This is a genomic window from Acidimicrobiales bacterium (assembly GCA_036270875.1).
Lineage (GTDB): Bacteria > Actinomycetota > Acidimicrobiia > Acidimicrobiales > AC-9 > AC-9.
Map to the genome: position 1 here is coordinate 1 of DATBBR010000007.1, position 57,166 is coordinate 57,166.

Here is a 57,166-nt window from a genome sequence, read left to right on the forward strand (position 1 = left end):
CAAGAGGCTGTCGCGCACCTCGGGAGGAAGGGTCAGGTTGTCGTCGAGCTCGATGTGAACCCCCACGCCGTACCGGTTGGCGACGTCTTCTGCCATGTTGGCCACTATGGTCGAGAGCGGCTCGTCGTGGTCTGTCGTCAAGGTGATGATCGCTCGCCGCGATTCGTCGAGTGCACGCTGAGCGGCGGCGCCCAGCTGGACGAGCGAGACCGGATCGGCGTTTCCGCGTGCTGCCGACGTGGCCTGAGTCGTGATGAAGGCGAGCTCTTGGGCCATCCCATCGTGGAGGTCTCGGGCCATGCGTCTTCGCTCTTCGGTGACCGCCATCGCGGCCAGCTCCGACCAGTAGTGGGCGATCTCGCGTCCACCGCCAATGAGCCACAGGAGGTAGGCACCCAGGCGCAGCAGGTCGGCTGTATAGAACCACGTCGGGTTGAGCGGTGGGAACAGCAGGTAAGTCAGGGCCGCGAGCGCCGCCAGGCCGCAGCCTGCCCCCATCCAGGCGACGAACTCGTCCCGCTCGCGCTCGGCTCGGCGCACGAAGCCGGCCGCGGCCAAGGCGAAGAGGAGCGCCACCAATGCCAAGGCCGTCGACATGACCAGGCTCTCGGGGACGTGGACGGTGTCCGACGATGCCAGCGGCAGCGGGTGGCTGCGTGCGGTCATCTCCCCGGGTGCGATACCAGTGACCAGGGCGACCAGGCCGAGGGGTGCAATCCCCGAGACGAGCCACGACAAGCCCCACTTGCGTCCCGACGAGCGGGAGCTGACCAGGGCGGCGTTCACGAGCAAGCCGGCTGCAGCACCTCGCAGGGCGAGGAGGATCCATGTCGAGAGGTGCTCGGCGGGCTCGGCGACCGGGACTGCGGCGTCCACGACCAGAGCCAGGTTGCTCATGACCAGCAGGGCGAGGCCGCCGGCAACGAGCAGATCGGAGCGGCGATGATGCCGGCGGTAGCGACCGATCGCCAGGTATGCCACCATGCTGCCGACGATGACAGCCGTCGTCTCGATGGCCACGTGCAAACCCTCGTTGCCGTACGCGAAGCGCACGGAGGGAAGTACGGCAGTCGCCACGATCAGGCAGATCCCACCCGCCGCGGTGGCGGCAGCCAGTGTCCGAGGCCGCACGGACGGTGATAGTACCGCCCAGGGGGGTCCGGGACTACGACGAACCACCCAGCCAGGAGGGCCTTCTCGGCCTACTCTGATGGCCGTCTCAGGAGGTGGAGCCTTGGATACTGAGGAGCTGCGGCGGCTGCAGGCCCCGTTGAAGGACCGCTACCGGGAGGAGCCGACTTCGGCGGTCGTCACCCTTCAGGCCGAGGGCCTGCTCGGGAGCGAGGACGTGTCGTGTTCGGTGGACACGGGCAGGGCGCTGGTCGAGGCGGGCCTCCATCCCGCCAGTGGGGGTGACGGGAGCTTGGCCTGCTCCGGTGACATGCTGCTCGAGGCGCTGGTGGCGTGCGCCGGCGTGACGCTGCGGTCCGTCGCCACCAACCGCGGCATCGCCGTCGAGGGCACGGTTCGGGCCGAAGGTGACCTGGACTTCCGGGGCACGATGGCCGTGGGTCGAGAGGCCCGGGTGGGCTTCTCGGCGATCCGGCTCAGCTTCGACCTGACGGCCGACGTCGCGCCCGAGGAGCTGGACGCCGTCATTGCCGCTACCGAGCGCTACTGCGTCGTGTATCAAACGCTCGCCCGCCCTCCGGACCTCTCCGTATCAGCCACGAGGCGTGCCGTCGACGACTCCTAGGAGGCGCCCCGAGGCGGCCGCCCTGTCTGCGCCGCACGCTCGGAACTTCATGTGATCGCCGACTCTCCGGCGGTCGCTCAGACGTCGTCCTCCGTCTCGGACAGCTCCTCCGGGTCGTCGAGGTCGACGCCAAGCTCAGCCGCCTCGGCCTCGTCGAGCGGCGACTGGTCGTCCTCCTGCTCGTCATCGAAGTCGATCTCGCTGTCCTCGGACGGATCCTCAGCCGAGCCCTCGTCCCTGTGGTCGCTCATGCCCAAGGTTCTATCGGACCCGAGCCCGCGTCTCCGCGGCCGTGGGCCCAGTTGACGTAGACGTCAAGCTTTCTTCTTGCTAACGTCAATGGCAGTTATGACCTCGGACGCGCTCGGAACCGAGATACTTCCCGACGGAGACGAGGCTGCCGCGAGCGAACACGGCTATAAGTGGGCGGCGCTGACCATCACCACCCTCGGCATGCTGATGGCCACCGTCGACGGGTCGATCATGCTGATCGCGCTGCCCGACATCTTCCGGGGCATCCATCTCGACCCCCTCCAACCGGGCAACAGCTTCTATCTGCTGTGGATGATCCTCAGCTTCCTCGTCGTGACGAGTGTCCTCGTGGTGAGCCTGGGGCGCCTCGGAGACATGTACGGCCGGGTGCGGATGTACAACCTCGGCTTCGCCCTGTTCACCTTCTTCTCCCTGCTGCTCACCGTCACCTGGCTGACCGGTCCGGCCGCAGGACTGTGGTTGATCATCGTCCGCGTGTTCCAGGGCGTCGGCGCCGCCTTCCTCATCGCCAACTCTGCCGCCATTCTCACGGATGCCTTCCCCGACAACCAACGGGGCTTCGCGCTTGGCATCAACCAGGCTGCCGGCATCAGCGGCACCTTCATCGGCCTGGTGCTCGGCGGCGTGCTGGCCCCCATCAACTGGCGCCTCATCTTCCTCGTGTCGGTGCCGATCGGCTTGTTCGGCACCATCTGGGGCTATCGCCGGCTTCGGGAGGTGAGTCGTGGGGACCGCGCCCGCGTGGACTGGGCCGGCAACGTCACCTTCGCCCTCGGTCTGATCCTCGTAATGGTGGCCATCACCTACGGCATCCAGCCCTACGGCAGGCACACGATGGGTTGGACCAGCCCCATGGTCATCTTCTGCCTGGCGTCGGGGGTCGCCCTCCTCCTCGCCTTCGGCCTCGTCGAGACACGGGTGGCCGAGCCCATGTTCCGGCTGCCTCTCTTCCGGATCCGCGCCTTCACCGGCGGAGTGCTGGCGAGCTTCCTCGCCGCCGTCGGTCGAGGTGGGCTGATGTTCATGCTCATCATCTGGCTCCAGGGGATCTGGCTGCCGCTGCACGGCTATGACTTCCTCCGCACGCCACTGTGGGCCGGTATCTACATGCTGCCGTTGACGGCGGGGTTTCTCATCGCCGGACCCGTCTCCGGCACCCTCACCGATCGCTACGGGGCACGGCCGTTCGCCACGGGCGGCATGATCGGCTCAGCGGTGACGTTCGTGCTGCTCGAGCTGCTGCCGATCGACTTCCCCTACTGGCTGTTCGGGTTGCTACTGCTGCTCATGGGCCTCACCATGGGGGCTTTCGGGTCACCGAACCGGGCCGGGGTGATGAACAGCCTGCCGGCCAAGGACCGCGGCGCAGGCTCGGGCATGAACTCGACCTTTCAGAACTCTGCGCAGGTCCTGTCGATCGGTATCTTCTTCTCGCTCATGATCGTCGGGCTCGCCTCCGGTCTGCCCGCGAGCCTCTACCACGGCCTGGTCGGCCAGGGCGTCCCCGCGCCGGCAGCAGACCGAGTGGCGCACCTACCACCGGTCTCGACCCTCTTCGCCGCCTTTCTGGGGGAGAACCCGATGCAACACCTCCTGGGGCCGTCGGTCCTCGCCCACCTGCCGCCCGGTCACGCCGCGGTGGTGACGGGACGAACCTTCTTCCCATCCCTTATCTCCGAGCCTTTCCGTCAGGGTCTCCACGCCGCGTTCGACTCCGCCATCGTGGCCTGCCTCGTCGCGGCCGCCGCGTCATGGACCCGCGGGACGCGCTACGTCCATGGGGACAAACTGCCAGCAGCACCGGGGGCACCAGTCCAGCCCGATGTGGTGCTCACAGCCGGGAGCGGGAGCTGACGAGACTGATGGGCCCTGCGAGCTCGGTCGTTGACGACAAGGCAACCACCTGGCGGATCGGTGAGGTGGCCAAGCTGACCGGCGTCACCACCCGGACCCTCCGGTACTGGGAGGAGCTTGGTCTTCTGACGCCGAAGACGCATCGGGGAGCGGGAGAGCGGCTGTACTCGGACGCCGAGATCCACCGGGCCAAGCGCATCAAAGAGCTGCAAGAGCTCCTGGGCTTCTCACTGGCAGAGGTTGGAGTCGTGCTCGAGACCGAGGACGTCTTCGAGCGCCTCCGTGATGCCTATCACGCCGATCCGAAGCCTGCCCATCGACTCGAAGTGATACATCGGCTGATCGAGGCCAACGATCGGCTCCTCGCCCGTCTGGACGACAAGCTGGCCCGGATCCAGGACTTCAGAGATGAACGGGCGGCCAAGGCTCAACGGCTGCAGAAAGTGGCTGCCGAGCTCCGAGAAGGATCGGCAATGCGAAAGAAGGAGCGACCATGACCACACCGGCGCCAGCCGCCTACGACGCCATGATGGCCGAGACCGTGAGGATCACGAGCCGCAATGGGGACGACATCGAGGCCTACCTGGCCCGCCCCCTCGCGCCGAGCCCCTCCGGCGGTGTCGTGGTCATCCACCACATGCCCGGTTACGACACGGCGACCAAGGAGATCACCCGCCGGTTCGCGGCCGAGGGCTACAGCGCGCTCTGCCCCAACCTGTACTCCCGACAGGCGCCGGGAGCGCCACCGGACGAGGCCGCCGCGGTGGTACGCGCCGATGGGGGTATCTCAGACGAGCAGCTCGTCGACGACGTCGCGGGCGCAGCTTCCCATCTCCGGCGGCTCGCCTCGTCCAACGGGCGAATCGGGGTGATCGGTTACTGCTCGGGGGGACGACAGTCGTTCCTCGCCGCCTGCAGCCTCGAGCTCGACGCCGCGGTCGACTGCTACGGCGCCTTCGTGGTCGGCACCCCACCAGAAGGCTTCCCGTTGAAGGTCGGGCCGATCGGCCACCTGGCCCCGCAGCTGTCCTGCCCGTTGCTTGGGCTGTTCGGCGCCGAGGACGCGTTCCCGTCACCGGAGCACGTGGCGGAGCTGGAGCGGATCCTGAAGGACAACGACAAGCCCTACGAGTTCCACACCTACGAGGGCGCCGGACACGCCTTCTTCGCAGTGAACAGACCCCTCTACCGGCCTGAGGCGGCGGTCGACGGGTGGGTGAGGATCCTGGACTGGTTCGGTCGCTATCTCGCGGTGTGAGCTCGGGGGCCTGTCGAGCTGGATGCGGCGTATGGCTCGAGGGTCACGCTCTCCGGCTTCGATCGTCTCCCTGGCCAGGATGGCGACCGCTTCACTCACCGGCGGCGGGATCGAAGCTTCCCCGACGTGGTGTTGGGCGGCGTTGCTCCCGATCTGGGAGCATGACACCGGACCCTACCGATGAATGCCATTCCGATGAATGGGGGAGCCACGTGGCGAGCTGGACGTTCGAACCCGGTCACACCGAGGCTGCATTTCGGGCCCGCCACATGATGGTGACGTGGGTCCGGGGGTCGTTCAAAGACATACACGGAACGCTCGAGTTCGACCGCGCCGATCCCCTGGCCGCCGAGTTCCAGGGCGAGATCGACGCCAGGAAGATCTGGACCGGCCAGCCTGAGCGGGATGCCCATCTCCGCAGCGCCGACTTCTTCGACGTCGAGCGATATCCGACGATCTCGTTCCGGGGGCGAACGGCTGAGCGCACCGGAGGCACGCACGGCAGGGTGATCACCGAGCTGACTATCCGAGGGATCACCCGCGAGGTGCCCCTGGACGTGTCCTACCTCGGACAGTGGGAGACGCCATTCTGGGTCGGAGACGAGAACAGGGGCACGCTCCATCGCGCCGGCTTCGAAGCCCGGACGAGGATCGACCGTCATCAGTTCGGCGTGTCCTGGCAGGACCGGCTCCCGGGAGGGGGGGTGGTGGTGGGCAACGAGATCGACGTGGTGCTCGACGTCGAGGCCATCCTCGACGAGGACCTCGAGCGGACGGGAGCGATCGCGTACTACCGCGGCGAGAGCTGAGCAACTCGTCGCCAGCCGGTGGTGGCACCGCTGCCGGGCCTCCGACCCTCTACTTGGGTGGTCGTCCCAGGCGAGGGCGGATGGGGGCGATGGCCGGCTCATGCTTGCGGCGCGGCCCCGACCACAGTGCGGGCACGGCGTCGACGGCCGCTGCCACCGCGTAGGCCGTCCGCTCGTAGTTGAGCCGCCAACCCACGAAATCCGGCCATGCAGCAGCGGCTTCACGCTCGATCGGGAAGTCGACGGCTCGCAGGCGGTCGATCGCGTCGAGGAACTCCTGGTATGTGAGGCTGATCTCGCCGTCCGGGTCAGGCTCGCTGGGCACGTCAATGCCCAGCGCCAGGGCGATCTCGTTGAAGCACTGGAATCCCGCGCGCAGGAAGAGACGCGCGGGCACGACCGGGGCGGCCTTCGGGGAGAGCGCCAGGAACAGCGCCGCGGAGTCCAGCATGGCGAGCAGCGCCGTAACCCACGACGACAAGGGCCTGGGCGAACGGAAGCGCACCAAGGGAAGGTAGGTGGTGTGGCTCTCGGCGACGTCGGCCGCCCACCGTTCCCAGCGGGCGTACAGATCAGGCAGGGTGTCGAGGGTCGATACGCCAGATCCGAGCGCGTAGTGCGTCCGTGCCAGCAGCTCTGGACCCCAGGACGGGACGCCGGCCCGGGCGTTCAGCAGCGCCACCTCGGTCTCCCTGCGGTTGAACGCCGAGTACAAAGTGGGCAGGTAGGCGATCTGCAGCGTGATGATCACCAGGCCGGTCACCGCTGCGGCGCAGACGATCGCCACCGGCGCCGAACCTCGCGGTACCGCGAACCCGAGGGTGAACATGGAAGACCCGGACGTGACGAACGCCGACGACAGACCGCCCGTCACGAATGGCCAGAGCAACAGCGCGTACCCGACGAAGGAGATCGCCAACCAGACGGCCAGCTGCGCCACCAGGATCATCGCTGCCTCTGCGGCGAGCACCCGGTCCCGCCGCCTGTAGTCGGCAATGGCGGAGGTCGCCAGACGGAATGCCCCGTTCACCGCCGAGTGCACCCACCCGATCAGCCAGCCGTGGACACGGCGGGGAACGATGAGGCTCCCGATCACGCTGGCGCCCGCCGCCACCACGAGCAGGCCACCGACAGCTGCAGCCGCCGATCGGGCGACCAGCGGTACCACCATTGGCGCTCCTTCGGTCCACGACTCGGCCGAACCCACTCGGCCTGGTCACGCCCATTATTGGCTCAGCCAGGGCTCGTGCCATCGGGAGACTCCGGCTACCAGCCGGTCTGCGCTGCGGGGTCCCCACGAGCCTTGCCGGTAGGTCTCGAGGGGTGGCGGGACGTCGAGCAGCGGCTGCACGATCCGCCACGTCTCCTCGATGGCGTCCTCTCTCGTGAACAGGGTGGGGTCGCCGTGCAGCGCGTCCGAGAGCAGACGCTCGTACGGCTCCGGCGCCTCGCCCAGCTCGTGCGAGAACACGAGCGACAGGTCGACGGTCCGTGTTGCCTGGGCGCCAGGCGTCTTGGCCTGCACCACCAGATCGGCGCCGGGGGCAGGATCGATCCGCAGGATGAGCTGGTCCGCCTCCGGCACGACGCGCTCACCGACGACCATGGATGGCGGTCGTTTGAAGATGATGCGCACCTCGGTGCAGAGAACCGGCAGCGCCTTGCCGGCACGGATGAAGAATGGCACGCCGGACCAGCGCCAGTTCTCGACATCGAGACGGAGCGCAGCGAAGGTCTCGGTCTCGGAGTCCGGCTTCACACCGGAGATCGAACGGTACCCCTCGTACTGGCCGCGGACATAGCGCTTGGGATCGGCCGTCGGGATCGCCTTGAAGACCTCGACCCTCTTGTCCCGCAAGCCGTCACGCTGTCCCATGGAGGGCGGCTCGCACGCGACCAGGCCCATGACCTGGAGAAGGTGATTCTGGACCACGTCCCGCAGTGCGCCCACTGGATCGTAGAAGCTGCCGCGATCCTCGACGCCGAAGTCCTCCGCCATGGTGATCTGGACACACTCGACCCGGTCGTGGTTCCACAGGGGGTCGAAGATCGAGTTGGCGAACCGCAGGAAGAAGATATCCATGGTCGGTTCCTTGCCGAGGAAGTGGTCGATTCGAAGGATCTGCCACTCCTCCAGCACCCTGCGAAGGTCGCCGTTGAGGGCTCGAGCGGAGGCCAGATCGTGGCCGAACGGCTTCTCGACCACCACGCGGGCCCGCTTGGTGAGGTCGGCGCCAGCGAGCCCTTCGACGACCCTCGCGAAGAGCGACGGTGGGATCTCCAGATAGAAGACCGGGTCGTGTTTGCCCTCGACGGCCGTCGCGACGCGGTCGTAGGTCGTCGAATCGGCATAGTCGCCCGAGATCATGGAAAGACGCTGGGCCAGTCGTTGAAACGTCGTCTCGTCGATCGTCTCGCCGCTCGCCTCGATCGCCCGGCGAGCATGGTCACGGAGCGCCTCGTCCGACCATTCGTCGCGCGCCACTCCGACGATCGGGCACGACAGCACGCCGCGCCGCTCGAGGCGGTACAAGGCCCGAAACGTCATCTTCTTGGCCAAGTCGCCGGTGATGCCAAAGATCACCATGACGTCCGCCGTCGTCATCGCCTGGTTCGCCACAGAGCGTCCTCCTTGCCCAGCACCGGACGGTAGCCATGGTACGGGCTCGCTCGCCACGCGGTCCGGGCATAGGGTGCAAAAGCGACAATAGACAGGAGCGGACGGTCCCTTCGGCGAACTACCTCACAGAACGAGGCGAAGGCCGTCGCCGACACAGGGCGGGATCGTCGCCAGCAAGGCGGATCGTGAGGCACCGGGAAGAGACCCGCTCGAGATGGATGCCCCATCGAGCTGGAAGGGGCACAGGTCGCAGGCTGCTGCAGCCTGCACCTGATCGCGGGCGTCCGCGCCTCCTGCTGGCTGGGGGAGCTGGCCTCCTTGTCATCGCCTGGGGGGCGAGCGCGTTGGGGATCATCCCGCCGACGACGACAATGGCCCCGCTGGCCGCGATCCTCCCCCCGGTCAGCTCCCCCTCGCTGACAACACCCCCGCCTCCGTCGATTCCGATCACGATCCCGGGGACGACCTCGACGACCCAACCACGGCAGAACCCCCCTCCTTCGCCCCCACCGCAGAGCCAGCCCGCGCCCCCGCCGAACAGCTCGGGCGCCACTGGTCCTGGTGGTCTCCAACCCAGCAGCCCGCGGGTCGGTACCGCCTCCGGACCTGCACCCGTCTCGACCCCGCTGGGCGCGGGTGAGGCAGCACCGCCTCAGGCCGGCCCCGCCGTCCCTGCCCTCAGGGGTCCGGTGCCTGTCGGCAAGGGCATGTGGATCTGGGCACCGCCACGACAACCCGGACCGTCGGACGCCGCCATTCGGACGCCGTCGGATTTCTCGAGAGCGCTCCTCGCCGCCCTCGGCGAACCGAACACCGGCCCCAACGTTCAAGCCATCGATGCCTGGCAGGCCGCCGAGGGGGGCTTCGTCCACCTGAACCCGCTCAACACGACCCAGACGGCGCCGGCATCGACGACATGGAACTCCGTGGGAGTCAAGTCCTACCCAGACTGGAAGACAGCCATCAGGGCGACCACCCAGACCCTGCGGAACGGTCAGTACCGCGGGATCCTCGCCGCCTTGAAGTCCGGGAACAACGCGGAGGCGGTGGCCCGTGCCGTCGCCGCTTCGCCGTGGGGCACGGGGGACTTCTCTCGGTCCATCGGGCAACGCTACGCCGTTGCCACCAACGGGGCTGACGTCTCAGTCATCAATTCCATGGTCACCAGAGCCCAGGCCGCTGGCCTCACCTACGTCGTCGTGCTCCTTGGCTCGAGCGATGGCACCTTCGACCAGCAGAGCTTTCTCGACGCCTTCCTGCCCTCGGCCCATGCCGCCAACATCCGGGTCTACGGCGCCGACGTGCCCAGCCTCACCAACCCGCAGGCCGATATCGCCCGGACACTCTCGGAGATCACCTACACGACGCCCGACCAGGACCGGATCGACGGCATCGTCGCCGACCTGGAGCCCGGGCGGGGGGGCGCCTTCAACTCGGCGGCAGGTCAGACCTACGGCAGCAGTCTCAGGGCCGCGGTGGGCCCTGATCTCCCCCTCGTCGCCGCCGTGCCCGCCCCTCCCGGTCCGACGCCTGCCGTCTCGGCCCCGTCTGGCCCCGTGCCCCCAGTCTCGCCACCGCCGTCCGCCGGCGGCGCCTATCCCTATGCCCAGGTGGTCGCGCCCTTCGACGCCGTGGCAGTCATGGATCCCGCCACGGGACCGGGCCACGCAGACCTTGGCCCGGCGATGAACGCCCTGGCCCCGCTGGGCAAGCCCTTGATCGCGGTGGACCAGACCTTGACGGCCTCCCCGCCGCCTTCACCGACAGCCCCCGACCCGGTGCGAGACCAGGTTCTCAACTTCGTCAACGCGGCCGACACCATGAGAGCCACGTCGGTCGCCTTCTGGAGCTGGGAGACGGCCAGTCAGTCGGTGTTCGACACGCTGCAGGCCGCACCGCAGTTCAGCCTTCCGGCTGCCCCCGCGCCGATGTCGGCCAGTCAGGTCAGGGACTGGCAGGCGCTGCTCACCGGCCTGGGGTTCCCGGTCCCTGGCTCCGGACAATGGGATGCCCCCACGACGGCGGCCGTCAAGGCGTACCAGCAGGCCGCGGCCAGTCCCGTGACCGGCATGATCGATGACGCGACGCGAACCAACATGCTCACGCCCTTCCCCCCGCCCGTCCCCGCCGACCTGCTCGCCAGCTCGCTCGCCGTCCCCGGAGGCGTGGCCGGCCCCGGTGGTGCCGGACTGCCATTGCCGCGTCAGTACCTGAACAACGGGAGCGTCGACCAGGGCGTGGACTACTCAGCCCCTGGTGGCACGCCTCTGTTCGCCATGGGCTCGGGCACCATCATCCAGGAAGGCATCGGTGGGTTCGGGCCCAATGCCCCGGTGCTGCAGATCACCTCCGGCCCGCTGACCGGCAAGACCGTCTACTACGGCCATTCGGGGCCAGACCTGGTCCCCGTCGGAGCCAATGTCGTCCAGGGCCAGCAGATCTCCAGCGTCGGGTACGGCATCGTCGGCATCTCGACCGGCCCACACCTCGAGGTCGGCTTCTGGCCCCTCAGCCACACGGGGGCGGGCCAGGCCATGCTCGACTACATCAACGTCGTCGAGCATTCCACCGGTGGGTGACGTCGTGCTCGTCACCAACGACTGCCTCCGCGGGCTGAACCGAAGCTAGCCGCCCGGTACGTTACGGGCTGCTACGTGATCCGCTGAGCCAGGGCGCCGTGGGCCAGCCCGGCACCTGACCGCGAACGAGGAGGGCCACGTGACTGTCACGACGGTGGACCCGGCGAGTGGTCGAGCACTGACCACGTACGACGAGACGACTCCGGCGGAGCTGGACGCGCTGCTCGACAGGGCCCATGGCGCGGCCCACGGTTGGGGACAAACGGCACCTGACCAACGGGCCGAGGGACTGCGCCGACTCTCGCAGGTCCTGACGGAGCGGCAGGAGGAGCTGAGCCTGCTGGCCACGCGGGAGATGGGCAAGCCGCTGGCCGAGAGCCACGCCGAGGTGGCGAAGTGTGCCCGAACATGTGAGTGGTTCGCCGAGCATGCCCCAGCCCTGCTGAAGCCCGAGGTCGTGGAGACAGAGGCGCTGCGGAGCCAGGTCATCGCGACGCCCCTCGGGGTGCTGCTGGCAATCATGCCCTGGAACTTCCCCTACTGGCAGGTAGTCCGCGCCCTGGCCCCAGCGCTGGCGGCCGGCAACGTCGTCGTCCTCAAGCACGCACCGTCGACGACCGGCTGCGGCCTGGCCCTGGCCGCCGCCGCGACCGCGGCGGGGCTGCCAGTGGGGACACTCTCGGTGCTCGTCGTCGATGCCGAGCGCACCGCCGATGTCGTCGACGACGTGATCGCCGACGACCGGGTGGCAGCGGTCACCCTGACGGGCTCGACCCGTGCCGGCCGTTCGGTCGCTGCCGCCGCAGGACGGGCGCTCAAGAAGACGGTGCTCGAACTTGGCGGGAGCGACCCGTTCGTCGTGCTCGCCGACGCCGACCTCGAGGCTGCCGCCGCCTGGGCGGCGCGCAGCCGGTTCCAGAACACCGGGCAATCCTGCATCGCCGCCAAGCGCATCATCGTCGAGGAGGCGGTCGCCGACGCCTTCACCGAGAAGCTGCTGGCCCAGGTCAGAGACCTGCAGTTGGGTGACCCCACCGAGGACGGGGTGACGATCGGGCCGCTGGCCCGAGAGGACCTGCGGGACGCCGTCGACCGCCAGGTCCGCGACTCCGTGGCCCGGGGAGCCCGGGTCCTGGTCGGCGGCCGCGTCCCACACCGGCCCGGCTTCTACTACGAGCCGACGGTCCTCGACGAGGTCCGACCTGGCATGCCGGTGCTCGAAGAAGAGGTGTTCGGCCCCGCCGTCCCCGTACTGCGAGCCGCGAGCGCCGACGAAGCGCTGGCGCTCGCCAACGCCACCGCCTACGGGCTCGGCAGCGCCGTGTGGACCTCAGACCTGGCTCGCGGCGAGGTCTTCGCCGCCCGCCTCGATGCCGGACACACCGCCGTGAACGGCATGACCGTCTCCGACCCGCGTCTGCCGTTCGGGGGCGTCAAGGACTCGGGCTACGGCCGCGAGCTGTCGCATCAGGGGCTGTTCGAGTTCGTCAACATCCATGCCGTCGTCGTCAATGCTCCCGACGGGCCGCGTGAGGACCGGCGGACGGCGAGCGAGTAGCACCATGCCCCGCAGTAGCCTCCGATCGGGTGAGGACCAGCTTCCATCCAGCGGTGGCACCTGGCTCATGGTCGACAAGCAGCAGGAGGGAGTGAGATGGGTACGGCAGCAGAGCTGATCGTGCGCTGCCTCGAGCACGAAGGAGTGAGCTGCGTCTTCGGGATACCCGGAGAGGAGAACATCCACTTCACCGACGCCGTCGTCCGCTCGTCAATTCGATACGTGCTGGTCCGCCACGAGCAAGCCGCTGCCTTCATGGCCGAGATCCACGGCCGTCTCACCGGCGCCGCTGGCGTGTGCTCGGCCACGTTGGGCCCCGGGGCCATCAACATGCTCCTCGGCGTCGCCGACGCGACGACCAACAGCTCCCCCCTGGTGGCACTGTCCGCCCAGGTCGGCCTCAACCGGATCTACAAGGAGTCGCACCAGAGCGTCGACCTGGTGTCCATGTACGCTCCGGTCGCGAAGTGGGCCGCCACGGTGCTGAGTGGCGAGGCGATCCCGGAGATGACCCGCAAGGCGTTCAAGCTGGCCCAGGCCGAGCGTCCCGGTGCGGTCTACCTGGCGGTCCCCGAAGACATCGAGGCAGCCGCCGTCAGTCCGGACCTCACGCCGCTCGAGCTGAACGTGCCGAGGCCCGACGAACCGTCCCCGTCGCAGATCCGCCGGGCGGCCGACGTTCTCGACAACGCCGTCTGCCCGATCGTGCTGGCCGGTCACGGGGCCGCGCGCGCGGGGGCCTCGGATGCCTTGATGCGCTTCTCGACCAACCTGGGCCTCCCGGTCGCCACGACCTTTCACGGCAAGGGGGTGTTCCCCGACGACCACCCCAATGCCCTCGGCGCCGTGGGCTTCATGGCCCATGACTATGTCAACTTCGGCTTCGATCAGGCAGACGTCATCGTCTGTGTGGGCTACGAGCTCCAGGAGTTCGACCCCGCCCGGATCAACCCCCACGCCGACAAGCGGATCATCCACATCAGCCGGTTCCCAGCCGAGGTCGACAGCCACTACACGGTGGACGTCGGCATACAGGCCGAGCTGGGGCGAACGCTTGATGCGTTGGCAACGGCGACCTCACGCCGCTTTGCCGTCGCCACGGCCGACGAGAAGATTCGCGCCCTGCTGGCCAGTGAGCTCGCCGTCGGATCAGACGAGTCCGTTCCCGTGAAGCCCCAACGGCTCGTGGCCGACATCCGGTCGGCGATGGGCCGCGGGGACGTCGTGCTCGCCGACACCGGCGCGGTGAAGATGTGGATGGCCCGCCTCTACCCAACCTACGAGCCCAACACCTGCCTCTTCTCGAACGGGCTGTCCACCATGGGCTTTGCTCTGCCTGGCGCCATCGCAGCCAAGCTGGCATTTCCTGAGCGCCGGGTGCTCGCCGCCGTGGGGGACGGAGCCTTCCTGATGAACTCCCAGGAGCTCGAGACCGCCGTTCGGGAGCGCCTCCCGCTGACGGTGCTCGTGTGGGAGGACGACGCCTATGGCCTCATCAAATGGAAGATGCAGCTTGACCTGGGCAGGGACGTGAGCACCGACTTCACCAACCCGGACCTGGTTGCCTACGCCGAGAGCTTCGGGGCACGGGGCTACCGCATCCGCTCGGCAGATGCGCTCCTGCCCACGTTGCGAGAGGCCCTGGACTCGGAGACCGTGTCGGTCGTCGCCTGCCCGGTGGACTACAGCGAGAACCTGCGCCTCACCTCGATGCTCGGAGAGCTCAGCGGGCCCTTCTGAGCCCGAGTGGCGCCCTGGTTGCCGGTCACTCCCGACTCTAAGGTGTGTCACGTCCATCCACTCCACCGGGAGGTGACGGCGATGTCGAGCGTCATGGTTTCCCACGGTCGATCGTTGCCCACCTCATGAGCGCCGGACCGGGCAGCGCTGTCGCCGACCAGGAGGCTGGTCCGTTCCAGATCGCCGGCTCCGCAGTGGTGCTGGGATCGGCCCGCCTGGGTGAGGGGTCGCTGCTGGCCGAGGGTGCGGTCATCCGATCGGAGGACGGGGCGGTCGAGATCGGCGCCGGATCGGCCGTGATCGAGAACGGCGTGGTGGTCGGCACCACGGCAATCCCGACCACCATCGGGCGCCGAACCACGTTCGGCCACCGCTGCATGGTGATCGGAGCAGCCGTGGGCGACCTCTGCGAGATCGGGAACGCCTCGACGCTGATGCCCGGCGCCCGGCTCGGCGACCGGGTCTTCCTCGGCGAGGGAACAGTCGTGCCGCCGGGGATGACCCTGCCGAGCGAGGTCGTGGCCGTCGGACGGCCAGCGCGAGTCGTGCGATCCGCGAGCCCAGACGACCTCCGTCGCCTCGCCGGTCTGCGCGGCGGCGACCTCTCCGTGCCGGAGCACACCGCCATCACCATCGAGAACAGACAGGAGACCCTCGCCATGGGCCAGCTGTACGCCTACCGAGGCACCCTACCGACCATCGCCGCCTCGGCGACGCTGTTCGCCACCGCCGAGATCACCGGCGACGTCGTTGTCGGCGAACGCAGCATCATCGGCGCCGGCGTCAAGATCATCGGCGATTCCCACGGCCCGGTTCGCATCGGCGACGATGTCCAGATCCTCGAGAACACGGTCTTGCACCTGCTGCCGGACAACGAGCTCATCATCGACGACAGAGTCATCGTCGGCCCGGGCGCCATGATCCACGGCTGTCACATCGGCGCCGGATCTGTCGTCGAGCCGGGCGCGATCGTCTGCGACGGCAGCGGGCTCGGGGCCGGTTGCATCGTGCGCGCCGGAGCCGTCGTCAAGCAGCGCTCGCAGCTGCCGCCGGGCTCCGATATCGACGGCCTGCCGGCCACGGCCGTCGGTCGCCTGCCTGAGCCGCCAGAGATGCCGAGCTGGGCGCTCAGGCCGGACGATCTTCCTGTCCCGGCAGCTGGCGGGCCTGGTCTGTGACCACCGTCCGTCACATCGCCCAGGCAGTCGCCTCCACCGGCTCGAACGTGCCCGCCTACCGGGTGGACATCCGTGTCGGCAACCACCAGCTCGTCGCTGACGAGCCGCCTGACACCGGCGGGGACGACTTCGGGCCGTCGCCGTTCGGTCTTCTGACCAGCGCCCTGGCCGCGTGCACGGCCACGACCCTTCGCATGTACGCCGAACGTCACGACTGGGAGCTGAGCACCATCGACGTCGATGCGCGGTACGAGGTCGACGACAACCGGCACGGCACGATCGCGCGATCGATCACGGTTCCCGCTGACATGCCGGGAGAGCAGCTCGACGCGCTTGCATCGATCGCCGACCGGACACCGGTGACGCGCGCCATCCGGGCTGGCACACCCATCACCACGACGATGCGGCGAGGGAGCTGAGGGGTGAAACCATGCCGCACGGCACCGTGGGTTGGTGACCCGGGCTTCGAGCGGCATCCGCGCCGCCACGGCCACTCATCAGCGGATCCGTTCGTGACGCTCTGCCAGCACACGGTCCCATTTGACGGCCGGAACGGCGGCTGGGAGCGGCCGGATCGGCCCAGGGCGAAGCCCATCGAGCACGAGGTCCAGGTGGCGCTCCCAGATTCGGGGGGCGGTGCGGCGAGTGGCCTCCACGAGGTCTGTGATCGTCCAAAACAGGACCACGAGGTCCTGGTAGACGACATCCTCACGCAGGGCGCCGAAGTCCTTGGCCCGCTGGATCAGGACTTCCATCGCCCCAGCGATCTCGTGGCGAACTGCGGCGATGCCAGGCGCGCCCCACAGCAGGCGCGACGGAAGCCCATGAGCAGCATGAAACGCTGTCGCCTGTCGGACGAAGCACTCCAACCCATCGCCGCCCGGCGACTCGAGCGATCTCCGTGCAATCTCCAACGTCTGTTGATGCAGCGGAAACACGGCGGCATCGAGGAGATCACACTTGTTGGGAAAACGGCGGTAGATGGTGCCGACCCCGACCCCGGCACGCCTGGCGACCTCCTCGATGGAGAAGGCCGTCCCGCACTCGTCGAAGACCTCTCGCGCCGCGGTGAGGACGCGCTCGAGGTTGCGAGCCGCGTCCTGCCGCAGCTCGTGGCTCGGCGCGTGGCTCGGCTCGTCCCCCTGATGAACCGTCATCGGACCTCCCTCGCCCCTGCGGCGCTCGCTCCGGCCGGTCTGCGATGGGCCGGGTCGCCGCCCACCTCGGGATCAACGAGTCCCTGCCGTGACACAGGGACCACGATGGCCGCCACCGTGGCGAGGAGGAACGCGGCGGCCATGAAGCCGAAGGCGAGCCCGTAGCTCCGCTCCGTCGGGTAGCCGCTGGCGAGAACGCCAGCAGTCAGGATGCTGGCCACGATCTGGCTTCCAACCGCTCCACCGATGGTCCGGACGTTGGCGTTCATGCCGGTGGCGACGCCGGTGACGGTAGCGGGCACGGCGTCGACGACGAGGTTCGTCAGGGCGGCGAAGCCCAGTCCGAGCCCGAGCCCAGAGAGAGCACTGGCCGAGTAGACCTCCCAGGGCGCGCTGTGCGCCACGGCGAGCACGCCGAACGGAACGGCAGAGGCGACGCCGCTGACCACGAGCGCCCCCTTGGCCCCGATGGCGGCGGTGATGCGCCCGTTGTAGAGCCCGGCGACGAGTGTGCCCAAGGCGCTGGGCACCAGGAACAGCCCGGCCATCGTCGCAGACGCCCCGAAGCCGTAGCCGGCCCGGGTCGGGGTCTCGACGAAGGGCGGCAGCACGACGATGGACGCGTACATGCCGATGCCGAAGAGCAGGGCCGCCACGTTCGTCCACCACACGGTTGGAATGCGCATCACGCGCATGTCCACCAGTGGCTGGCGGGCCGTGAGCTCGACGCGCACCCAGATGGCGAAGAAGACGACCGTGGCCCCGAACAACCCGATCACGCCCGCCGACCCCCAACCCCATACCGGTCCCTCGGTGACACCTACGAGCACCGCTACCAGCCAGGCCGACATGAGCACGGCACCCCGCACGTCCACCTTCCCGGGGGTCTTCACGGGGGACTCGGGTATGAAGCGGATGGTGGCGACCAAGGCGGCGACCACGAGGACCAGCGGGAACCAGAACAGCCAGTGGTAGGAGAGGTGCTGGACCACGGGCCCGCCCACGATGATGCCCACGCCGGCTCCGATGCCAAGCAGCGCGGAGATGAGCCCGATGCCCCCCGCCACCTTCTCAGTCGGGAACTCGTCGCGGATGATCCCGAAGGCCAGCGGGAACACCGCACCGGCAACCCCCTGGATCACCCGGGCCACGATGAGCAGCCAGAGCGACCCCGCGAAGCCTCCCAGGATCGTGCCCGCAGCCAGGACGGCAAATACAAGGACGAGCATCTTCTCTTTGCCGAACATGTCCCCGAGGCGGCCGAGGATCGGGGTGGCCACCGACGAGCTGACCAGGAAGGCGCTGAGAAGCCAGGCGACGGCCGATTCGCTCGTGTGGAGATCGTGCTGAATGGTGGCGAGGGCCGGCAACACCATCGACTGCATCAGGACATAGGCCAGCGTGCCGATGGCGAGCACACCGAACGTGACCCGGTAGTGCTGGCGCGGCCGGTCTCCGGTCGCCGTCCCGTCGGCGTCGAGCGCGACCGGAGCCATCCTCGGGAGACTAGCAGCGAAGCGGAATCAGGTTCCGGTTAACTTGGCTACGGGACCGGTGAGGGTCCGCGGCGGGGGGCGGGCCGGCCTCCCGGGCCGGCCCTACGCGGCGGCGCGCTCGAGGACGTGAACGCCGCAGGCCGAGCCGAGACCGATGACGTGGGCCAAGCCGACTGTCGCGCCCTCGATCTGACGATCACCCGCCTCCTCGCGGAGGTGGTGACACACCTCCCAGATGTTGGCGATGCCGGTGGCAGCAATGGGATGGCCCTTCGACTCGAGGCCGCCGGAGACGTTGACCGGCGTCCGGCCGTCCCGCCAAGTGGCGCCGGACTCGAAGAACGGCACCGCTTCGCCCTCGGCACACAGGCCAAGGTTGTCGTAGTGCACGAGCTCCGCGGTCGCGAAGCAATCGTGCAGCTCGACCAGGTCGAGGTCCTCAGGTGAGACACCCGACTGCTCGTAGGCCTGGCTGGCCGCCTGGCGGGTGAGGGTGTTCACGTCGGGGAGGACCTGGCACGCCTCCTCCCATGGGTCGGTGGTCAGCACCGAGGCCGACACCTTCACCGCCCGCCGTCGTTGCGTCGGATCCAGTGTCTTGAGCTTCTCTCCGCTGACCACCACCGCCGCAGCGGCGCCGTCGCAGTTGGCCGAGCACATCGGCCTCGTATTGGGATAGGCGATCATCACGTCGCCCATGATCTGGTCGAGCGTCATCTTCTTGCTGTAGGCGGCGAGTGGGTTGAGCGTCGAGTGCGAGTGGTTCTTCTCGCTGATCCGCGCGAACAGCTCGAAGGTTGCTCCACCGTGCTTGTGTCCGTACTCCATCCCCACTTGAGCGAAGACGCCCGGCATCGTCTCGGTGCCGACACGGCCGTCGATCGTGGCGACCGAGCCGTAGCGCCCGTGGGGCTCGTACACGTTCCGGTCGCTCTTGGGCCTGCCGCCGCCCCCGAGCAGACCCGCGCCGGCAAGCTTCTCGACGCCGACGGCGAGCCCCAGCTCGCACTCCCCGGCCTTGATGGCCATGACGGCAGTCCGCAGGGCCGTGGCACCCGTCGCGCACGCGTTGGCCACGTTGTAGACGGGGATGCCTGTCTGGCCGATCTGCTTCTGCAGCTGCTGGCCGATGCCGTTGGCGGCACCCATGAGGTTGCCGGCCGCGAGCACCCCCATGTCCTTCATCGAAACGCCACCGTCGGCCAGCGCGGCGAGCGCCGCCTCCGCTGCCAGGTCCACGGTGTCGAGATTGGGATGCTTGCCGAACTTCGTCATGTGGATCCCGAGGATCCACACATCGTCACGCGCCATCAGGCTCCTCCAGCGGCTCGAAACCGAAGCCGACCGCCTCGGTGCCGTCATCGTCCGCACCGACCACGTAGGTGGCCAGACGGACCTTCATGCCAAGCTTCACGTGCTCGGGATCCGGCGTGGTGTTGATGACGTTGGCGCGCACGCTCGTCCCACCGCAGTCGATGACCGATGCGACGAACGGGACCGGGATGCCGGGCGCTGCCATCGACACGATCGTGAAGGCGCGCAGCACGCCCTCGCTGTCGATCGGAGCCTTGTGGAATCCGGTCCCCCCGCATGACGCGCAAGCGTTGCGCCGGTCGAAGTACCGTGCCCCACACGACGAGCACTCGTTCGCCTCCAGGTGCGGCTCCTCGCCCAATACCAGGTACTCGACCAACGGGATCTGTCTGCCCACACCTTCTCCCTCAAGGCCGCGCCGCGGTGGCACGTGTCACACGACCCTAACAAGGCGAGACACGTCCTTCCAAGTTCACCGGCTCTTGGCCCCGACGTACGTCGAGCCGAAGGCCTGCAGAAAGTCGCGGGTCTCGGCGGCGGAAGGGGATGCGCCTGGGACGATGATCCAGGTGGCGCCCGCCGCCTCCAGGACGCCGAAAGCGTCACGGTGGCGCTCGACGTCCTTGGTGGGATCGGCGATGGTGCCGTCCGCGTAGGACGGGGCCACCTGGAGGACCTCGCCTCGCTCACCAGCGAGGTCTCGGAGCTCGGCGACCTTGGCGGCGATGTCGGCAGCCGTCTCGAGGTGGGGCGTCCGGGCCGTGGCCGATACCTGGGCAGGACCGACGAGCGGCATCCAGCCCTGGCATCGCCCGGCGATGCGCCGGAGGGTTCGCCGGGCGTTGCCACCGAGCCAGATGGGGATCGGGTCCTGCACCGGACGGGGCCGGGCGACCACGTCCCTGGCCTCGAAGTGTGCCCCGCGATAACTGAACGGCTCGCCGCTCCAATGCATCGGCAGGACGTCGAGCACCTCGTCGAGGAGGACGTTGCGCTCTTCGAAGTCGACACCGAGGGCGAAGAACTCCGACTTCTGATAGCCGGTGCCCATCCCGAGGATGAGGCGACCATTGGACACCTTGTCCACGCTCGCCGCCGTCTTCGCCAGCAGCGAGGGGTTCCGGTACGGGCCCACGGCGAGGTAGGTGAGCAGCCGCAGCCGGGTGGTGACCGATGCTGCGCTCGCAAGGGCGACAAAAGGGTCGAGGGTCTGGTGGCCTCCCGACGCGAGCCAGCGAGCGCCCGGAGCGGGGTGCTCAGTGAACGCCAGCCCCTCCCAACCGGCGGCCTCGGCGGACCTCGCCACCTCGCCGACGGGCCCGGCGTCGAGCAGATCGCCGTCGAGGCCTCGGAGCTCAGGATACGAATAGATGAACTGCATCGGCCCCCTGGTCTTCGATGTCCACTGCGACGACTTCCTCTCGGTCCTCGTCGCCAACGGCGCTCGACGATACTGTCCTGTCGGACACCAGGCAGGCAGAGTGAGGCAGCCCAGGGTGGAGCTCGGTTTTACGTCCATGAACACGCCCGAGGACGGAGCGCCCGCCGAGCTTGCCCGGGCGCTCGAGGAGCGGGGCTACGGATCCCTGTGGGTGGGCGAGCACTCCCACATCCCCGTCTCCCGCCGCACTCCGTACCCCGCCGGCGGCGAGCTGCCACCGCAGTACCTGCGGATGATGGATCCGTTCGTCACCCTTACGGCGGCGGCCGCCGCCACCGAGCGGCTGCTCGTCGGAACGGGCGTGGCTCTCCCGCTCGAGCACGACTTGCTGGGCCTGGCCAAGTCGGTCGCCACCATCGATCGGATCTCGGGCGGACGGTTCCTGTTCGGCGTCGGCGTCGGATGGAACGAGGAGGAACTGACCAACCATCGCCCGATCCCGTGGGCAAAGCGGTACCGGGCACTCGCCGAGTGCGTCGTCGCCCTGCGGGTGCTCTGGTCGGATCACGAGTCGGAGTTCCACGGCCAGTTCTACGACTTCGACCCGGTGTGGTCGCACCCCAAGCCCATGACGACACCCCACCCTCCCCTGCTCTGTGGCATGGGCGGCCCCCTTGGCGCCCAGCACACCATCGAGTGGGCCGATGCCTGGCTGCCCATGGACGTCGCCCTCGGCGACGTGGCCGAGCGGCTCACCCGGTTCCGGGCGAAGGCCGAGGAGGCCGGCCGGGGTGACATCCCGATCTCCATGGTTACATGGGGAGATCCCACGATCGACACCCTCAGGGCGTACCGCGATCTGGGCATCGAGCGCGTCGTGCTCGGCGCCGGCCGCCAGCACTGGGACGACCCGAAGACGACCTACCCGTTCATCGACCGCTATGCCGCCTACATCGACGTGCTGAGGTAGCGAGCACGCACCGACGCGGCGTCGTTGGCCACCGATCCGACAACAATGCGAAGCTACTGGTTGAGTAGTCCGTGTCCGGGAGGATGACGATACATGGGAGCTCGAGACCCGGACCTCCGGCACAAGGTTGCTCTGGTCACCGGGGCGAGCCGGGGGGTCGGCGCTGCGACGGCGCTGGCCCTTGCCAATGCTGGCTGCACCGTTGCGTGCGCGGCCCGAGCGACCACCGAGCAGCCGCAACGAACGCCTGGGACCATCGACGACGTCGTGAGCCGGATAGAGGATGCAGGAGGCACGGCGCTCGCCGTTCCTACCAACCTCGCCGACGAGAACCAGGTGGTGGGGATGGTCGCCGAGACCGTCGATCGCCTGGGCCGGGTCGATGTGCTGGTGAACAATGCCGCCATCACCTTCGTCGGCGACCTCGATATCCCGCTCAAGCGGCACGACCTCATCATGGAGGTCAACCTTCGCGCCCCTCTGGTCGCCATGCGCGAGGTGAAAGGTCACATGATCCGGCAAGGGGGTGGAGCAATCGTCAACATCTCGTCGGCTGCGGCACTGCACCCACACCCCGGCCTCATGTCCTACGGTATCGCCAAGATCGGTCTCGAGCGCCTGACCGTTGATGCTGCCGCACAGTTGCAACCCCACCACATCGCCGTGAACTGCTTTCGAATCGACATCCCTGTGGCCTCTGAGGGATTCGTCGCCAACACACCTGGGGTGGACAGGTCGAGCTGGGAGCCGTCCGAGGTGGCCGCCGAAGGCATCCTGTGGATGGTTCGTCAGCCGGCCACCTACTCGGGTCGCAGGGAGAGCATGTACGCGCTGCGTCATCGGGAGTCGATCATGAAGTCTCGCGCCGAGCGAGGCTGGGACGGCCCACCGCCACCCACAGAGCTCTACGACGGCCTGGCCGAGGTGGGCGAGAGCACCTTCCGCGAGCCCTATGAGTGACTTCACCAGCCTTGTCGATGCCGGCCGCGGAGCCGGCCGAGACAGCTGAGTTCGCGTAGTCCTCGATGCGCGCTGCCCTCGTCCGGTCGTACGGCCCGCCTGAGTCCGTCGGGGTCGAGCTGGTGGACGACCCCACCCCGGCGGCAGGCGAGGTGGTCATCGAGGTCCGTGCCGCCGCGGTCAACTTCCCTGATGTGCTCCTCATCAGGAACGAGTACCAGGTCCATGTGAACCCCCCGTTCATTCCCGGCAGCGAGTTCGCAGGCACCGTCCGCGACGTCGCCGACGACGTCACCGAGATCCGACCTGGGGACCGCGTGCTGGGGGCGACCTTCATCGGTGCATTCGCAGAGCTGGTGGCGGCTCCCGCGGCGGGTCTCCTGCGGCTCCCGAAGGGAGTGCAGTTCCGTGAGGCGGCGGCCTTCTGGGTGACGTACAGCACGGCCTACCACGCCCTGAGAAGCGTCGCCCAGGTCGCGCCGGGCGACTGGGTCACGGTGCTCGGCGCGGCGGGCGGCGTGGGCATGGCGGCCATCGACGTCGCCCGGGCGCTCGGCGGGCGCGTGCTGGCTGCCGCGTCCAGCGTCGACAAGCTTCGTGCGTGCCGGGAGCGCGGGGCCGAGGCAACGGTCGACTACGCGACCGAGGACCTCAAGATGCGAATGCGGGAGCTCACCGGTGGTGGTGCCGACGTGGTGATCGATCCCGTCGGTGGCCCGTACTCCGAGCAAGCGCTCCGATCGACGCGATGGGGCGGCCGCTTCGTGGTGGTCGGGTTCGCCTCCGGCACGATCCCCTCGGTTCCCCTCAACCTCGTGCTCCTCAAGGGCGCCATCGTGCGCGGCTTCGACCTCCGGACCTTCGGCGAGCACGCACCCGCCGAGCTCGCCCGCGATCGGCGCGAGCTGCTCGAGCTCGTCGGATCCGGCCAGCTACGCCCGCTCGTGTCAGCGGTGTTCCCTCTGGAGCGAGTGGGCGACGCCCTCGCCCATCTCGGCAGCCGGCGAGCCATCGGGAAGGTGGTCGTCGAACCCTGACGGGGGGAAGCTGTCTGCAGTATCGAATGCGCGCCGCGCAGGGCTACGCTCGTTGCGTTTCGCCTCCCACCCCTAGGAGCTGGACATGGACGTCGGAATCGGTCTCCCCAACTCGCTGTTGGACGTGGAAGGTCCCGAGCTCCTCGCGTGGGCTCAGCGATCGGAGCAGCGTGGCTTCTCGTCGCTCAGCACGATCGGCCGGATCGCCTACGGATCCCACGAGGAACTGATCGCGCTGGCAGGATCAGCCGGCGTGACTGATCGGATCGCCCTCATGCCCACCGTCCTGGTGGCCCCACCTCGTCAGGCGGTCCTCCTGGCCAAGCAGGCCGCCACACTCCAATCCATCTCGAACGGCCGCTTCCGACTCGGGCTGGGCATTGGCGGGCGTGACGACGACTGGCTCGCGCTCGGTGAGCAGCCAAGACACAAGGGCCAGAAGCTCGAGGAGTGCATCGCTACGTGCCGGTCGGTGTGGGCGGGGACACCACCCGAGGGCGCGCTACTGCCCGTTGGACCCAAGCCGACACGTCTGCCCATCGTGTTGGGCGGGTACTCGGAGTCTTCCTTTCGACGGGCGGGCCGGCTGGCCGACGCCTTCGTGGCGGGCCCCATGCCGCCCGAGGCGGTGGCGGGCGCCTACGAGGTCGTCAAAGCCAGTGCCGCCGAAGCCAAACGCGAAGCACCGCCGCTGTATGCCGCTCGTTACGTGGCGATCGGAGACGACGTCGCGGAAGAAGCCGACCGCAACGCTGGCAGCTACTACGGCTCCGCCGGTGACGCCATGGTGCAGATGGTACGGGACGGGATCCTGCGTTCCTCCGACGAGGTACGGGGGACGCTCGACAGCCTGAAGCAGGCAGGAGTGGCCGAGGTGTGCCTCTGGCCACTGGCCCGCAGCCTCGACCAAGTCGACCGGTTCGCCGACGCCGTGAAGGGTTACCAACCGTGACGGCGGGGACGGTCGCATCGCCGGCGGACGGGAAGGCGCCGCGGCGGCTCCGCGGCGGCCCTCACGTCCGTCCTGGGCGTCCGCCTGCGAGGTCGCTGCGGTCCTCGTCCAGGACGTGACGGGAGCCCTCGTCCGCTAGGAGATCGGCCGCCAGTCGCGCCACCATCCGCCCCACCTCGGCGTGCTGTTCGGGGGACCAGCCCGCCAGCAGGCGCTCCAGGCCGTCGTGACGTGCGGTCACCAGGCGGCCAAGAGCAGCGTCGCCCTCGGCGGTGAGTGCGTACCGCTCTTGGTGCCCTTGCGTCGGCGAGGCGGCGCCCGAGGCTGCGGGGGGACCAGTGCCCGAACCCGGCCGGTCCCCGTCAAGCCGGATCAAGCCCGCTCCGGCCAGGGACCCTGCCTGTCGGCTGACCGCGGGTCCCGGCACCTGCAGGTGGTCAGCCAGCTCGGCCAGGCTCAAACCCCCGTGGCGTCCCATGCGGAACAGCAGCCAGACGGCGGCCGGTTCCAGATCCACGTTCGCCCGTTCGGCCAGCGTGCTGTAGATCTGGGCCCGGTTCTCCCTCGCCGTGAGCACGCTCAGGGCCCGGGCGAGCTCGTCGCTCGAGCCACGGGTGTGAGGGATGGCAGTGGGCGCCAGGGTGTCGGCGGGGTCGGGAGCCCGCGTCGTGGTGCGGAGGGTGAGCTCGGGCAGCAGCCAGGTGATCAGGAACGCCACCACGGCGACAGGCACGGCGACCAGGAACACCGTCTGCAGCGAGGAGGCGTAGGCATCGATGAAGCCGTGACGCACGGCGGGAGGCAGCTGGGCCAGCCCGGCCGGGCTCACCCCTCCGGTCCCTGACACCCCCGGCGGCAGCGGTACACCGCCAAGGGAGCGGTTCAGGTTGCCGACCAGCACGTTGGCGAAGATGGCGCCGAACACTGCCACCCCGAAGGACCCTCCGATGGAGCGAAAGAAGGTGACGCCCGAGGTGGCCGTCCCCAGGTCGCGGTAGTCCACGGCGTTCTGGATGGCGATCACCAGCACCTGGATGACCGAGCCGATGCCCAGGCCGAGGACCAGCATGGCCAGGCTGGCTTCGAGCGTCCCGGTGGTCGGGGTCAACCGGGACAGCAAGAAGAGACCAAGCGCCATCAGCGCCGTGCCCACGATAGGGAACACCTTGTAGCGGCCCCAGCGGCTGATGGCCTGGCCGCTGCCGATGGAGGTGATCAGGAGCCCGCCCACGAGCGGCAACAGGTGGACCCCCGAGAGGGTGGGGCTCACCCCCTTCACCACCTGCTGGTAGAGGGGCAGGTAGGTGATGGCCCCGAACATGGCAAAGCCCACGGCGAAGCCGAGGGCGCCGGTGACGAGGAACGTCCGGTTGCGGAACAGCGGCAGCGGGATGATCGGTTCGCTCGCTCGTCGCTCGACGCGCGAGAAGGCCACCAGCAGGACCAACCCGGCGACGCCCAGGATGACGATGGGGGCCGAGCCCCATGCGAAGCTGGTGCCGCCCAGGCTGGTGAGGAGCACCAGCGCGGTGGCGCCGAGGGCCAGGAGGGCGGCGCCGGCGTAGTCGATGACGTGGTGGACCCGTTGGGCGGCGGCAGGCAGGGCGATGGCCGTCACGACCAGGGCCACGATCCCGATGGGCACGTTGATGTAGAAGATCCAGTGGTAGGACAGGTTGTCGACGAAGAAGCCCCCCAGCAGCGGGCCGATCACGCTCGACACGCCGAAGACCGCTCCGAAGAGCCCCTGGTAGCGCCCGCGCTCCCGAGGCGAGACGACGTCGCCGATGGTGGCCTGGGCGCCGACGATGAGGCCGCCTGCCCCCAGGCCCTGGATGGCCCGAAAGCCGATCAGCTCGTCCAGGGTCTGGGCCAGGCCGGCCAGGATGGAGCCGGCCAGGAAGATGACAATGGCGGCCTGGAAGAAGACCTTGCGGCCATAGAGGTCGCCGAGCTTGCCCCAGATGGGAGTCGACACGGTGGAAGCCAGCAGATACGCCGTCACCACGAAGGAGAGGTGGGACAGCCCGTGCAGATCGCCGGCGATGGTCGGCAGAGCCGTGGCCACGATCGTCTGGTCCAGAGCGGCCAGCAGCAGGCCGATGAGCAGGGCGCCGATGATCAGCCAGAGACGGCGCCCGCTGAGTTGCAGCTCGGGGCTGTCCCCCGGCCTGGCTGTCTCGACCGACACGGTCAACGAGCCTAGAGATCCCCGCTCGACCGGACCAGGGCCACGGCGACGGTCGGAGCCCGAGCTCGGTGCTCAGTTCGTCGAAAGGGTCTCCCCGTAGATGGTGTCGACGGCCTGCTCAAGCCGCCAGCGGTCTCGGGCGTGCTCTGACGCGATCCACTCCGAGTCGTCCTTGGAGCGGACGACGAGGACCGAGCCCTGGAAGTGGTGAACCACCGCGGTGGCCACCGATCCGAGGAGGACGCTGGCTGGCGCGCTGTGAGGCCGGCCACCGACCACGATGTACAGAGCCGAGCGCTCCTCGGCCACTGCGATCAGCTCGCGGGCCGGCTCGCCGGCGCGCACGACGAACTCCCAGTCGACGGCCTGCTGCTCGAGCGCCCCGAGCGTCGCTTGGCGGGCCTCCGCCTCGATCTCGTCCAGGGTCTGGGTGGCGTAGCCAGCAGACAGCGGGGACAGGCCGGCCCACGTGGACGTGTGGCGAACGTGCACCACGACGAGCAGCAGGTTGGACGTGCGGGCAAGCTCGGCAGCCCGCCGAAGAGCGGTGATGCTGTCGGCAGTGCCGTCGACGCCGACCACTATCGATCGTCTCATGACCATGCTCCTTTCACCGGCCCGCCGGATGGCCCCGGCCGGGCTCTTCTCCTAGTAACTTTACCAGTATGACTGGTAAAGAAAAACCCCCCGAGCTCCTGCCGGCTCAACCGGGCGAGATCGAGGACCGTGGTCGGGAGATGCCTCGTTCGGCTCCACCCCGCCGCGCCCAGGGTCGACCGCGGGCGCCCGGACGGGAGGAGTCCATCTTGTCGGCCGCGCTGGCCGTCATGGCCGAGCGGGGTTATCGGGGCATGTCGATCCCGGCCGTGGCGGAGGCCGCCGGGGTGAGCAAGCCCACGATCTACCTCCGGTTCCCCTCCAAGTTCGACCTGGCACTGGCCGCGCTGGCCAGCCTGCCGCTGGGGGATCATGCTCCCGACACGGGCAGCACCAGAGGAGACCTCGTCGCCCTGCTACGCGAGATGCAGGAGGTGATCGAGCGAATGGGGCTTGGCATCCTGGGGACCGTTCTCGCGGAAGAGGTCGAGCATCCCGAGCTCCTCGAACGCCTCCGGAGCCAGCTCGTGCGTCCCCGAGCGCGCTCGTACGGCATCATCATCGAGCGTGGGATCGAGCGGGGAGAGGTGCGAGCGGATGCCGATGTCGAGATCGCGGTCAACCTGCTCAACGGCGCGTACATCACTCAGCACCTGGCTGGAGGGCCGATCCTCGAGGACTGGGCCGAGCGGTTGGTCGACCTCGTCCAGGGCGCGTTGGAGCCGGGCAGACAAGTGGGCCAGGACGAGCGCTCCACGGTGAGCCACGTCGCACCGCCACGCGCCTACAAGGGAATCGACGGGCCTCGACGGCGCAGATAATCGCTCAGGCGGGGTTGCTCATCGCCCCCAAGGGCATCGAGAAGCAGGTACAGACCGTCGAACGCCTCCGCTCCAACCTCGGCGCGCAATTGACGCTCGATGCCTCGAGCCGCCGTCCGATGCGCGGCGAGGTACTCGGTGGCCCGCGGCGTGAGCCTCACGATCTTCTCTCTCGCGTCCGTCGGCGAGTTGATGAGCCTCACATACCGGCGACCACGAAGGCTGGCGACGATCTTGCTCGCACCCTGCCGCGTGATCCCGAGCTCGCGACCAATCTGCGAGATCGTGGCGTCGGCGGACGTCGAGCAGATGCGCAGCACTCGTCCGTCGGGAAAGCCGTGATCGCCAAAGCCAGCAGCAGCCAACTCCTCGTCCAATCGACGCCGGTAGCCAACCCACGCTTGGCGCAGGGCAGCACCGACGCCCATCGGTCGGGGCTTCGGCTGGGCTGCCTTCTCTCCCTTTCCTGCTTCTGAACGTGCGCCGCTCCGGCTCATGGTACCGAGCTCCGATATCGACAACCAGGGTTGACATTCTACCAGGGGATCTTCAATACTTCGGTGGTGCGAGAATCGTGTGCTCGATCAGCCTGCCGGCGGCCCATCGCGCGTCATAGAGTCATCCGGCCCAGGTCGGCGGGCGTCGTGCTGGCAACCATGCTTGCGGCGGCGGCCCTGGCCGCCTGCAGCTCAAGTGGCTCGAGCCCTTCGGGAGTCGCAGCCAGTGGGATCGGCAAGATCCGCCACGTCGTGGTGGTCATGCAGGAGAACCGCTCGTTCGACACCTACTTCGGCACCTACCCCGGAGCCGAAGGCATACCCATGGCCAACGGCGTTCCCACGGTGTGCGTGCCCGACCCTCAGAGCAACCAGTGCGTCAAGCCCTTTCCCGATCACGCCGATGTCAATGGCGGCGGCCCCCACAGCCAGTCCAACGCCAGCGCCGACGTCAACGGCGGAAAGATGGATGGCTTTGTCGCACAGGCCGAAGGTGGGCGACGAGGCTGTCTCGATGTCACCGACCCGGCCTGCACCAACAGCTCACAGCCCGACGTGATGGGCTACCACACCGCCGGCGACATCCCCAACTACTGGGCCTACGCCAACAGCTTCGTGCTCCAGGACCACATGTTCGAGCCCAACGCCTCCTGGAGCCTGCCCGAGCACCTGTTCCAAGTGTCGGAGTGGTCCGCCGCCTGCACTCAGCACGACAACCCGGCCAGCTGCGTCAACCAAGTGCAGACGCCCGGCATCCGCCCGCCGGCGGCCGGCAACCTACGGCCGACCGACGCCCCCTCGCCCATCTACGCGTGGACCGACCTCACCTACCTCTTGCACAAGGACAACGTGAGCTGGGGCTACTACGTCGTAGCGGGCACCGAGCCCGACTGTGAGAACGATGCCGCCCTCAGCTGCGCTCCCGTCCGTCAGAACGCGGTGACACCTGGCATCTGGAACCCGCTGCCGTACTTCGACACAGTCAAGGCCGACGGCCAGCTCGGCAACATCCAATCGGTCGACAATTTCTACGGCGCGGCCAGCAAAGGAAGCCTCCCGGCGGTGTCGTGGGTGGCGCCATCGGGGGCGGTGAGCGAGCACCCGCCCGCCGCCGTGTCGGCGGGCCAGAGCTACGTGACCAGTCTCGTGAATGCCGTCATGCGCGGTCCCGACTGGAGCTCCACGGCGATCTTCCTGGCCTGGGACGACTGGGGCGGGTTCTACGACCAGGTCGTACCGCCGAACGTCGACCAGAACGGCTATGGGCTGCGTGTGCCGGGAATCGTGATCAGCCCCTACGCTCGCAAGGGCTTCGTCGACCATCAGACGCTGTCCTTCGACGCCTACGACAAGTTCATCGAGGACGACTTCCTCCACGGACAGCGCCTCGATCCGCGCACCGACGGACGCCCCGATCCCCGCCCCGATGTCCGCGAGAACGTCAACGTCCTCGGGAACCTCAGTGCCGACTTCGACTTCAGCCAGCAGCCGCGGTCCCCCCAAGTGCTGGCCGTCCATCCCCAAACCACCCTGACCGGGACGCCAGCGGGGGGACGACGTCGCGCCGCCCCGAGCACCACAAACGGCGACGGTTGACCAGAGCGCGGTCACCCTCGGTGGGGACGCGGCCGGCTTCGCTCGTGGAACGAAGCCAGCGCCGGAGCGCCAGGGGGCCAGGCCGGCCCGCACCCGAGGCGTCCTCCTTCAGTGTGCGCCTCCCGGTGAGGCCTGTCGACCCCTTTGGTCGGTGAACACCCTTACAGTCCATGATCGCCGGGCTCATGAGCAGCGATGTCCTCGCCTCGGCGGAGGCGGAGCTCGCCAGGTCCGCCCACAGGGTGGTCACGTCGTCTCGACCGCGGCGTCGAGGATGACGCCGTCTGCGATCAGGGCATCCACCTCGTCCTCGCTGTAGCCGTGGTCCGACAGGACCTCCCGGGAATGCTCGCCGCACATGCACGGGCCGCGCTGGACGACGCCGGATGTGCTCGACAGATTGACCAGCAGACCGGGATCTTCGAATCGGCCCACGTTGGCCGCCCAGGTCTCGGCCACCAGGCCACCGGCGCGTAGCTTGGGATCGTCGAAGAGCCTGCGACAGAATGTCTCGTCGACGAGCTCAACAGGTACGCCTGCCTCGTCCAGGCCGGCGAACCACTCCTTCGCCGGCCGCTCGCGAAGGCGGCTCTCGAGAAGGGCGACGCACGACTCCGGATCCTCGAGGCCGGACTCAGGGGCTCCAATTGCCGACGCCAGCTCTGTGCGGTCCTCCGGACGCAGGGCCGCCAGGAAGACCCAGCCGTCGTCGGCGCATCGGTACAGCCGGTAGAAGGGCGACAGGCCGTACTGCTGACCATCGACGTGCCGCCATTCGGCGGGCGCCCCGTCCTGGTCGATCCACGCGTACGACGTGTGCAGCAGTCCGGCGTTGACGATCGACGTGCTGACCGCTTGACCTTCCCCTGTCTTCTCGCGGTGGAACAGCGCAGCCGAGATGGCGATCGCCGCCAGCATGGCGTTGCCCGTGTCGCCCATGTTCGACCGCGGCCACAGTGGTGGGTTCCCGGCATCGCAGGCCCCGTCTTCCCACTCGACGCCAGTGAGCGCCGACGCGGTCTGATCGGTGCCAGGAAGGTCCGACCTCGGGCCCTTCTCGTAGCCCCGCGTGTTGCAGTAGACGAGCGCGGGAAACCGGCCCCGAAGCGTCTCGTAGTCCAGCCCGAGGCGGGCCGCGGCGCCCGGGCGCCAGTTCGTCAGGAGCACATCGGCGCGTTCGAGCAGCGTGTCGAGCACACCCCCGCCGCGCTCGTCCTTCAGGTTCACGGCGATGCTCCGCTTGCCCCGGTTGGAACCGAGACCCATGTGCGTACCGGCCCAGAAGCCGTCGTGCAGCGCGTCGACCTTGATGACATCTGCGCCCAGGTCGGCGAGAACCCTGCCGGCGAACGGACCAGCGACCCCAAGCCCCAGGTCGAGCACGCGCACTCCCTCCAGGGCGTGCCCCAGCGAACGGCCGCTCGGCCACCGTTGCGAGGAGCCTGGAGAAGCTGCGGCCGCCTCGGCGAGGACCGCAGCCGTGTGCTCGCCTGACCGGGGCGCTGGCCGCGTCACCGGGCCAGGCGTTGCGCTGAACTCGAGCACGTTGCCGACGTGGCGAATCCGCCCGACCTCGGGATCCTCGATCTCGACCACGCAACCGTCAGCTCGGAAGGCGTCGTCGGCCAGTGCCTCAGCCGGCGACCGCACCATCCCCACGCCCAGCTGGGCCTCAGATCCTGCCCGCACCCATGACGCCGATGAATGCTTCTTGAAGGCCTCGGCGAGCTGGGGGTGAAGGAAGATGCCGGTGAGGAGCCCTTCCCCGTCCATCGACAGACGGTCAGGGTCGTCGCGGTAAGCGGTCTCCAGCGCCATCGGCTTCAGGTCCTCGCCCTCAACCGACCCCAGCACCCAGCTCGGGCGCAGCGACCAGTGGTGGACCCATCGACCGTCTGCGCACTCGTACAGGCCGTCGATGGACCGGGAGTCCGACGGCCACATCCAGTACGAGGGGGCATCCGGGCGCTCCACTCGCTGCCAGTTGAGGCACACCGCCGCCAGCGCTCCCTGCAGCAGCGATGTCTCGACCGCCTGGCCCTCGCCGGTCACCTCGCGAGCTCGAAGCGCCGCCACTACCCCGAGAGTCGCGAAGTACATCGCCCCGATGCTCGGCCACGGCGTCCGCGGAAAGATGGGACCCGCCCGACCTGCGCCACGCACAAGACCTTCGGGGCCGTCGAACTCCGGATAGGGTCCGGACGAGCCCCGGATGTACTCCATTGGGGTGCCCCGGCGGCCTCGTTGGTCATAGAGCAGCCCTACGCGAGCGGCCACGAGCGCGTCATATCCCGGGCGGTCGCTGTGCTCGGTCTCCCGGCCGTACCCCGTGATCGAGCAGGTGATCAACCGCCGGTTATCGCGCGCCAGGGTTGGCCGATCGACTCCAAGTCGCGCCGCCGTTCCCGGCGAGAAGCTCTCGACGACGAGGTCGGCCTTGGAGGCGAGGGCCATGAAGGCGCCGCGGCCATCAGTGGAGGCAAGGTCGAGGCGGGCGCTTCGCTTACCACGGTGCCACACCCGGTAACCCGCCTGGGACGCGAAGGGGTCTCCAGCGGGCGGCTCGATGCGCGTCACCTGGGCGCCGTTGTCCGCCAGCATCATTGTCGTCATCGGCCCGGCGATCCCCCAGGAGAGATCGAGCACACGCACACCGTCGAATACGCCGCTCACGGGTTCGCCTCACTTACTCTCGGGCACCACTCAGCCGCCCGTCACCGGCGCCGGTCGCGCCTTGGCTGACCCGAGCTCTCCGAGCGCGAGCGCGATTCCGACCGCCCCCAGGACGACGGCACCAATGCTCTCGACCGCCAGCGAGACGCCCGCGAATGGGGCGGCCAGGGTGTCGGTGAAGCCGAACAACCCGACGTACACACTGAGCAAGAGCCCGCCGATGGTGGCGATCATGAACCCCGTAGCTGCCACCACCATCAACAGCCGCCGCCAGGCGACGAGGGCCACTGCCATGACGGCACCGGCAATGCCCTGGAAAAGGAACAGCGGGCCGATGGTGGCAATGTTCCGGTACCCGGTGGCCCACAGGTGCAGGTGGATCGCGCCGGTGGTGGCGACCAGCGCCGCCCCGATGACCAGGGCCAGCGTGAGAACCACCCGTCGGGGCCTGGAGCCCGTGGGTCCGGCCGCCGCGTAGCCGAGCACCCTGCCTACGGTAGCGCCGCCACGCTCGCAGGGCGCCAGCTCCGGCCGAGCTCGCGCAGCATCGTGGGATACACGATCATGTACCGGAACGGCCTGATCGCGGCCATATAGGCCGCGCCGAGCGGCCCGTTTGGCTTGACGTAGACGGCCATCTGGGCGACAAAACCTCCGGTCTCGTCCGGGACTCGGGAAATGTGGATGACCCCGTGCACGGTCTGATTGGCGATCTCCGCCGCCCACTCGTCCTCCAGCAGGTACAGGGAGGTGAAGGGGCCCGCGGCGGTGTCGGGGCCAGATGGGGCGTCGCGCAGATCCGCCGGCAACCGGTCCCGAAGCGTCGGCACTCGCGAGCCGAGCCCGGCATCCGGCCCGTCCCAGCGCAGGAGCGCCCCGATCTTCCAGCGGATCGCGAAGAGCGTTCGGACAGCGATCGACGAGCTCTGCGACGGGTCGAAGGAAGCGATCACCTGCACCAGCCGCGGGAAGTCGTCCGGGCCGCCGATCTCGGCGAGCGCCCACACATCCTCGAGCCGGAAGTCCCGGGTGAGCTCGTGGATCCGCCATGGGCGCGACCTGTGTGCTGTGTCCGCGACTCTCATCCGTGAAGCTCCTGTGTCCGTTGCCGGGATCCAGTTCGAGAACCCTGTGGCGGCCCGAGCGCAGCGTGCTCCAACAGATAGGGGTCGAACCGATCTCGACCGATCAGCGGCTCGTCCGCCACCACCGGTACCCGTCGTGCCCGCAGGACCCCTTGCTCTCTCATCTCACGCCTCCAACTCGAGCTGCGACTTGAACGGATGGATCTTGACGCCGGACCGACCGTACATCTTTAACCGACTTGAGATCGGTGACCGACTGTCGGTCAGTCTGGTACGGTGGCGGGTGTCTGTCAAGCCGCTCCGAGCCCGTCAAGCCGAGGCGACGCGCAGCCTCCTGATCGCCGTCGCCCGGCAGAACTTCACCGAGCACGGCTATGCAGCGACGTCGATCGACGACATCATCCAGCAGGCGGGAGTCGCCCGCGGCGCGCTCTACCACCACTTCTCGGGTAAGGAGGCGCTGTTTCGCGCCGTCTACGAGGCGGTGGAGGACGAGGTCTTCTCCCAGGTCATGGAGGCAGCAGCCTCCCAGGCGTCACCCTGGGAGGCTGTCCGCGCTGGGCTGTCGGCCTTCCTCGACGCCTGCCTCGAGCCCGCTTTCCGTCGCATCGTCGTGCTCGACAGCGTGTCGGTCCTGCAATCGCAGGTCCTGGAAGTCGGCATCGACCCCGTCGAGTTGCCCATGCTGCGCACGGTGCTCACGCCGCTGCTCGGCACGACCACCTTCGGGGGGATTGCCATCGACGCGCTCACCCACGTCGCCCTCGGTGGCCTCTACGGCGCCTCGCTCTACATAGCCCGTGCACCGGACCCTCGCGCCGCCCGGGCCGAGGTCGACCTCGTGCTCGACACGCTCATCGCCGGCCTGCTCCGACCAGCGTCCGCGTGACCAACGACCGGGCTACGGCGGCACGCCCTGACCACGGCATAACGGTGCCTCCGATGCTGTTTTGAAGAGTGGGGCGGACGAGCGCACCCGTGTGAAGGAGGAGCGATGAGGGACAGCATTCGGCTCGGCCGCATCGCAGGGGTGAAGGTCGGGCTGAATTGGAGCCTTCCCGTGCTGGCGGTGCTCTTGGGGGCAGGGCTCGCCGGTACCACCTTGCCGTCCAATGCCCCGGGCTCCAGCAGCTGGGCCTATGGCGTGGCGGGCTCGCTCACCGCCGTGGCGTTCATCGCGGCGATCCTCGCCCACGAGCTGGGCCATGCCGTGGTAGCTCGCCGCCAAGGCTCGGCCGTCGACGGAATCACGCTGTGGGCTTTGGGAGGCCTGACCCGCATCGACGGCGAGGCGCGGAGTCCCGCCGCAGAGTTCCGCATCTCTGGAATCGGCCCCTTGGTGAGCTTTGCCCTCGGTCTCGGTCTCGGCGCGGTCGGGCTTGCCTTGGGTGCACTGGGGTGGTCTCCCCTGGTCGCCGCCGCCTTCGACTGGCTCGGGGCAATCAATCTGATCCTCGCCGTCTTCAATGTCCTGCCTGGGGCTCCCCTCGACGGCGGTCGCCTGCTTCATGCCGCCCTTTGGCGCCACCATGGGGACAAGCTTCGGGCCACCGAGACGGTCAGCCGGATTGGCTGGGTCCTCGGACTTGCCCTGGTGGCACTGGGTCTCGTGGGGTTCGCCCTCTCTGGGTTTGGCGGCCTGTGGCTGGCACTGGTCGGCTGGTTCCTGATGACCGCGTCTCGCGCGGAACGGAGCCAGGCGAGGTTGCTTCACGGTCTCCAGGACCTCAGGGCGGTCGACCTCATGTCGGCTGACCCTGTCCGCAGCCCCGGCTGGGTGACCGTCCAAGCCTTCATGGACGACTACGCGCTCGCTCCTCATCCCACTGCGTTCCCGCTCGAAGCCTGGTCGGGCGGACTATCCGGCCTCGTCGACGTCAACCAGCTCAGGTCCGTCCCACCTGCCGAGCGGCGCATCCGTCGGGTCGTCGACGTGGCCTGGCCACTGGCCAGTGTCGCGGTCGTACGCCCCGACCAACCCGCAACCGAGGTGGCGAAGCTGATGGCCCAGTCGCCGGCGGGGCGGGCGCTGGTCATCGACGGCGATCGCCTGCTGGGCATCATCTCTGCCTCGGACCTGACTTCCCGGCGCCGGCCGGACTGGCATGGCGACGCCGGTGGAAGAGGAGACCGACCGGCCAACCGGGTCGCGACCTCTTGATCCGGCGGGGGTGCTACTTGCTGTTCGGTCGGCCGATCCGTGACGGCGGCGCGACGGAGACGAGGGTTGAGCTCCCGCTCTGGTAAGACGTGACCATGACCAGGCAACAGCGCGTCACCGTCCCGAAGCCCCTACCTGTTGGACTGGACGAGGGAGTCGGTCGGCCGTTGGTGCTCATACCGGGATACGCGACCCGGCCCGAGATCTATCGACCGACGGCGCGACTCCTCGCCCAACGATGCCGAGTGGTGCTCACCGACATCTACGCAATTCGGGGTCCCTGGCGCTATGACGACGTGCTCCGGTCGTTCACCGCCACCCTGGACGAGCTCGAACTACAGGAAGCGAGCTTCCTCGGCCATTCGTTCGGCGGCGGGATCGAGCTCGGGTTCGCAGTCCGTCACCCGGAGCGAGTCGTCGAACTGGTGTTTTCTGACACCCTCGCGGTGTCGCGCGAGTGGGCCCTCGCTGAGGAGGCCATGCGCCATCCTCTCGGGCTGCTCGGCATGGCCACGCCGCGGGCGGCAGCCGACTTCATGCTCTCGTGGCTCACCCACCCGCGTCAGCTGATCGATGCAGCCTGGTGGGGCTTCACCAGTGGCCGCTCCCGCGATATCCACCTCATCGCCGAGGCGGGACTTCCCGCCCACGTGCTCTGGGCAAACCGCGACTCGCTTCTCAATCGGAGCGATGGCCAAGAGTTCGCGCGTGAGCTGCACGCCTCGTTCACGGTCGTGGATGCTCCCGGCTACGTGGACCACGACTGGATGTATCGACACCCTCAGTTGTTCGTCGACCACCTCGAGCGACTCGGTCTCGCAGCGCTCGGTCACTCAGCCGTCCCGAGCTGACTGCCCGACCGGCCAGCCCGCCGGCGCTCGCGTTGAGTCGCCTCTCGCAGCGCGCGCAAGGCGCTGACCATCTCGTCCGCCTGGTAGTGGGCCTGGGCGCCGCTCGGGTTCGGGAGGAGCCAGAGCCTGGCGCCACCCAGCCGTTCTGCCTGCTCCCCCACGGTGGCGCCGGGCCGATCGAACGCGGACCGATAGGCGATCAGGCCGAGGAAGGCGACGACGCCAGGATGCAGCCGGCGCACCTTTCGGGCGAGATTGCGCCCTCCCCGTCGAAGCTCGTGGCGGTCCAATTCGTCCGCAGAGGCGGTCGCCCGGCTGACCAGGTTCGTCACCCCCACCCCGACCTGGAGGAGCCGGCGTTCGTCCGAAGGCGATAGCAGCTCCTCGGTGAACCCGGCAGCGTGGAGCACCTTCCAGAAGCGGTTGCCCGGGCGGGCGAAGTGGTGGCCGACTGCGGCGGACCACAGTCCTGGGTTGATGCCACAAAAGATGACGTCGAGGCCAGGCGCCACAACATCAGGGACCCGCTTGCCCTCAGCTGCCAACAGCTCGGCCCGGCTGGGCGGCTGACGGCGACTCATGCCGTCGCCTGGCTGTGCGGGTCCGGTGGCGTCACGCCCTCTATCGAGCGAGGACTTCCTGCAGGTGCTCACTGAACGGCTCGAGTGCCCAGGATCCCTCGTAGCGGGCGCCATTGACGAAGAACGACGGCGTCCCGTTTACACCGCTTCGAATTGCCCCTGACACGTCGTCCTGTACCCGCTGCCGCGTGCCGCCCAGTGCGAGGAGCGAGACCACCTCGTCCACATCGGCACCCGCCTGCTCGGCGTACGCCATCAGAGCCCGGTCGGTCAGATCGTCCTGGTGTCGATAGAGGAGGTCGTGCATCTCCCAGAACTTTCCCTGTATCCCGACCGCCTCGGCTGCCTCGGCCGCCCGTTCGGCATGGGGGTGCACCTCGGCAAGTGGCAGGTTGCGAAACACGAATCGCAGAGCGCCGGTGAACCGACGCTGCAGCTCCTTGATGATGGGGAACGCTTGCCCGCAGTAGGAGCACTCGTAGTCTCCGTACTCGACAAGGGTGATCGCCGCCCCCTCGGGACCCCGCACGTGATCGCGCGGCCCGACTGGCACCGCTAGGTCTCCGTTACCTGAACTCATGCCCATTCCTCGCGTGGCCCGTCCGCTCCTCGGTCGACTCTAATCCGCCAACCCACCACGACAGCCGATCGAGGACGACGATACTGATCGGACTCATCGGCCTCATCGGAGGGCCGGTCCTTCACACAGCCCTCGCCGCTGCCCGGCCGGCGGCACGGCCGGTGAAGAGGCAGCCGCCGAGAAACGTTCCTTCGAGGGCGTTGTAGCCGTGGATTCCTCCACCGCCGAAGCCAGCGACCTCCCCGGCGGCATAGAGGCCGGGGATGGGCTGGCGCTCGGTGTCGAGGGCCCGGGAGTCGAGGTCGGTCTGGATGCCGCCGAGGGTCTTGCGGGTGAGGATGTGCAGCCTGACGCCGATGAGGGGGCCAGCGTCGGGGTCGAGGATCCGGTGAGGGGCGGCGACGCGGCCGAGCCGGTCCCCGAGATAGCGGCGGGAGTTGCGGATGCCTTGCACCTGGGCGTCCTTGGAGAACGGGTTGGCCATCTGCAGGTCGCGGGCCTGGATCTGCGCCCGGAGTGCCGCCGCGTCGAGCAGCGGCCGGTCCGTGAGGCGGTTCATGCCCCCGACGAGCTCCTCGAGGGTGTTGGCCACCACGAAGTCGGCGCCGTGACGCTTGAATGCCTCGACCGGGCCGGGGGCGCCCCTGCCAAGAAGCCGTTCGCGCGCGAATCCGGCCCGGTTCTTGCTGGTGATGTCGGGATTCTGCTCGGAGCCGGAGAGGGCGAACTCCTTGTCGATGATCTTCTGTGTGAGCACGAACCACGAGTGGTCGTATCCGGCCAGATCCGAGGCGGTGCGCAGGTGGCGAAGAGTGGAGATGGTGTCGTAGCCCGGCAGGCACGGGACGGGCAGGCGCCGGCCGAGGGCGTCGAACCACATGGACGACGGCCCGGGCAGGATGCGGATTCCGTGCGACGGCCAGATTGGGTCCCAGTTCCGAACGCCCTCGGTGTAGTGCCACATCCTGTCACGGTTCACGAGGCACGCCCCGGCATCCGCTGCGATGTCGAGCATGCGCCCGTCGACGTAGGCCGGGACTCCGGTGATCATGCGCGCCGGGGGCTGTCCGAGCCTTTCGGGCCAGTACCGGCGGACCATCTCGTGGTTTCCGCCGATCCCTCCGCTGGTGACGATCACGGCTTGGGCGGCGAGCTGGAACTCGTCGATCCTGTCGCGGTTGGAGGGGGCCCCACGGGGGCTGTCGTCGGGAGCGAGGACGACGCCGCGTACGCCGGTGGCGGCGCCAGCGCTGATGATCAGCTCGTCGACCTGGTGGCGATGGTAGAAGCGGACCAGCCCGCTCGCCGCGGCTGCCTGGGCAGACCGAACGAAGGGTTCGACGACGCCGGTGCCGGTGCCCCAGGCGATGTGGAAGCGAGGCACGGAGTTGCCGTGCCCGTCAGCGCGCAGGTCGCCCCGTTCGGCCCAGCCGACCGTCGGCAGGAGCTTGATGCCGAAGCTGAGCAGCCACGAGCGCTTCTCCCGAGCAGCAAACTCGACATAGGCTCGGGCCCAGCGGACCGCCCATGCGTCCTGGTCGTCGAGACGGTCAAACCGGGCGCTACCCTGCCAGTCGCTCCAGGCCAGCTCGCACGAGTCGTGCACTCCGAGGCGGCGCTGCTCGGGCGTGCCGACCATGAACAACCCGCCGAAAGACCAGAACGCCTGCCCGCCCAGGTTGGCGGCGTTCTCCTGGTCGACCAGAGCGACCTTCTTGCCTGCTGTGGTGAGCTCGTGGGTGGCGACCAGGCCGGCCAGTCCGGCCCCGATGACGATGACGTCTGCGTCCATGGCGAACACGCTCCTTGCTTGCTGCGGCTCCGGGTTGCCGTCGCCACCTGGTGCTCGTTGTGGGGCACGGCGATAGAGTCGCGGCGCCGAAGAACTCAGCCCCGGCCTCGCCGGCGAGCAAATCACCGACGAGGTTCGAAGAGTAACCGGCCTCCGGCGTGCTCTTCTCGCGACATCTATCGTTCGGGTACGAATCGAGGAGTGGCGCAGGGGACACTGGAGCCGAAGGAAGGAGCAACTTCGTGGCGTTGGGTGCCGTTCTCTCATGATCCATCGACGCTGCAGTTGGGTGGGAAGTGATGCGTTGATGATTACGTACCATGACACCGAATGGGGCGTACCCATACATGACGACAGGAAGCTGTTCGAGTTCATGGTGCTTGACGCGATGCAAGCGGGCCTTAGTTGGCGAATCGTCCTCCAGAAGCGCAAGAACTTCGCAGAAGCCCTCGACGACTTCGATCCTCTAAAGGTCAGCAAGTACAAACAGCTCCATTTGGACCGGCTCCTCGCAACAGAAGGCATCATCCGCAACCGGCAAAAGCTGGCCGCCGCGATTACCAACGCGCAGGCTGTACTGGCCGTCCAGCAAGAGTTCGGCTCCCTTGACTCTTACCTGTGGGCTTTTGCCGATGGCAGCCCCATCGTTCACGCCTGGACTGAGGGCAGCCAGATCCCGGCCAAGACTCCGGAGGCTGAAGCCATGAGCAGCGATTTGAAGAAGCGGGGCTTCAAATTCGTCGGGCCCACGATCTGTTACGCGTTCATGCAGGCCGCCGGCCTGGTGAACGACCATCTCACCAGCTGCTTTCGCTATGAGGAACTGGCCAGTTGAATGACACGCAGATCAACTCGAGATGCTCGCCGTCCCTATCTTCCACGACACCAAGGAGTAGATGACCGTGAACTCTCTTGGGCGCACCGGGCTCGACGTCTTCCCAATCTGCCTAGGCGGCAACGTGTTCGGCTGGACGGCCGATGAGCCGCGATCCCACGCCATCCTCGACGCCTACACCAGCGCTGGCGGCAACTTCATCGACACCGCCAATTCCTACCTTCTCGAGCACGGCCGCTCGGAGACGATTATCGGGCAGTGGATAGCCGACCGCGGCAACCGCGACCAGATAGTTCTGGCCACGAAGGTGGGCGGCGGTCGCGGAGCGGTCCGCAACCTACGAGCAGCGACGATCGAGAGTGAGGCGAACGCCTCGCTCGAGCGCCTGCAGACTGACCACATCGACCTCTATTACGCCCACTTCGACGATCCGGAAACGCCGCTAGAGGAGTCGATTCGCGCCTTCGACGCACTCGTCCGGCGCGGCGCCGCCCTTCACATCGGGGCATCCAATTATGCGCCGGGTCGGCTCACCGCCGCCCTCGCGCTCCAGCGCAAGCACGGGCTGGCGGAGTTCACGGTCCTGCAGCCTCATTACAACCTGGTCGAACGCGACTTCGAGGGCACGCTGCTGCCCGTCGCTGACACCTGGGACCTCGCCGTGGTTCCCTACTTCGGGCTGGCGAAGGGCTTCTTGACCGGCAAGTACCGGCCGGGCGGCGGGGCCGTCCAGTCGGAGCGGGCCGAGGCCGCCCGCGCCTACCTCGACAAAGGGGGCGTAGCTGTGCTCGAGGCACTCGACGAGGTCGCCGCCGCCCACGAGACCACAGTGGCGGCCGTGGCGCTCGCCTGGCTACTCGCCCAGCCGCGGGTCGTCGCCCCGATCGCCAGCGCACGGACCACGGAGCAGCTCGAGCAGATCCTGCCGGCCGCCACGCTCAAGCTGACTGCAGCAGAGGTGGACCGGCTGTCGGCAACCACACGACCAGGCTGAACGACTCCCCCAAGTCGCGTTGGGCATCACTGGGCGGTCCAACGTTCCTCAGCGTAGAGTAGTACGCCGTGCGGGTGTCAGACGCAATGCCCGATCAGGAGCGCGCCGTCATGTCCCGGCGCCAGCTGCTGAACCTGGGCCTGGCCGCTGGAGGCGCGGCCCTGCTCGGAGCGTGCACGGGGTCGACAGTGCGAAAGGCCGCGTCAGTCAATCCTGCGGGCTCGGATCTCGGAGCCGTCGAGCACGTGGTGTTCCTTATGCAGGAGAACCGCTCCTTCGACCACTACTTCGGTACCTATCGGGGCGTGCGCGGCTTCAACGACCATCGGGGCTCAGACCTGGGTCCGTTTGCCCAATCGTGGCCCGCCAACACCTCGAAGCCTCCCGCCGGCCGTCTCCTGCCGTTCCATCTCGACACCGCCACGACCAACGCCGAGTGCACCTTCGATCTGACCCACAACTGGGGCCCCCAGCACCAATGCTGGAATGGGGGTCGGATGGACCGCTTCGTCGAGGTCCACACCGACCCGTCCAACGAAGGGCCGGCCAACGGGGTCCTCACGATGGGCTACTACACACGTCGCGACCTCGCCTTCTATTACGCGCTGGCTGACGCCTTCACCATCTGCGACGGCTATCACTGCTCGGTGCTGGGCCCGACCGACCCCAACCGGCTCTACGCTCTGTCCGGCACGCTGGATCCCGGCGGCCGAGGCGGAGGACCAGTCCTCTTCACCAATCCAGCTGCCAAATTCAGCGTGTCGTGGACAACGATGCCCGAAAGGCTCCAGGCCAAAGGCATCTCATGGAAGGTCTACAACCCCGCCGGCGACCAGTACCAGCCCTCAAGCCCCATCGCCAAGGCCGTCTCTGACAACATCCTCCTCTACTTCAGGCAGTACTCCGATCCGAGCTCTCCTCTGTACCAGAACGCTTTCGTACCCTCGTTCGCCTCTGACTTCGCCGCCGACGTCGCCAACGACAAGCTCCCTCAAGTCTCCTGGATCATCTCCCCCACCATCCCCGATGGTCAGGACGAGCATCCGCCCGCACCCCCGGAGCGCGGTGAGGTCTATACCAATCGGGTTCTCAGCGCGCTCGTGTCCAATCCCAAAGTTTGGGCCAAGACGGTGTTGTTCGTCTCCTATGACGAGAATGACGGGTTCTTCGACCACGTGGCGCCACCCACCCCACCGCCGGGAACCCCCGGCGAGTACCTGACGGTAAATCCACTGCCCGATCAGGCCAAAGGGGTCGCCGGTCCCATTGGTCTTGGCTTCCGGGTACCCCTCCTCGTCATCTCTCCCTTCAGCCGCGGTGGCTATGTTTCCTCGGACACGTTCGACCACACTTCACAGCTCCGCTTCCTCGAGCGCCGCTTCGGCGTGGAGGTGCCGAACCTCTCCACCTGGCGTCGAAGCGTGACTGGCGATCTGACCACCACCCTGCGGTTGGGCTCGCCGGACACGTCCGTTCCCACGCTCCCCCAGCCCTCGGAAAACAGCGCTGCGGTGGTCCAGCAGTGCCAGTCGGCCCAGCTGAACGAGATCAACGTCCCCGTACCTCCATACCCGCTCCCACCGACACAGCGCATACCCGTGCAGGAGTCGGGCCAAGTCCGCCGGTCCCGTGCCTGACCAGGCGATCGAGCTCCCCCGGCCGCCACCCCACGTACGACGGTGCTCGGCACGTTGCAGTCAGTCGACCACAGCCTGGTAGACGAGCTGGCGCAGCTGGGGCCGGATCGGGTGGGTGCTGGAGGGCAACAGCTGAGTAAGGAACAGCGCAGTGATCTGCTCGGCCGGATCCACCCAGAAGGCGGTGCTGGCGGCCCCTCCCCACGCGTACTCTCCCGGGCTCGAGAGCACCCTGTTGGCCTGGGGATCGAGCACTACGGAGAAGCCGAGGCCGAAACCGATGCCGTCGAAGCTGGTCTCGGCAAACAGCGGACGCCCGAAGGCCTCCAGGTCGGAGTTCCCTGGCAGGTGGTTGCGGGTCATGAAGCGGACGGTGCGGGTTCCAAGCAGACGGACCCCGTCGAGCTGTCCTTCATGGAGAAGCATCTGGGTGAAGCGGTGATAGTCAGCGGCCGTCGAGACGAGGCCTCCGCCGCCCGACAGGAAGCGGGGCTCCTTGAGGGCGATCGCCCCCATGGCGTCGTTGCGCACGGCCGAGCGATTGCCCGGCTCGGGTACATAGAGCGCCGCCAACCGAGGTGCGTCCTCGGGTCGCACCGCGAACCGGGTCTCGGTCATGCCGAGCGGCCCCAGGATGCGATCGGCGAGGAACTCATCGAGGGACTGCCCGGAGACCACCTCGATCACGCGGCCCAGCACATCGGTTGCCACCGAGTAGTTCCACTCCCGCCCCGGCTGGAACAGCAGGGGGAGCTGCGCCCACCGGTCACAGCAGGCGGCCAGGCTCAGGCCTTCGGGGCTGCCCCACTCGAATCCAGCAGCCCTGTACATGGCATCGACAGGATGGGCGTGGTGGAAGCCATAGGTCAGCCCGGCGGTGTGCGTGAGCAGGTGCCAGATCCGCACAGGCTCGACAGCCGGCTCGAGGACCGGGCTGAGCGCCGAGCCGGAGCGGTACACGCGGACATCATCGAAGGCGGGGATGAACGAGCGGACCGGCGTCTTCAGCTCGAAGGCGCCTTCTTCGTAGAGCATGAGTGCAGCCACCGAGGTGATCGGCTTGGTCATGGAGAAGATCCGGAACAGGGTGTCCCGCTCGACGGGCGCCCCCGCCTCTCGGTCGCGCTGTCCGTAGGTGGTGAGGTGAACGATCCGGCCCGCCCTGCTGACCAGGATCAGCCACCCCGGCAGCCGTCCGTCGTCGACATATCTGGCGAAGTGCCGATCGATGCGGGCGAGGCGCTCGGCGTCGAGCCCCACCTCCTTCGCTTCGGCCTCAACGCTGAGCTGTGCCACCGTCGCCTCCTCGGTCAATTCCTTCAAGCTGGCGTCCGTTCAACGAACGGCACCGCCCTCGTTCAATACCTCGCTGAGGTTGGAGAAGAAGAGCCCTGCTGTGTCGTCCCATGTCGGCAGCGACTCTCCTCGCCGACGGGCGCTGGCCGCAAGTCGCAGACGGTAGGCGTCATCGAAGGCCAGTCTCCGCATCGCTGATGCCAGACCCTCCACGTCGCCGGGCGGCACTAGCGCGCCTTGTCGGCCATCCTCCGCGAGGTTGACGAGATTTCCAGCCCGCCATCCAACGACGGGGAGGCCTGCCGCCATGGCTTCGCCGTAGACCGTCCCGTACGGCTCCTTCCAACTGGGGAGGACGAACACGTCCGCGCCAGCGTAGAACGCCGCCACTCTCTCCTTGGTCACCGGGCCGTGAGCTACCACCCTGCCGCTCAGGTCGGCCGCGCTCAACCGAGCCATGATGCGCGCCGCGTAGGAGCGATCTTTGTACTGATCCCCGACCAGGTGCAGGATGCCGGCCTCAGGCGGCAACCGGGCATAGGCGTTCAGGAGGGACAGGATCCCCTTGCGCGCGACCCAGTTCGCCACGCACAGGAAAGCAACGCGCCCCTTGGCGCGAAGGTCGGGGGTCGCGCCTTCAGGGGCGGCAGCGACATCTCGCCCCGGCGGTACAACCCTGAGGCGATGCCGCGGAACCCCGCTTGATTCGAGCTCATCGGCCAAGGCCTGGCTGGCCGTGAGCAGGCGCCGTGCGCTTCGGTAGGTCGAGCGGTCGAGAGCCGCCCGGACACGGGTCGCCAACGGGCTGTGGTCGATCCCTCCGGGTGGCTGATGGAGGATCGCCACCATGGGCAAACCGAGCCGGTGGGTGGCGAGCCACGGGGCGAGCAAGCTGGCCACGATGCTGTCGACGACGATGAGGTCGGCACCGCGGCTCCGCGCCCGAGCCATGACCTCGCCGGCCCGCCGAGCGGCCGCCAAGACCAACCCGTCGGAGAACGATACGAACCGGATCTCCCCTCCGTATCTCGGTGCGACATCGGCCAGGCGGCGGTGGTAAAGGTAACCGCCGGTCACTTGGTCCGGCGAGCCAAGGGTCACAAGGGAGACGGCGACCATGCGGGTTGTGCAGGTGAGCCCCACTGTCTTCGGTCGGGGAGGGCTGTTCGGCGGAGGTGAACGCTACCCTTTGGAGCTGGCGCGTGCCCTCTCGAAGCACGTGGACTGCGAGCTGGTGACGTTCGGCGCCCCCGCTGGGGTGACCGACGATGAGGGACAGGTTCGGATCCGGGTGCTCAGGCCCTGGGGTCATCTCCGTGGACATCCGGCGCACCCCGTCTCGCCAGCGCTGTGGAGTGCGCTGGCCCATGCCGACCTGGTTCATGCGCATCACCTGCGCAGCGCGCCGAGCCGGCTGTCGGCCGTCGCTGGGACGTTGCGGCGCCAGCGCCTGGTGTCGACTGACCACGGGGTCAGCGGCGGGGATCTCCTCGGCCTGTTGCCGCACCTGTTCGACCGTTTTTTCACCGTTTCCCGATACTCCGCTGTGATCCAGGGCGCCCCGCCCTCGCGCACACGGGTCATCTACGGCGGAGCTGATGTCGACCGGTTCGCACCTGATCCAGGGGCTGATCGCAAGGGTGTCCTGTTTGTCGGCCGCCTGACACCCCACAAGGGCGTCGACCGGCTGATCGAGGCCGTCCCGGCTGCGACTCCTCTCATCGTGGCCGGCACCGGCGGCCATGATCGTCATCCGCCAGAGCGTGATTACGGCCGACTCCTGCGATGCCTCGCCGAGGGACGGAACGTGCAGTTCGCTGATGGGGTGTCAGACGAGGAGCTTGCCATCCTCTACCGCCATGCCGCAGTTGTCGCTCTGCCATCGGTCGAGACGACCTGCTACGGACGCCGGGTTCCCATCTCGGAGCTGCTGGGGTTGGGTCTATTGGAGGCGATGGCCAGCGGCACGCCCGTGGTGGCCAGTCGAGTCGGGGGCGTCCCGGAGATCGTCGAACACGGTCAGACGGGATATCTCGTCGATCCTGGGGACATGGCTGGCCTGCGAGACCACGTGTCGGCGCTGCTGGGCAATCCGAGTCTGGCCCGCCGCCTGGGTGACAACGCCCGTGACCATGTTGTTGAGCGGTTCACCTGGGATGCCGTCGCCCGCCGCTGCCTCGCCGGCTACGACGAGCTGGTGTAGTCGAGTCAGCCGACTGGGGCCCGGTAGCCGCCGAAAGCCACCGGGGACTCCCAGACCCGCACAGTCAGCATCTCTCCGCCGGCTGACCGGACGGCTGCAGCCATGGCGTCGTGCGCCCAACGGGCGAAGATCTCCACCGTCACGGCCTCAGCGTCGACAGGCCGGATCGTTTCCAGATCCCGGCCCCGCACGCTTTCGACGATCTCGCTCAGGGCGCCATCGAGTAGGTCAAGGTCGCACACCATGCCCTCCTCGCCGAGGGTGGTCCGCTCAACCAGGAGCTCGATTCGGTAGTCGTGGGCGTGGAGCCGGCCCTCCGGGCCCTCCACCCCCGGCATCACGTGGAGGGCACGTACCTCCATTGCCGTCCCGACCTGGTACGCCACCTCATCCATGACGCAGGGCCACGTGGAGGAGCTCCTCGTCCTGGCGGTCGATGGCGTCGAAGGCCGCTTGGGCTTGGCCCAGCGGAAACTCGTGGGTTGCTAGTCGTCCCACAGGCAGCTCCTTCAGCAGGTCACGGGCCAGCGCCCTTCGACGGCCGACCGTCCACCGAGAACCCAGACGGGCAGGAATAGTGGAGACCTGCGTGCTGCGCAAGGAGAGGCGGCGGCGGTGGAATGCGCCCCCCAATGGAAGGCTGACGTCCTTGGTCCCGTACCAGGACGCCACCAGGGCAGAGCCCTCGTGCGCCAACAGCGCGAGCCCCCCGGCCAGCGCCGCCGGCTGCCCGCTGAGCTCGATCAACAGCGGAACGCCGCGTCCGCCCGTGCACTCATTCACCTCGTCGGCGAGCTGATCGGGTCCCACGGCCCGGATGCCGAAGGATGCTGCGGCTCGTCGTCGCCATGCCTTCGGCTCCGCTGCGATGACCGACGCGCCCGACCGCTGTAGCAGGCTAGCGGTGAGGATACCAACCACACCGAGTCCGACCACGACGACATGCTCGCACAGCGCCTCACCAGCATCCAGGCAGATCTGAAGCGCTGTCTCTACGAGGGGAAACAGGGTGGCCACCCTGGCATCATCATCGCCTTCCAAGACGATGACCTCGTCCTCTCTCAGGACAAACCGGTCTTGATGCGGGTGGAGCGCCACGACCAGCGTCCCCTCAGCCAATCGGCCCCACGATCGCTCAACCCGGCCGGCACAGCTGTAGCCGTAACGGAAGGGATAACGAAAGGTGCCAGCAAGCGAGCCGATCGTCTCGTCAAGGGGTAGCTCCGGGTCGAGCTGACCACGAAAAGCCAGGAGCTCGGTGCCAGCACTGATACCCGAGTACTCCGTCCGCACGATGACCTGGCCCTCATCAAGATCTGCGCTCAACGGCACTTCGCGCACCTCAACCGTCTTTGGGGCGACGAAATACAGGGCCTGCGCCATCACCGATTCACCCGTCGATCCGTGCCCTTGCGAGCTAACCTGCCTGCTCATGGCCGCAAACCCTATTCGGTCCGAGCCAGCGAGGAGCGGCAGGGCAGTTCCTCTCGAAAGCCAACCATTGCAGGTGGCCAGGGTCGCCATGCCAACGACCTATGGCATTTTCGACGCGCGGGCGTTCGAGTGCCCCTCCGGGTCCGTCTACCTCGCCCTGGTCAAGGGCGACGTCGCCGGCATGTCGTCGGTGGTGACGAGACTGCATTCGGAGTGCCTGACCGGGGACAGCCTCGGATCGCTGCGGTGTGAGTGCGGCGTCCAGCTTCGGCTGGCGATGCGGACTATTGGCGCGTCCGACCGCGGGCTGCTCTTGTACGCCACGGGCCACGAAGGCCGCGGTGTCGGCCTGATCAACAAGCTTCGCGCCTACGTGGAGCAGGACGACGGTGCAGATACGATCGATGCGAACGTTCGTCTCGGTCTCGCCGTCGATGGTCGTGACTATGCCGATGGTGCCTCGGTCATCAAGGCGCTCGACGTGCGTTCGATCCGGCTTCTCACGAACAACCCTGCCAAGGTGAACGGGCTCCGGGACGCGGGCATCGAGGTTGCCGATGTCGTACCTTTGGCGACGGCCGCCCACGCCCGCAATCTCTCCTATCTACGGGCAAAGGAGAATCGCCTGGGACATCGTCGCCCTACGGGCACAGCTACCGATGTAGGCGTTCGCCATGAGGCAATCGACACCAGTGATCTCCTCGGTCAGGTATCGCCGCCCCTCGACCGACCCTATGTTGTGCTCAAGTATGCCCAGACCATCGATGGACGGATCGCAACCCGAACCGGTGACTCCAAATGGATCAGCGGCGACTCAGAGAGGCAGATCTCCCATGCCCTCCGCGCCGCCTGTGACGCAGTACTCGTCGGGGTAGGCACCGTCATCCAGGACGATCCTCAGTTGACCGTTCGCATGGTTCCCGGCGCCTCCCCACACCGTGTCGTCCTCGACTCCGCGCTGCGCATCCCATTGACGGCAAAGATTCTGGGGGCGGATGCACCAACGACGATTCTGTCCACCAACCGATCCAGCCACGAGCGCCGATCGACGCTGAAGGCCCGCGACGTGAAGATTCATATCGTCGACCCAAGCCCCGATGGAGTCGAGCTCGGGGCGGGCTTGGCCGCGCTCCGCGGCGAAGGAGTGGAATCCCTCCTCGTCGAGGGCGGTGCGAAGGTGATCACCTCGATGTTGGCGGCTGGAGTGGTCGATCGCCTGATCGTGGGGGTCGCACCAACGATCATAGGACAGGGCACCGACTCCGTCGGCTCCTTGGCGGTCAACCGCGTCACTGACGGCATCCGCTTGAACGACCGGCGCCTGCATGCCTTGCCCGACGATGTCCTGCTCTCATGGTCAGTGGAGCGACCAGGCGATCGCCCCTGACGTGTCCCTCCTTGACTCCTTGTCCCTGGCCGAACGCCGAGCAGCGGACTACGGGCGGTTCCTCACGCATCCGTGGAGGAGGCTGCGCCTCTTGATGCATCGCCTCACCGGGCCGGTCGAAGTCACCTGCACCGTCTTCACGGGCCAGCGGATGCGGGTCGTGCTACCCGAGATCGTTGGTGCCGACATCTATGAACACACCTATGTCGAGCCCACGTTGACGCGCGTGCTGCTGGAGGCTCTGCGCCCTGGCATGGTCTTCGTGGACGTGGGGGCCCACTATGGCTATCACTCCCTTCTCGCCAGCGAAGCTGTCGGGCAACAGGGGCTCGTCCTGTCGTTCGAGCCCGCTCGGCACACATTCGAGGTGCTACTGAGGAATGTCGGGCAGCTCGACAATGTAAGAGCTCACCAACTGGCCGTGCACTCAGCGAGGGGCACGATGGATCTCCAGGACTTTGGTATTGGTAACTCTGCTCTCAACACGCTAATGAGCAACGCCAGGGTGCCGCAGGCCGAGCGTCGGCGACTGCGAGGCAAGACGTACCCCGTCCGTTGTGTGACTCTCGATGAGTTCCTGCGCCCGGCGGGCTTGATCCCGGACGTCGTGAAGCTGGACGCCGAGGGGTCCGAACTGCCGATTCTGCGAGGGATGAGCACGATCCTCGCGGAGGGGAGCCCGATGGTCACGATCGAGACTGGCGACTATGAGGGGATGGCCTCGCCGAGCACGGCCGACTGCATCGACTACCTGAGCACCCTTGGCTATCGCTGCCTGGAATATGCGAGCGGGTTGCGGCAACACCGTCGCCGATCCAGATATGGCTACGACAACCTCTACTTTGTAAGGGCTACGTAGCACCGCCTACCGTCGCACCTCGACCTTGCCCTCGCGACGCCTAACCTGAAGAGCAGGCTGGGGGTGCGAGGTTGGACCGCTCAGGGCGGCGCCATCAGAGAGGCGATAGCGACTTGCGTGCCAGGGGCAGATGGCGCAGCCCTCCTCGATCTTGCCCTCGTGGAGCGGGCCGCCTTGGTGGGCGCAACGATCCAGCAGCGCGTAGAGCGAATCACCTTGGCGAACAAGCATGACCTCCACGCCGGCCACCTCGACCAGCACGGGGTCCGACTCCTTGATGCTGGCGTCGTCCGCCACCGCCGTCCACTCGTTTGGTGCCTCCAGAAACGCTGTGTGATCGACGCCGACGCCTCTTCGGTAGGAGAGGTGGCCGCCGAGGAACCCACCGAAGCTGACAGTGCTGAGACCGGCCAAGCCCAACGCCTTACCGAGAAACCGACGGCCACCCTTGCGCGCGAGCCAAGATGTCCCGAACAGTGCGGTAGCAAGGAGATTGCTGGCTCCGTGGACGACGCCGACTCGCCGGGCGGAGCCGTGCAGCGTCGTCCAGTCATTGATTCCGGTCGCCGCGGTGGGAAGGGCCGCCCAGACTCCGAGAGCTATCAGCCGGTCAGCCGCCCGGCGGCTCCGCTTGCCTCCGACGAAATCGAGGGCCACGGCACTGGCCCAGGCTCCGATCACGACATCAGTGAGTGGCGGATGGAGGGGGTGGCCCAAGGCGGTGCCGCTCAACGTCTCGTTGAGGGGCGATCCGGGCGCCAGAACGCCTTTCACCGCGCCGTACACGGGCCCGGCGACCTGATCGAGGGACTCCACCTCTTCTACACGAAGCGGGAGCTCACGCAGGGGCTGCAGACCATCTCGCAGGCTCTGGGGCATGACACCTCCAATGGGACCTCGCCGTAGGAACGCCAAGAATACGCAAGCTTCGACGGGGGGGATCGGATAACCCCAGCTGCCTGCCGGAGGGGACCGACCGGGATGTCGGCCCCCTCCGTACCGGCAGAGGCTGATGGCGCTGCGCTTAGGGAACCGTCGGGGCCTGGCCCGCGTTCTCCTGAGCTTCCCGCTGAGGACTCTCTGTCGCCTCGTGAGACGCGTTCTCATTCGAATGGAACGCACCGCTCGGCGCCGCGGTTGGCGAGCCGCCGCCGGAGGACGAAGGCGATGGAGTGCTGGTCGAGCTGCCGGTCGCGGCCCCCGCCGAGCCCCCGTTGAAGAGGGCTGCGCCGATGGCGCCACCCGTGAGGGTCGTGCCAACCATCGCCGCGGCGATGCCGGCCTTTCGGACGCGGTTCATCCTGTGTCTCCCTTCTGACACGGCCAGCTCCGGCCGGCCGTGTGGTCCAGGGCCCGACGTCTTCGGACCTCGGGATAGCGTCACGTCGGGGCCTCGGGCCGGGCCTGGCGCAACGTCAGAGCCACCTGTGAATACGCGGCGGGCTTGTGGGCCCGAGCGTTCGTGCACACCATGGGCCGATGGTCGGTGAACGAGTCGCTCAGTCCAAGCGCCCGCTCCGGCCGGTCCAGACGTCTTGACTAGTCCCCCCAATCGGGGTAAGGTTGGATTCACCCGCATGGGGGACGGTCGTCAGCCCTTTCCGCACTCCGGACTCTCGTTTCGCCCTTTGTGCCCGAGGTTAGGGGCGACATCATGGGCAAGAACTTCGAGATTGGTGTCTCGTCGGGCGCGCTCGACGTTGAGACTCCCCTAGCGCCAGATCCCATCAGTGCGCGAACCGCAAGGCAGTTCGTTGGCGACACCTTGCAGCAGTGGGGATGTGGGGGTGCGACCGAGGTGGCCTTGCTCCTCACCACCGAGCTGGTGACGAACGCGGTCATTCACGCCCGAACCGATTTGGCGGTGAGGATTGCAGCCAACGAGCGTTGCCTCAGAGTGGCCGTGTCGGACGCTAGTCATGACCCGCCTCGGCTTGGACCTGGCTTCCCCGGCCTCGAGGAGCGGGGGCGAGGGCTGCCGCTGGTCGACGCGCTATCGAGCTCATGGGGCGTCGACTGGAGCCTAGATGGTAAGGCAGTGTGGTTCGAGCTGGCGCAGGAACACGCCCCCCTGTTGGTGGCGGCGCCGTAACCCCACCGCGCGGCCCGGCTGTATCCAGGAACAGACTGCAATCGCCTCGGAATTCTCGGTGTACTCAGCGGGTTGCCCTAGTGGAAGAAAAGAACTGGGTCGCGGGCCTGTGGTATGCCGGCGGTCAGGTCGACACCGTCCGCGGTTCGGATGAACACCCTACGCAACGCGCGTCGGAGAAGGGACGGTCGCAATGTTGGGCTTCAAGGTGATTCGGCAGTACGAACGCGGGATCGTCTTCCGTTGGGGCCGGGTGCTCCCGGGCGTGCGTGAACCCGGCCTCACTTGGGTCAACCCTTTCACCGACCGGCTCACGAAGGTCAACATGCAGACGATCGTCACGGGCGTGCCTGGCCAGGAGGCAATCACTCGGGACAACGTCACACTCCGGGTCGACGCGGTCGTCTACTTCCGGATCATTGACGCGGTCAAGGCGATCGTCAATGTGCAGAACTACATGCAGGCGATCTCGCAGGTCGCCCAGACCTCGCTCAGATCAGTGATCGGTCGCAGCGACATGGACCAGCTGCTCTCCGAGCGCGAGCGTGTCAACGCCGAGCTGAAGGAAGTCATCGACGAGCCCACCGAAGGACCCTGGGGAATCCGAATAGAGCGCGTCGAAGTCAAGGACGTGTCCCTACCGGAGTCGATGAAACGTTCGATGTCCCGTCAGGCCGAGGCCGAGCGTGAGCGGCGAGCGCGGGTCATCGCCGCCGATGGTGAGTTCCAGGCCTCCAAGAAGCTCTCTCAGGCAGCTGAAGCGATGGCCGCCACGCCATCGGCCTTGCAACTGCGGTTGCTGCAGACCGTCGTCGACGTCGCCGCTGAGAAGAACAGCACCCTGGTCATGCCATTCCCGGTCGAGTTGCTTCGCTTCTTCGATCGCATGCCCGGATTGTCGAGCCAGGCCGAGAGCGCCGAGGCGTCCGCCGGCGCCGCGAACGGCCATGGCAGCGTACCGCTCGGGTCAGAGGAGGCTCCGGCCGCATAGCCGGGAATCGAGGGGTTGGGGATTGCTACCGGCCTTTACCAATGGTCTCGGTGGACAACGTCTGCCAGGGGCCGCCGTCGGGTCCACCCCTGTCGTTCAAGGTCAGGAGCCCGCTCGAGGTGGGTAACCGGACCCAGGCAGAGCCAGGCGACCGGGCGGACTGGCTCTGGGATACGCAACAGCCGGATCACAAAGTCCTCTCGGTAGAAGGACACCCAACCAACCCCGAGACCCTCGGCGACAGCCGCGAGCCAGAGGTTCTCGATGGCGAGGCAGGTCGAGTACAAGCCGGCGTCGTCGATGGCGTGGCGGCCGAGCACACCAGGCTGGCCGCGCCCTTGGTCGTAGGTGACCACGGCCGACAGAGTTGACTCCAAGACACCGTCCACTTTGATGTTCTTGAACAGCGCGGCACGCTCAGGTTCCAGTGTGGCCTCGAACTCGGCCCGCTCGGCCTGCACGTGTTCGAAGAACGCCTTGCGGACGTCGAGGGACTCGACAAGGACGAAGTCCCATGGCTGGCTGAGCCCGACGCTAGGTGCGGCATGGGAGGCCTCAAGGACCCGTTCGAGGACTGGAGGCGAGATGGGCCGCCCAGTGAACTGGCCCCGCACGTCCCGCCGTCGGTGGATCGTCTCGTAGAGACCCGCGTCGCGATCCCGGGTCTCTTCTCGACCGGCTCTGCTCACTTGACCCTGTGGATCGAGGGGCGCGGAGCTCATGACAGTGATCCTATGCCAAGGCTCTGTGAGCATCAGGCCCAGCTCGTCCTCCCTGGGAGCGCCCTTGGTGGGCACCAGGAACGACCGCTGAGCTTTCCCGCCCCCTCGACCAGAAGCCATACTCAGCAGGCTCCGGTTCGCCAAGAACCGGCCTCCCCGCTGGCCAGAATCGAGTGAGGCAGATGGCAGAGGCTCTTGATCCTGAAGGAGTGCTCCGCACGATCGCGAGATTTCCTCCGGTCGCGCGAATCTTGCTGGCGACGGTAGGCACGCTCCAGGGCACGCTATCCGCCTATTTCGCGACCCCAGTGCTCGTGCGCGTCGTCGACCAGCAGCGAGGCGGTGATGGTCGCTACCAACGTCAAGCCGACCTCTACCGCACGGACACGGGTCAGGTTGTGTGCCGAGCGTCGGCGATGCTGGAGGTGGAGCGGCCCGACCTCCGGGAGCTCATCGAAGCGGGGACCGACGGCCTAGGCCAGATTCTCGCCCTCCTGGACGTTGCCACCACCTTCGAGCTGGAAGACGTGGGAAACGACGGGCTCCTGTGGCGACGCTACCGCCTGTGGGGCGAAGGGTTCTCGTTTCTCATCACCGAGCAGTTCGCCACCGAGGCCTTCTCGCTCCTCTCGCAGTAGCCGGCCCCAGGGCCCGCGGGTCAAGAGAACCCACCTGCCAGCCTATGCTGACGGCACTGGAGAGAGGAGGAACCACGTCGGCAACTTCTGAGCAAGGTGGCACGAACGTCGTCGAACCCGCCGCCTTCGACGTGGCAGTCCAGCAGGTCGTCGCAGATCGCTCTGACGTGATGCTGGATGCCGCCCACGCGTCGCGGCGTGAACGCTCGCGACACCAGCGTTCGCAGCGCCGTGTGCCCGGGTGGATCGAGGAAGATCATCATTCCCGTGGCCGCGAGATCCTGGCCCATTCGCTCCAGCACGGTGCCGCGGGCCGAGCTGAACGTCACGCCGTCCTTCTGGGCGCCCTCGATATCGTGAAATCGGCTCAGCGCCCAGAAGTCGTACTCCTCGTTGTGGTAGACGGGTGCTCCGTCACGTAGTCGCTTCCACGCCGGGTACGGATCCTCGTCGAGATCAGCGTCGTGATCCTCATGTGGGGTCTCCGACATCGAGGTTGGCCTCCGCCGCACGCTCCCGGATAGCCGACGCGACGCCGCGCAGGAGCAGCTCCCGAACGGACTCATCGCCGCGCTGCGGTACGACGCGGGCTGCCATGACGTTGGCGCTCAGGTAGCCGCGGATGGCCAAGAACGCGTAGCGCACCAAGGTCTCGTCGGTAGCCGCCGCACCCAGCGCCTCGGTGAACAGCGGTCGCCACACGTGCGTGAGCTGCCGCCCGTGGAGGACGATAGCGCGCGCGGTGGACTGACTCGCCACCGGCGACTCGACCAGGTCGAGCATGATCTGCATGAGGATCAGGTGTTCGGGGTCGCCGTAGAACGTCTCGAGCGACGCCATGACGCACCCGAGACGTTCCTCGAGGGTCTTGCCGGACACCTCGGCGGTCTCGATTCGGTCCGTCAGACGCTGCCAGCGATCCTCCAAGACCGCCAGCAGCAGCGCCTGCCGCGTCCCGAACTGGTGCTGGATGGCCCCCCACGTCACACCGGCGTGCCGTGCGATGGCGTTCGAGCTGGCCTCGTAGTAGCCGTTCTCGAGGATGCACTCGATGACCGCGTCCAGCATGCGTGCTCTGGTGGCAACGCCATCCGATCGAAGCCGTCGACCCTCGACTTGGCCGTGCGAGGTCGGTGCCGTCATCCGAGGGCGTAGATGCGATCGGCGTTGCCGCTGCAGATCAGGTCGCGTTCGTCGTCGGGGACGTCGGCAAACTGGCGGGCCACGACGGCCTGCGAGTTCGGCCAAGTTGTCGCCGGGTGTGGGAAGTCGGTGGACCACAAGATGTTCTCGACCCCGATCAGGTGGCGTAGCTGGAGCCCCACCTCGTCATCCATGAACGTGAGCGACATGTTCCGCCGGAAGTAGTCGGACGGCTTCAGCCGCACTCCGGGAAGGTCGTAGACCTCGGCCTTGCGGTCGAGGCTCGCCAGGAAGCCAGGCACCCAGTACAGGCTCGGCTCCACGAAGACGATCTTCAGGCCGGGAAACCGCTCGAGGGTGCCCGTGAGAATCCACCAGGCGATCACCTCCGACAACGCCAGCGCCGGCATCGAGGTGAAGATCGCGGCCTGCGGCGTGGGATCGCGGCGCATGATGTCGTAGAGCCAGTGCCGGTTCCCCAGGTGGTGGCTGATCGAGATCCCGGTCTCCTGCAGGACGCCCCACAGGGGGTCGTACACCGTCTCGTGGTAGTCGGGCAGGCCGATCTCGCTCGGGAAGTTCGGCAGATGCACCGACCGGGCGCCGAGCTCAGCCAGA

At 67.8% G+C, this 57,166-nt stretch carries 56 protein-coding genes (1 of these 56 cut by a window edge); 28 read left to right on the plus strand and 28 right to left on the minus strand.

From position 1 onward, the window contains the following. On the minus strand, window positions 1–1,131 hold a 1,131-nt coding region (locus VH112_00500), incomplete at its 3' end, for a histidine kinase (GenBank protein ID HEX4538697.1). A gap of 103 nt (window positions 1,132–1,234) precedes the next feature. Here VH112_00500 and VH112_00505 point away from each other — a divergent pair. Then, window positions 1,235–1,756 carry an OsmC family protein gene (locus VH112_00505; GenBank protein HEX4538698.1) on the plus strand — a complete coding sequence of 174 codons (522 nt, stop codon included), beginning with the start codon at window positions 1,235–1,237 and terminating at the stop codon, window positions 1,754–1,756. Between the two features lie 77 nt (window positions 1,757–1,833). Here the strand turns inward: VH112_00505 and VH112_00510 are convergent, their stop codons facing one another. Then, entirely contained in the window at window positions 1,834–2,007 is a 174-nt protein-coding gene (locus tag VH112_00510; GenBank protein HEX4538699.1) for a hypothetical protein, read from the minus strand. A 97-nt stretch (window positions 2,008–2,104) separates the two neighbouring features. Between VH112_00510 and VH112_00515 the strand changes: the two genes are divergently transcribed. From VH112_00515 to VH112_00530, 4 genes are all read left to right on the plus strand, one after another. Further along, window positions 2,105–3,883, plus strand: a complete 1,779-nt coding sequence (locus tag VH112_00515) for an MFS transporter (GenBank protein HEX4538700.1) — start codon at window positions 2,105–2,107, stop codon at window positions 3,881–3,883. An 8-nt stretch (window positions 3,884–3,891) separates the two neighbouring features. After that, complete coding sequence (locus tag VH112_00520; protein ID HEX4538701.1) at window positions 3,892–4,380, plus strand: MerR family transcriptional regulator; 489 nt, start codon at window positions 3,892–3,894, stop codon at window positions 4,378–4,380. Beyond that, on the plus strand, window positions 4,377–5,141 hold the full coding sequence (locus tag VH112_00525; protein ID HEX4538702.1) for a dienelactone hydrolase family protein: 765 nt from the start codon (window positions 4,377–4,379) through the stop codon (window positions 5,139–5,141). Before VH112_00520 ends, VH112_00525 begins: the two co-directional genes overlap by 4 nt. Before the next feature lie 212 nt (window positions 5,142–5,353). Next, entirely contained in the window at window positions 5,354–5,950 is a 597-nt protein-coding gene (locus VH112_00530; protein ID HEX4538703.1) for a YceI family protein, read from the plus strand. Between the two features lie 49 nt (window positions 5,951–5,999). Here VH112_00530 and VH112_00535 read toward each other — a convergent pair whose 3' ends face one another. Further along, window positions 6,000–7,121: a hypothetical protein gene (locus VH112_00535; protein HEX4538704.1), complete on the minus strand. Its 1,122-nt coding sequence runs from the start codon at window positions 7,119–7,121 to the stop codon at window positions 6,000–6,002. Between the two features lie 54 nt (window positions 7,122–7,175). Then, window positions 7,176–8,570, minus strand: a complete 1,395-nt coding sequence (gene zwf, locus VH112_00540) for a glucose-6-phosphate dehydrogenase (protein ID HEX4538705.1) — start codon at window positions 8,568–8,570, stop codon at window positions 7,176–7,178. 689 nt (window positions 8,571–9,259) lie between these two features. On the opposite strand from zwf, the gene VH112_00545 reads away from it, so the two are divergent. The 5 genes from VH112_00545 to VH112_00565 all read left to right on the plus strand — a co-directional run bounded on the left by VH112_00545 (window position 9,260) and on the right by VH112_00565 (window position 16,044). Beyond that, the gene (locus VH112_00545; GenBank protein ID HEX4538706.1) at window positions 9,260–11,149 is read left to right on the plus strand and encodes a peptidoglycan-binding protein; all 1,890 of its coding nucleotides are present in this window, start codon (window positions 9,260–9,262) and stop codon (window positions 11,147–11,149) included. 139 nt (window positions 11,150–11,288) lie between these two features. Then, entirely contained in the window at window positions 11,289–12,707 is a 1,419-nt protein-coding gene (locus VH112_00550; GenBank protein HEX4538707.1) for an aldehyde dehydrogenase family protein, read from the plus strand. Between the two features lie 96 nt (window positions 12,708–12,803). Beyond that, window positions 12,804–14,447, plus strand: coding sequence for an acetolactate synthase large subunit (locus VH112_00555; protein ID HEX4538708.1), 1,644 nt, complete (start codon window positions 12,804–12,806; stop codon window positions 14,445–14,447). Window positions 14,448–14,572: 125 nt separating this feature from the next. Further along, the gene (locus VH112_00560; GenBank protein HEX4538709.1) at window positions 14,573–15,625 is read left to right on the plus strand and encodes a hypothetical protein; all 1,053 of its coding nucleotides are present in this window, start codon (window positions 14,573–14,575) and stop codon (window positions 15,623–15,625) included. Next, entirely contained in the window at window positions 15,622–16,044 is a 423-nt protein-coding gene (locus tag VH112_00565; GenBank protein HEX4538710.1) for an OsmC family protein, read from the plus strand. Before VH112_00560 ends, VH112_00565 begins: the two co-directional genes overlap by 4 nt. A gap of 78 nt (window positions 16,045–16,122) precedes the next feature. Here the strand turns inward: VH112_00565 and VH112_00570 are convergent, their stop codons facing one another. From VH112_00570 to VH112_00590, 5 genes are all read right to left on the minus strand, one after another. Next, window positions 16,123–16,782, minus strand: a complete 660-nt coding sequence (locus tag VH112_00570) for a helix-turn-helix domain-containing protein (GenBank protein ID HEX4538711.1) — start codon at window positions 16,780–16,782, stop codon at window positions 16,123–16,125. Further along, window positions 16,779–18,278 carry an MFS transporter gene (locus tag VH112_00575; GenBank protein ID HEX4538712.1) on the minus strand — a complete coding sequence of 500 codons (1,500 nt, stop codon included), beginning with the start codon at window positions 18,276–18,278 and terminating at the stop codon, window positions 16,779–16,781. Before VH112_00575 ends, VH112_00570 begins: the two co-directional genes overlap by 4 nt. Window positions 18,279–18,380: 102 nt before the next feature. After that, the gene (locus VH112_00580; protein HEX4538713.1) at window positions 18,381–19,589 is read right to left on the minus strand and encodes a thiolase family protein; all 1,209 of its coding nucleotides are present in this window, start codon (window positions 19,587–19,589) and stop codon (window positions 18,381–18,383) included. Then, window positions 19,579–19,989, minus strand: coding sequence for an OB-fold domain-containing protein (locus tag VH112_00585; protein ID HEX4538714.1), 411 nt, complete (start codon window positions 19,987–19,989; stop codon window positions 19,579–19,581). The genes VH112_00580 and VH112_00585 overlap by 11 nt, the downstream gene beginning before the upstream one ends. 75 nt (window positions 19,990–20,064) lie before the next feature. Continuing rightward, window positions 20,065–20,973: an LLM class F420-dependent oxidoreductase gene (locus tag VH112_00590; GenBank protein ID HEX4538715.1), complete on the minus strand. Its 909-nt coding sequence runs from the start codon at window positions 20,971–20,973 to the stop codon at window positions 20,065–20,067. 115 nt (window positions 20,974–21,088) lie between these two features. Here VH112_00590 and VH112_00595 point away from each other — a divergent pair, with 115 nt between their 5' ends. The 4 genes from VH112_00595 to VH112_00610 all read left to right on the plus strand — a co-directional run bounded on the left by VH112_00595 (window position 21,089) and on the right by VH112_00610 (window position 24,892). After that, window positions 21,089–21,943: a TIGR03619 family F420-dependent LLM class oxidoreductase gene (locus VH112_00595; GenBank protein ID HEX4538716.1), complete on the plus strand. Its 855-nt coding sequence runs from the start codon at window positions 21,089–21,091 to the stop codon at window positions 21,941–21,943. 93 nt (window positions 21,944–22,036) lie between these two features. Then, a complete protein-coding gene (locus tag VH112_00600; protein HEX4538717.1) occupies window positions 22,037–22,903 on the plus strand; it encodes an SDR family NAD(P)-dependent oxidoreductase in 867 nt (288 codons plus the stop codon). Window positions 22,904–22,968: 65 nt separating this feature from the next. Further along, window positions 22,969–23,940: an NADPH:quinone oxidoreductase family protein gene (locus VH112_00605; protein HEX4538718.1), complete on the plus strand. Its 972-nt coding sequence runs from the start codon at window positions 22,969–22,971 to the stop codon at window positions 23,938–23,940. Between the two features lie 85 nt (window positions 23,941–24,025). Beyond that, a complete protein-coding gene (locus tag VH112_00610; protein HEX4538719.1) occupies window positions 24,026–24,892 on the plus strand; it encodes an LLM class flavin-dependent oxidoreductase in 867 nt (288 codons plus the stop codon). A gap of 61 nt (window positions 24,893–24,953) precedes the next feature. Here VH112_00610 and VH112_00615 read toward each other — a convergent pair whose 3' ends face one another. Next, window positions 24,954–27,083 carry an MDR family MFS transporter gene (locus tag VH112_00615; protein HEX4538720.1) on the minus strand — a complete coding sequence of 710 codons (2,130 nt, stop codon included), beginning with the start codon at window positions 27,081–27,083 and terminating at the stop codon, window positions 24,954–24,956. Window positions 27,084–27,155: 72 nt separating this feature from the next. After that, window positions 27,156–27,680: a universal stress protein gene (locus VH112_00620; protein HEX4538721.1), complete on the minus strand. Its 525-nt coding sequence runs from the start codon at window positions 27,678–27,680 to the stop codon at window positions 27,156–27,158. Between the two features lie 209 nt (window positions 27,681–27,889). On the opposite strand from VH112_00620, the gene VH112_00625 reads away from it, so the two are divergent. Continuing rightward, complete coding sequence (locus VH112_00625; protein HEX4538722.1) at window positions 27,890–28,501, plus strand: TetR/AcrR family transcriptional regulator; 612 nt, start codon at window positions 27,890–27,892, stop codon at window positions 28,499–28,501. Here the strand turns inward: VH112_00625 and VH112_00630 are convergent. Next, window positions 28,465–28,929 (minus strand): MarR family winged helix-turn-helix transcriptional regulator, encoded by a 465-nt coding sequence (locus VH112_00630; protein ID HEX4538723.1) that lies wholly within the window; start codon window positions 28,927–28,929, stop codon window positions 28,465–28,467. The two genes, VH112_00625 and VH112_00630, sit on opposite strands and share 37 nt — an antisense overlap. 216 nt (window positions 28,930–29,145) lie before the next feature. Here VH112_00630 and VH112_00635 point away from each other — a divergent pair, with 216 nt between their 5' ends. Beyond that, window positions 29,146–30,594, plus strand: a complete 1,449-nt coding sequence (locus VH112_00635) for an alkaline phosphatase family protein (protein ID HEX4538724.1) — start codon at window positions 29,146–29,148, stop codon at window positions 30,592–30,594. A 246-nt stretch (window positions 30,595–30,840) separates the two neighbouring features. On the opposite strand, the gene VH112_00640 is transcribed toward VH112_00635, so the two are convergent. The 3 genes from VH112_00640 to VH112_00650 are packed head-to-tail and all read right to left on the minus strand — an operon-like array spanning window position 30,841 to window position 34,352. Then, window positions 30,841–33,267, minus strand: coding sequence for a CoA transferase (locus VH112_00640; protein ID HEX4538725.1), 2,427 nt, complete (start codon window positions 33,265–33,267; stop codon window positions 30,841–30,843). Between the two features lie 30 nt (window positions 33,268–33,297). After that, entirely contained in the window at window positions 33,298–33,753 is a 456-nt protein-coding gene (locus tag VH112_00645) for a hypothetical protein (GenBank protein HEX4538726.1), read from the minus strand. 5 nt (window positions 33,754–33,758) lie between these two features. After that, window positions 33,759–34,352, minus strand: a complete 594-nt coding sequence (locus tag VH112_00650) for a DUF2867 domain-containing protein (GenBank protein ID HEX4538727.1) — start codon at window positions 34,350–34,352, stop codon at window positions 33,759–33,761. Window positions 34,353–34,635: 283 nt separating this feature from the next. Between VH112_00650 and VH112_00655 the strand changes: the two genes are divergently transcribed. The 3 genes from VH112_00655 to VH112_00665 all read left to right on the plus strand — a co-directional run bounded on the left by VH112_00655 (window position 34,636) and on the right by VH112_00665 (window position 37,364). After that, a complete protein-coding gene (locus tag VH112_00655; GenBank protein HEX4538728.1) occupies window positions 34,636–35,241 on the plus strand; it encodes a TetR/AcrR family transcriptional regulator in 606 nt (201 codons plus the stop codon). Between the two features lie 105 nt (window positions 35,242–35,346). Beyond that, on the plus strand, window positions 35,347–36,513 hold the full coding sequence (locus VH112_00660) for a site-2 protease family protein (GenBank protein ID HEX4538729.1): 1,167 nt from the start codon (window positions 35,347–35,349) through the stop codon (window positions 36,511–36,513). A 95-nt stretch (window positions 36,514–36,608) separates the two neighbouring features. Beyond that, window positions 36,609–37,364, plus strand: a complete 756-nt coding sequence (locus VH112_00665; GenBank protein ID HEX4538730.1) for an alpha/beta fold hydrolase — start codon at window positions 36,609–36,611, stop codon at window positions 37,362–37,364. Here VH112_00665 and mug read toward each other — a convergent pair. The 3 genes from mug to VH112_00680 form a co-directional block, all read right to left on the minus strand. Beyond that, window positions 37,343–37,945, minus strand: a complete 603-nt coding sequence (gene mug, locus VH112_00670; protein HEX4538731.1) for a G/U mismatch-specific DNA glycosylase — start codon at window positions 37,943–37,945, stop codon at window positions 37,343–37,345. The two genes, VH112_00665 and mug, sit on opposite strands and share 22 nt — an antisense overlap. A 40-nt stretch (window positions 37,946–37,985) precedes the next feature. Continuing rightward, window positions 37,986–38,498: a DsbA family protein gene (locus VH112_00675; protein ID HEX4538732.1), complete on the minus strand. Its 513-nt coding sequence runs from the start codon at window positions 38,496–38,498 to the stop codon at window positions 37,986–37,988. A 148-nt stretch (window positions 38,499–38,646) separates the two neighbouring features. Continuing rightward, window positions 38,647–40,317 carry an FAD-binding dehydrogenase gene (locus tag VH112_00680; protein ID HEX4538733.1) on the minus strand — a complete coding sequence of 557 codons (1,671 nt, stop codon included), beginning with the start codon at window positions 40,315–40,317 and terminating at the stop codon, window positions 38,647–38,649. Between the two features lie 265 nt (window positions 40,318–40,582). Between VH112_00680 and VH112_00685 the strand changes: the two genes are divergently transcribed. The 3 genes from VH112_00685 (at window position 40,583) to VH112_00695 (ending at window position 43,783) form a co-directional block, all read left to right on the plus strand. Next, window positions 40,583–41,152 (plus strand): DNA-3-methyladenine glycosylase I, encoded by a 570-nt coding sequence (locus tag VH112_00685; GenBank protein HEX4538734.1) that lies wholly within the window; start codon window positions 40,583–40,585, stop codon window positions 41,150–41,152. A 67-nt stretch (window positions 41,153–41,219) separates the two neighbouring features. Further along, window positions 41,220–42,146: an aldo/keto reductase gene (locus VH112_00690; protein HEX4538735.1), complete on the plus strand. Its 927-nt coding sequence runs from the start codon at window positions 41,220–41,222 to the stop codon at window positions 42,144–42,146. A 68-nt stretch (window positions 42,147–42,214) separates the two neighbouring features. Next, entirely contained in the window at window positions 42,215–43,783 is a 1,569-nt protein-coding gene (locus tag VH112_00695) for an alkaline phosphatase family protein (protein ID HEX4538736.1), read from the plus strand. A gap of 60 nt (window positions 43,784–43,843) precedes the next feature. On the opposite strand, the gene VH112_00700 is transcribed toward VH112_00695, so the two are convergent. Together VH112_00700 and VH112_00705 are read right to left on the minus strand one after the other, a co-directional pair. Then, window positions 43,844–45,079, minus strand: a complete 1,236-nt coding sequence (locus VH112_00700) for a serine hydrolase domain-containing protein (protein HEX4538737.1) — start codon at window positions 45,077–45,079, stop codon at window positions 43,844–43,846. Between the two features lie 39 nt (window positions 45,080–45,118). Beyond that, window positions 45,119–46,156, minus strand: a complete 1,038-nt coding sequence (locus VH112_00705; protein ID HEX4538738.1) for a glycosyltransferase family 4 protein — start codon at window positions 46,154–46,156, stop codon at window positions 45,119–45,121. A 40-nt stretch (window positions 46,157–46,196) separates the two neighbouring features. Between VH112_00705 and VH112_00710 the strand changes: the two genes are divergently transcribed. Beyond that, window positions 46,197–47,282, plus strand: coding sequence for a glycosyltransferase family 4 protein (locus VH112_00710; protein HEX4538739.1), 1,086 nt, complete (start codon window positions 46,197–46,199; stop codon window positions 47,280–47,282). A gap of 5 nt (window positions 47,283–47,287) precedes the next feature. Here VH112_00710 and VH112_00715 read toward each other — a convergent pair whose 3' ends face one another. Together VH112_00715 and VH112_00720 are read right to left on the minus strand one after the other, a co-directional pair. Continuing rightward, a complete protein-coding gene (locus VH112_00715) occupies window positions 47,288–47,677 on the minus strand; it encodes a 6-carboxytetrahydropterin synthase (protein ID HEX4538740.1) in 390 nt (129 codons plus the stop codon). Continuing rightward, window positions 47,670–48,614 (minus strand): zinc-binding alcohol dehydrogenase, encoded by a 945-nt coding sequence (locus tag VH112_00720; GenBank protein ID HEX4538741.1) that lies wholly within the window; start codon window positions 48,612–48,614, stop codon window positions 47,670–47,672. The genes VH112_00715 and VH112_00720 overlap by 8 nt, the downstream gene beginning before the upstream one ends. Here VH112_00720 and ribA point away from each other — a divergent pair. Further along, window positions 48,577–50,103, plus strand: coding sequence for a GTP cyclohydrolase II RibA (gene ribA, locus VH112_00725; GenBank protein HEX4538742.1), 1,527 nt, complete (start codon window positions 48,577–48,579; stop codon window positions 50,101–50,103). The two genes, VH112_00720 and ribA, sit on opposite strands and share 38 nt — an antisense overlap. A gap of 94 nt (window positions 50,104–50,197) precedes the next feature. Continuing rightward, window positions 50,198–50,962: an FkbM family methyltransferase gene (locus tag VH112_00730; GenBank protein ID HEX4538743.1), complete on the plus strand. Its 765-nt coding sequence runs from the start codon at window positions 50,198–50,200 to the stop codon at window positions 50,960–50,962. Between the two features lie 6 nt (window positions 50,963–50,968). Here VH112_00730 and VH112_00735 read toward each other — a convergent pair whose 3' ends face one another. After that, on the minus strand, window positions 50,969–51,841 hold the full coding sequence (locus tag VH112_00735) for a Rieske 2Fe-2S domain-containing protein (GenBank protein ID HEX4538744.1): 873 nt from the start codon (window positions 51,839–51,841) through the stop codon (window positions 50,969–50,971). Between the two features lie 145 nt (window positions 51,842–51,986). Next, window positions 51,987–52,262 (minus strand): hypothetical protein, encoded by a 276-nt coding sequence (locus tag VH112_00740; GenBank protein HEX4538745.1) that lies wholly within the window; start codon window positions 52,260–52,262, stop codon window positions 51,987–51,989. 354 nt (window positions 52,263–52,616) lie between these two features. Between VH112_00740 and VH112_00745 the strand changes: the two genes are divergently transcribed. Beyond that, a complete protein-coding gene (locus VH112_00745) occupies window positions 52,617–53,054 on the plus strand; it encodes an ATP-binding protein (GenBank protein HEX4538746.1) in 438 nt (145 codons plus the stop codon). A gap of 193 nt (window positions 53,055–53,247) precedes the next feature. Then, window positions 53,248–54,045, plus strand: coding sequence for a slipin family protein (locus VH112_00750; GenBank protein HEX4538747.1), 798 nt, complete (start codon window positions 53,248–53,250; stop codon window positions 54,043–54,045). 35 nt (window positions 54,046–54,080) lie between these two features. Here VH112_00750 and bluB read toward each other — a convergent pair whose 3' ends face one another. Further along, window positions 54,081–54,767, minus strand: a complete 687-nt coding sequence (gene bluB / locus VH112_00755) for a 5,6-dimethylbenzimidazole synthase (protein ID HEX4538748.1) — start codon at window positions 54,765–54,767, stop codon at window positions 54,081–54,083. A gap of 251 nt (window positions 54,768–55,018) precedes the next feature. Here bluB and VH112_00760 point away from each other — a divergent pair, with 251 nt between their 5' ends. Beyond that, complete coding sequence (locus VH112_00760; GenBank protein ID HEX4538749.1) at window positions 55,019–55,405, plus strand: hypothetical protein; 387 nt, start codon at window positions 55,019–55,021, stop codon at window positions 55,403–55,405. A gap of 20 nt (window positions 55,406–55,425) precedes the next feature. Here VH112_00760 and VH112_00765 read toward each other — a convergent pair whose 3' ends face one another. From VH112_00765 to VH112_00775, 3 genes are all read right to left on the minus strand, one after another. Further along, window positions 55,426–55,896 carry a hypothetical protein gene (locus tag VH112_00765; GenBank protein HEX4538750.1) on the minus strand — a complete coding sequence of 157 codons (471 nt, stop codon included), beginning with the start codon at window positions 55,894–55,896 and terminating at the stop codon, window positions 55,426–55,428. After that, the gene (locus VH112_00770; protein HEX4538751.1) at window positions 55,877–56,473 is read right to left on the minus strand and encodes a TetR/AcrR family transcriptional regulator; all 597 of its coding nucleotides are present in this window, start codon (window positions 56,471–56,473) and stop codon (window positions 55,877–55,879) included. The genes VH112_00765 and VH112_00770 overlap by 20 nt, the downstream gene beginning before the upstream one ends. A 71-nt stretch (window positions 56,474–56,544) precedes the next feature. Next, a protein-coding gene (locus VH112_00775; GenBank protein HEX4538752.1) for an amidohydrolase family protein crosses the window boundary here: on the minus strand, window positions 56,545–57,166 show its 3' portion. 431 nt of this gene lie beyond the right edge of the window; 622 of the gene's 1,053 nt are visible here — the last part of the coding sequence; its start codon lies off the right edge, out of view; its stop codon occupies window positions 56,545–56,547.

Excerpts from the sequence above, each read along its gene's own strand:
- VH112_00510 (HEX4538699.1), bottom strand. The coding sequence starts at position 2,007 with ATGAGCGACCACAGGGACGAGGGCTCGGCTGAGGATCCGTCCGAGGAC.
- VH112_00515 (HEX4538700.1), top strand. The coding sequence starts at position 2,105 with ATGACCTCGGACGCGCTCGGAACCGAGATACTTCCCGACGGAGACGAG.
- VH112_00520 (HEX4538701.1), top strand. The coding sequence starts at position 3,892 with ATGGGCCCTGCGAGCTCGGTCGTTGACGACAAGGCAACCACCTGGCGG.
- VH112_00525 (HEX4538702.1), top strand. The coding sequence starts at position 4,377 with ATGACCACACCGGCGCCAGCCGCCTACGACGCCATGATGGCCGAGACC.
- VH112_00535 (HEX4538704.1), bottom strand. The coding sequence starts at position 7,121 with ATGGTGGTACCGCTGGTCGCCCGATCGGCGGCTGCAGCTGTCGGTGGC.
- VH112_00555 (HEX4538708.1), top strand. The coding sequence starts at position 12,804 with ATGGGTACGGCAGCAGAGCTGATCGTGCGCTGCCTCGAGCACGAAGGA.
- VH112_00560 (HEX4538709.1), top strand. The coding sequence starts at position 14,573 with ATGAGCGCCGGACCGGGCAGCGCTGTCGCCGACCAGGAGGCTGGTCCG.
- VH112_00570 (HEX4538711.1), bottom strand. The coding sequence starts at position 16,782 with ATGACGGTTCATCAGGGGGACGAGCCGAGCCACGCGCCGAGCCACGAG.
- VH112_00575 (HEX4538712.1), bottom strand. The coding sequence starts at position 18,278 with ATGGCTCCGGTCGCGCTCGACGCCGACGGGACGGCGACCGGAGACCGG.
- VH112_00580 (HEX4538713.1), bottom strand. The coding sequence starts at position 19,589 with ATGGCGCGTGACGATGTGTGGATCCTCGGGATCCACATGACGAAGTTC.
- VH112_00590 (HEX4538715.1), bottom strand. The coding sequence starts at position 20,973 with ATGCAGTTCATCTATTCGTATCCTGAGCTCCGAGGCCTCGACGGCGAT.
- VH112_00600 (HEX4538717.1), top strand. The coding sequence starts at position 22,037 with ATGGGAGCTCGAGACCCGGACCTCCGGCACAAGGTTGCTCTGGTCACC.
- VH112_00605 (HEX4538718.1), top strand. The coding sequence starts at position 22,969 with ATGCGCGCTGCCCTCGTCCGGTCGTACGGCCCGCCTGAGTCCGTCGGG.
- VH112_00610 (HEX4538719.1), top strand. The coding sequence starts at position 24,026 with ATGGACGTCGGAATCGGTCTCCCCAACTCGCTGTTGGACGTGGAAGGT.
- VH112_00620 (HEX4538721.1), bottom strand. The coding sequence starts at position 27,680 with ATGAGACGATCGATAGTGGTCGGCGTCGACGGCACTGCCGACAGCATC.
- VH112_00630 (HEX4538723.1), bottom strand. The coding sequence starts at position 28,929 with ATGGGCGTCGGTGCTGCCCTGCGCCAAGCGTGGGTTGGCTACCGGCGT.
- VH112_00650 (HEX4538727.1), bottom strand. The coding sequence starts at position 34,352 with ATGAGAGTCGCGGACACAGCACACAGGTCGCGCCCATGGCGGATCCAC.
- VH112_00660 (HEX4538729.1), top strand. The coding sequence starts at position 35,347 with ATGAGGGACAGCATTCGGCTCGGCCGCATCGCAGGGGTGAAGGTCGGG.
- VH112_00665 (HEX4538730.1), top strand. The coding sequence starts at position 36,609 with ATGACCAGGCAACAGCGCGTCACCGTCCCGAAGCCCCTACCTGTTGGA.
- mug (HEX4538731.1), bottom strand. The coding sequence starts at position 37,945 with ATGAGTCGCCGTCAGCCGCCCAGCCGGGCCGAGCTGTTGGCAGCTGAG.
- VH112_00680 (HEX4538733.1), bottom strand. The coding sequence starts at position 40,317 with ATGGACGCAGACGTCATCGTCATCGGGGCCGGACTGGCCGGCCTGGTC.
- VH112_00685 (HEX4538734.1), top strand. The coding sequence starts at position 40,583 with ATGATCCATCGACGCTGCAGTTGGGTGGGAAGTGATGCGTTGATGATT.
- VH112_00710 (HEX4538739.1), top strand. The coding sequence starts at position 46,197 with ATGCGGGTTGTGCAGGTGAGCCCCACTGTCTTCGGTCGGGGAGGGCTG.
- VH112_00715 (HEX4538740.1), bottom strand. The coding sequence starts at position 47,677 with ATGGATGAGGTGGCGTACCAGGTCGGGACGGCAATGGAGGTACGTGCC.
- ribA (HEX4538742.1), top strand. The coding sequence starts at position 48,577 with ATGACCTGGCCCTCATCAAGATCTGCGCTCAACGGCACTTCGCGCACC.
- VH112_00730 (HEX4538743.1), top strand. The coding sequence starts at position 50,198 with ATGCATCGCCTCACCGGGCCGGTCGAAGTCACCTGCACCGTCTTCACG.
- VH112_00735 (HEX4538744.1), bottom strand. The coding sequence starts at position 51,841 with ATGCCCCAGAGCCTGCGAGATGGTCTGCAGCCCCTGCGTGAGCTCCCG.
- VH112_00740 (HEX4538745.1), bottom strand. The coding sequence starts at position 52,262 with ATGAACCGCGTCCGAAAGGCCGGCATCGCCGCGGCGATGGTTGGCACG.
- VH112_00745 (HEX4538746.1), top strand. The coding sequence starts at position 52,617 with ATGGGCAAGAACTTCGAGATTGGTGTCTCGTCGGGCGCGCTCGACGTT.
- VH112_00750 (HEX4538747.1), top strand. The coding sequence starts at position 53,248 with ATGTTGGGCTTCAAGGTGATTCGGCAGTACGAACGCGGGATCGTCTTC.
- bluB (HEX4538748.1), bottom strand. The coding sequence starts at position 54,767 with ATGAGCTCCGCGCCCCTCGATCCACAGGGTCAAGTGAGCAGAGCCGGT.
- VH112_00765 (HEX4538750.1), bottom strand. The coding sequence starts at position 55,896 with ATGTCGGAGACCCCACATGAGGATCACGACGCTGATCTCGACGAGGAT.
- VH112_00770 (HEX4538751.1), bottom strand. The coding sequence starts at position 56,473 with ATGCTGGACGCGGTCATCGAGTGCATCCTCGAGAACGGCTACTACGAG.